This is a genomic window from Paenibacillus sp. F024 (assembly GCF_057814255.1).
Map to the genome: position 1 here is coordinate 1 of NZ_JBVASZ010000021.1, position 57,671 is coordinate 57,671.

Here is a 57,671-nt window from a genome sequence, read left to right on the forward strand (position 1 = left end):
AACTTCATAGTAGAGCGACCTCCTGGATGATGGGTTTTTTGAGGCTATGACCTCGTGCGCAACCCCATCGTACCGAGGCGCTCGTTTTTTTGCAAAGATCAAATTATTCGTTCTACAGGAATTCTAACGGGAGAACGTTAGTTGAACAAAGACAGCGGCAGTCTAAGACTTTATTTTTCAAGTCTTGGTCCGCCGCTGCTTCATTTTTATTGTCAGTCTATACTTATTTTTGGAAGTCTGGCGATTTTTAATCTCATAAACCGCGTTAAATCGCGCCTCTGAGTCTAAAACTTTATTTTCATCGGACAATAAATTTAGATTGACACATCTAGAAGCAGAGTGCTAGTATAAAAATGTAATATACAAAACCGTGGTTTATTATAATAAACCTTTGATTGAGCCGAGTGGAGGTTTCATGGAAAAGAAGTATTGGGTACCGGCACTCGAAAAAGCGAATGATATTCTGCAGGCGATCGCCGAGCAGCCATCCGGACTGAAGCTGATCGATCTGTCCAAGCGTTTGGCCATTCACAAAAGCTCCATGTTTTCCTTATTAAATACGCTGGAAGCGCTTGAATGGGTTGTGCGCGAAAGCGACGGCACGTATTCGCTGGGTTCCAGGCTGGGCTATATTGGAAACGCTTTTTTCAAGCAATTCAGCCTGATCGACCGGTTCCGGAAGGAGGCCTCCGTCACCAAGCATGTGATTAAGGAAACGATCCAGCTGGCGAAGCTGGAGGGGCATGAGGTGCTGTATTTAGCCAAGGAAGAGATGCCGTCTCCCGTACGTCTCTCCTCGGAGCCCGGGATGAAGCTGCCTGCGCATGTCACGGCGCTGGGTAAAGTGATGCTGGCTTATCAAGACCGGCCCGAGATAGATGCGCTGTTCCCTTCCGAGGAGCTGCAACCGCGGTTTACTCCTCATACGCTTACATCCCGTGAGGAGCTGTACCGTCAATTGGCTCAGGCCGGAGCGGAAGGGTGCGCGTATGACCTGCAGGAGGCGGTAATGGGCTTTAGCTGCGTGGCGGCGCCGGTGCGGGATGCTGACGGCAAGGTCATAGCGGCCATCAGCTGCTCCATGTTTCAGCACGAATGGGAAGAGAAGCGTCAGCTCGCTAAAGAGGAGATTTGCGCGTTGGCCAAAAGGCTGTCGCAAAACGTGCAGTAGCGGAGTACAAAAAGTAAAGGATGTGATTCCCGTGAGATTGCAGAACAAAATTACGCTGATCACCGGTTCCGGATCGGGCATAGGCAAAAGCTCGGCGCTGTTGTTCGCCAAAGAAGGCGCGACCGTCATCGTCAATGACCTGCAAGAAGCTAAAGGGCAGGAAACGGTGGAGGAAATTCAAGCCGCAGGAGGGCAGGCCATATTCGTGAAGGCGGATGTGACCAATCCCGAATCGGTCAAAGCGATGGTAGATACGGTGGTTGGCCGGTTCGGACGTATCGATGTTCTGTTCAATAACGCCGGCGTCAGCGGTGTCGGCCCTATTCACGAAGTGGAGCCGGACGATTGGGACCGGGTGATCCGCATCAATGTCCGGGGCGTTTACTTGCCCTGCAAATACGTACTGCCCCATATGATGGAGCGCAAGGCGGGCTCCATTATCAACATGTCCTCATGTATCGCCGAAATCGGTCTCGCCCGCCGGGCCTCCTATTCTGCAAGCAAGGGAGCCGTGCTGGCCTTGACCAAATCTATGCAGGTCGATTATGCGTCTTACAGCATACGTATCAATGCGCTGCTGCCGGGGACCATTTTTACTCCGTTTGTCGAAGACTACCTTAAGAGATCGTACGATAACCCGGAGGAAGCGATCGAGTCGATCAAAAAGCGTCAGCTGAGCGGTGAGCTTGGCCGTCCGGATGATGTGGCCCATGCGGCATTGTTCCTCGCTTCGGACGAATCGAAATTTATGATGGGCTCTCCGTTGTACATTGATGGCGGTGCGACATTCGGCAAGGACGCATAACGAAACAAAACAATTAGAGGAGGACATGTAATTATGAAACTGCTTACATTTATTGAAAATGGAAACTCCCAGCTCGGCGTGAAGACAGAAAAAGGCATCATACATATTGGTAAAGCCGTACAATCGCTGCAAAACAATGGTCAGACGGTTCCGCAAACCGTTCATGATGTGATCGAAGGCGGCGCGGCGGCGGTGAATGCGCTGCAAACGTTGGTTGATCAAGCTTTGGCGGCCGGAGGCAGCGAAGCCTATGTTTTGGACGAGTCGAAGCTGAACCTGGGGCCTTGCGTAACCCACCCGAATAAAATCATTTGTGTCGGACTCAACTACCGGAAGCATGCGGAGGAAACGAATTCCCCGATTCCGAAGTTTCCGATTTTGTTTAACAAATTCAGCAATACGCTGACCGGACATGGCCATGATGTGCCGCTGCCGGTGAGCGTCAGCAGCAAAGTGGACTATGAGGCCGAGCTTTGTATTGTCATCGGCAAGCAGGCGAAATATGTAGCCAAGGAAAACGCGCTGGACTATGTGTTCGGCTACTGCAACGTGAACGATCTTTCCGCCCGCGATCTGCAAATGCGTACACAGCAATGGCTGCTCGGCAAATCCTGCGACGGCTTCAGTCCTCTAGGGCCGTATTTGGTGACGGCCGATGAAGTCGGCAACCCGAACGACCTGGGCATTCGCAGTATCGTAAACGGCGAGGTGCGCCAAAATTCCAATACATCGGATATGATATTCCACTGCGACGAAATTGTAAGCTATATTTCCCGGCATATGACGCTTGTACCGGGCGACATCATCCTGACGGGAACACCGGAAGGCGTCGTTATGGGATATCCGGAGGATAAGCAGGTTTACCTTAAAGACGGGGATATTGTAACGATTGAGATCGATAAGCTCGGTTCGTTGACAAACCGTATGGTGAATGAACAGGTTTAATGACTCCGAAGCAGACGAGCCACTCGTATAGGTGAGGCGGTCTTAGAGATGGAGCTTGGATGAACGAAAGCCTATTAGGAATGAATTGGACGCTGCGTCCGTTCATCCCAATAGGTTTTTTAGCATGGTTGACATTCGGAACCAGAGTATTGATCTTTTCACCCATCGGCAAATTGATAGCGCATTCGACACAATTTGATCATTTTCTCCACCAAATCTAATAATCTCCTAATAATTTACTGAAACTTTCTGAAAGATTCCCGGCTATAGTTAGTTCATGTAAACAGGAGGTGAAAGAGATGAGAGACATGCAATTACTTCATCGGGGTAGGGTGTATCGCGCTCAAGTCTCGTATGAAGGGAAGGATTTGATTGAAGTCTCGTGCGAGGATCCGTCACTCATGGCTGGGGGGGATTCCGTCATATGCTTCGATCATAAACAGCGGGTTAAAATGCGGGTTCTGCAGGTAGCCAAAAACAAGCTTGTGCTCCTGCCTGCGGATTCGGAAATCTTCAGGATCGGAATACGGACAAGCGAACAGCTTGATGATATATACAACGATGAACATGTGTCGATTCCCCGGTTTAAGCTCAACACGTTTGGGACGTTGAATGACGATTTCAAGATCCAGGCTGTGAGGTTCTCCAAGGTCAGCCGTTTGGGGTTCGGATTTGAATTGAACGACTTGTCGGTCCGAATGAATCACATGTATGATTCCATGATCATCCTTGATGAGGTGACCATTCATCCGAAGCTGGTGGTCAGCTACGCGCATATTCAAGAGAACACCATTCACTACGGCGCGGAGCTTCATTCGATTACTGACCAAGATCTAAACAAGCTCCGCTATTATGTTGTGTCGAAAACATTTTTTTCATCGTAATCCAAGGGGATAACGCACCCGCCTATGTTCGTTATTACGGATTAGGCGGGTTTTGCTTTGTTCAGTTAAAAAGATAAAAGTCTTCCCTTCACCCATACTTTATCGATCGACAGCTTCGGAGATACGAGCACAAGATCCGCTTGCTTACCGGATGCAATGCTTCCGGTTCGGTCGGCGATGCCGAGTGCCTTGGCCGGATGATAGCTGGCCATTCTGCTGACCTCCGGAACCGAGGCTCCGATGGTATTGACCATGAAGCTAACCGCTTCGATCATGGTAAGGATGCTGCCTGCCAAGGTGCTGCCATCCTTTAATGTGGCGACGCTATTGCGTACGGTAATCTCAAGTCCGCCGAGCAGGTAATCCCCATCTCCAAGGCCTGAGGCGGATATGGCGTCCGTAACCAGCATCAGGTTATCGTTACGTTTCACCTGCATAAGCAGACGGATGCATGCGGGATGGATATGACGGCCGTCTGCAATTATTTCCGCACCGATGGCATTCTCGGTCATGACGGATCCGACAACGCCTGGTTCTCTATGATGCAGACCTCTCATCGCGTTAAACATATGAGCGGCATGGCGCAGGCCGTGCTTAATGGCCTCACCCATCTGGGCATAGGTGGCGTTGGTATGACCGCAAGCGACAACGATACCTTCGCTGGAAAGCTTCTCAATGAGCGGGAGTGCGCCTTCCGTTTCGGGAGCCAGTGTCAACAGCTTGATCAGCCCCGGGTACCGGCTTATCCAATCATCGATCCACTGAGCCTGCGGCGCAACGATGTAGGCCGGGTTCTGAGCGCCGGAATATGCCGGATTGATGAACGGGCCTTCCAAGTGCACCCCTTCTAGTTGTGCGTAGGGCATTTCTTTCTTACGAAAGGCCTGAACCGATTGCAGTACCTTGGTGAGCGCTTCTCGCGGAGCGGTCATCGTTGTCGCCAGCAGCGTCGTCGTTCCGCGGCTCGCATGGAAGCGTGTAATGCCTTCCAACGCTTCAGCGGTGGCGTCCATGAAGTCATGTCCGAACCCTCCATGCACGTGCACATCGATAAAACCGGGCAGCAGCCAGCTGCCGCCGGCATGGACGATTTCCCCGGCCCGATGCGGGAGCTGCGGATCCATCTCGTGCATCGGGCCGACCGTTTCAATTCTGCCTTCCTGAAGAAAAGCATATCCTGGCTCGATGCTCCTGTCGATCGTAACGATGTTGGCCTCCGTGATCAGCGTTGTTCGGGTCCTTGAGTTCACCCCAGCTCACTCCCCGCATCCGAATCCAAAAGTACGACCACGTTGGGATGGGTTTGAAGCAGAGAAGCGGGACATTCCGTCGTGATAGGACCATGCAGTGCCCGTTTTACGATATGGGCTTTGTCTTTTCCCCGAACGACAAGAAGGATGGTTTTGGCCTTGAGGATCGTTCCTATTCCCATCGTAATCGCATGTGTAGGCACGGTCTCGGGCGCCTGGAAGAAACGGGCATTCGCCTTGCGCGTTTGCTCCTTGAGTTTGACTACGTGAGTTCCCCGCTCGAGTTCCTCATCCGGCTCGTTAAAGCCGATATGTCCGTTGTGCCCGATGCCAAGCAGCTGCAGATCGATTTGACCTGTTTCCTCCAGCAGACGGTCATAGCGTTTGCACTCCGCTTCCAAATCGTTTGCCATGCCGTCGGGAATATGGCATTGCCGCGGAGGAATATCTACATTGCCCAGTAGATGCCGCTGCATAAAGCTGTAATAGCTTTCGGGATGGCTGCGCTGAAGTCCTACATATTCATCGAGATTAAATACGGTGGCCTTTGCAAAGCTGACCAACCCTTCTCTGTTCACTTCCACCAGCTCCTGATAGATGCCGACCGGCGTACCTCCCGTTGCAAGTCCCAAGACGGCCCTCGGATGGGTTTGCAGCATACCGGCGATGAGGCCGGCTCCGGCTTTGTTTAATTCCTTTTGTGAACGGAATATGAGGATATTCATCACATGATCTCCCTTATCCTTGTGGCATATTTTTAGCTTTTATCCAAGAGTATGTAAAAGATTTTCTTATTATTTATAGTATTATAATCATAATCCATTACACAATGGCATAATGAAAAGCTTCTGAACGAAGCCTATTCAAGAAGATACATATCATTTCGAGCTCCGCCTTCCTGCTCTTTAAAAATCTATTAAAATTTAAGATTTCTGACGATAAATAAGGTATGATAGGGTTGAAAGACCTATACATACTAAAAGGGGAAGATCAATTTATGGTTCACAAGCCGGAGGCAGGCGGAGGCCTCTACATATTTTGGCTTAGGAGAAAGAGGATCCTGTTTGCAGCGGCTGTATGTATTTTGCTCTTCGCCGTAACCTGCTTTCATGCCAACCGGGCACAGGCCAAACCGGTCATGGTTGAATTAAGCACGCTTACGCTCTCGGATCAAAACGGCAGTCCCGTTCCGGATTTTGACTTTTCCTCAAGCACCAGAAACTATGAGCTTGTGGTCTCTGGCAGCGTATCTCTTTTAAATGTTTTTGCAGAAGCGGCCAATGGGCAGTTGGTTTCTATATCTCCTTTGAGTCCGGTTCCATTGCTGTGGGGCTCGAACCGTATTTCGATAGGAACGGGAGAGGGGAGCTCTCCTTACATCTTAACCGTGCATAGAGGCGCCAAAACTCCGTATCTTCACACGGAGGAGCTTTTTATCGATTACGAAATTTCACAAAAAATTTCCTCTATTAAACCGACGGAGGATGGAGGCTTAATTGCCCTGGGGATCAATCATGGGGCAAGCGAGCTATACAAGTTCAATGAGCTTGGTGAAGTCACGGCGAGGAGCATGTGGTTTAATACAAGGCTTAAGGACGTACTCGAGATGAAGAAGAACCGGTATTTGGTCGTTGGAACGCGTGAGGAGTTGTTGAATGATGTCATGATTCAACGTCCATTTGCAGCAATCTATGAAGCTAGGCCTCGAGTAGGAAGTGTAGGTTCCTTTGAGCTTGCTGCGGATCTTTATTCAGGAAATGGCGAAGAAGGATTAGAGCCTGCATCCTTATTGCGCATCGATAACACCGATGAATATATCATTGTGTTGAACCGGAGATTGCCCCCCGCTGCAGCCGTACAATTGTACCATGTGAAAATAAATGCGGATTCGGTACCGGAGGTCATCTCCTCGGCCACGATTTCAGGAACGGATTCCTACTTTGCAAAACAAATCATCAAAGCCAGAGGATCGGATCATTATTTGCTTGTTGGTCAGATTCAAGATCGGATAACGAGTGCGAATCGCGGTTTTATAGCTAAAATTCATGATAACGCCGCCGCGGGCACACTTTCTCTTGTGAACGATTTCGGAACGGAAGGCATTGTTAAATCCGTCACGGCTCCCATGGAATTTGTGTCGGCTGCGCCGGCAGGCGATGACCATTATGTGATCTTGAGTACGCGTGAGTCGCTTGAGCCCGATGCGGGGAAGGCCGAGTTACACTTTATTAAGGAAGACGGATCATTTGCAGCTGAAGCCAAGCCGCTGCCGGATTTGTATATTCCAAGCGGTTATGGAGCATTGGCGGGTACGCCTGACGGCGGGTTTATCGTAGGGGGAAGAACGAGATTCGATCTGTCGCCGACATCTGAAGTGCCAAGCCTGTTAAGTCTCTCTGATATATCCGGCGGCCGCGACGTGAACCAGGCCTATGTGTACAAGTTTGGAGCTTCCCTTGAAGAGCAGTGGAAAAAAACGATTGGGGCTCCCGGGCAAATCATCGATGCAACGGCAGTCCTGCCGCTTGTGAACGGGGATATTTGGGTCGCCGGAGGTTTATTTGAGAACTGGGGAGACTTTCTTTGGACAGGCTATGTGACCAAATTGCTCGGTTCGGCTACGTTAAACGGCATTGAACCTGCGGATCTGACGTATGTGAAAATAAACGATAGCGGTACCTATTACGGCTACCTGGACGATACCCGGTTCGCCTGGAGCATACCGGGGAACGTCAATCGAATGCAAGGGCTCGTAGATCGGAAGCCCGGACAAACGGTTCGTGTAAACGGGAAAGAGCTCCCGGAAAATGAGCCGGCCGACTTCTTTCTTCCGGAAGTAAGCCATACAGTGACGATTGAGGTAACTGCGGAGGATCAGCAAACAAAAAAGCAGTATGTATTGGATATCATCAAATCTCTGCCGGGCCAGGCAACGGTCACCGGAGTGACATATAACGGGACACCGCTCATTCTATACGAGAGTCTGCAAACGTTCTACATGCCCGTTGCATCGAGCGTATACCAGGCCGATTTGAATGTGATGTTAAGCGAGCCATCGGCGGTATTTGACTTTTTTCCGCCGGAAGGCATCACTCGCGACATGAATCGTATCCATATTGAATCCTTGCCTTACGGACAACCGTTGTCGCTTGGGATTACGGTGTTTTCCTCTGAAGGCATTCCAAGCCGCTGGACCGTGATCATCGGTCCTCCGTCGAACGAAGCGGAGCTAAAGCGTCTCTACCCGCAATCGCCATCGGTTATAGTGGAGCAAGGGACGGATCGTTTCACCGTTACGGTGCCAAAGGAGATGCTCCATGTGACGCTAGATCCGAAAATTTCCGACTACGCGTCTATTGTCCAGGTGGCCGGGGCCCATTTCAATCAGGCGACACAGGCTATCGAGGTTCCCTTTTTGCGGGAAGGCTCCAATCCCGTAACCGTAGTCGTACAAGCGCAAAGCGGGTTGACACGGACTTTTGTGATTGATGTGGTCCGTCAGCCAAGTCCGGACGTTGGTGCCGTCGTGCCGTCTCTTAGGCCCGTTGATCATCTGTGGTTTGAAGTCACCATGTCGGTCATGCCGGCTGATGCCGCCATTTACTATACGGTAGACGGCAGCGATCCTGCTTCTTCAAGCGCATTATATGATCCTGTGAATAAGCCGCGCTTGCTTCCGGGTCAAATCCTAAAAGCGATTGGGATGAAGCAGGGGAGGAGAACTAGTCCTATGCTTGTCCTGACAGGACCGGAGCTTGAATATCCCGGTTCACCGGATGTGAGCTATATAGTGAAGAAAATCAATGATCGAGTCGATATTGACGGCGGGGGCTTCGGTAAAAGCGACGTCGAATACTGGCTTAAAAAGATTAAGCCTGTAAAAGTGGCGCCTGTTCCTCCAAAAGCCGGTTAAACGCAAACGGACCATACTTCTCAAGCAGAAGTATGGTCCGTTTGCGTTTAATTGAGCGGCGTTTGGAGCCTTTCAGCTCCGGTTCTTTACTCAAACAGTTTTTTCAAGTTTTCACTGTAAGGTGCGCGGATGATGCCCTTTTCGGTGATAATCGCCGTGACATATTCGTTTGGCGTGACGTCAAAAGCAGGGTTATACACTTTTACGCCTTGTGGAGCCGTACGCTTTCCGAAGCCCTGTGTAATTTCGTCCTCATGGCGTTCTTCAATCGGAATATCTGCGCCGGTCGGCGTGTCCAGATCGATGGTGGACATCGGACACGCGACATAGAACGGGATGCCGTGGGCTTTGGCCAAGACGGCTACGCTGTAGGTGCCGATTTTGTTTGCCACATCGCCGTTGGCGGCTACGCGGTCCGTACCGACGATGACCGCTTGAATCCAGCCCTTCGACATGATGGCTCCAGCCATATTATCGCAAATTAAAGTGACGTCAACACCGGCCTGCTGGAGCTCGAAGGCGGTCAGCCGGGCCCCTTGAAGAACAGGACGGGTCTCATCGGCAAACACCTTAAGCGACATGCCCTTCTCCTTGGCCAGATACATCGGTGCCGTTGCCGTACCGTACCGGGCAGTGGCGAGGCCTCCCGCATTGCAGTGCGTAAGGACGCCCATGCCGTCCTCGAATAAAGACAAGGCGTGCTCGCCGATCAGGCGGCATGTTTCCTCGTCCTCCGCCTGAATGGCCCGGGCTTCGTCGAGAAGTGCCTGCTTGGCCGTATCCACGTTGACAGCCTCGGCAGCTCCGCCAAGCAGCGCTTGCGCCCGGGCTTTCATCCGGTCAAGCGCCCAGAACAGATTGACCGCCGTAGGACGTGACGTTGCCAGGTAATCGCATTGGCGGATCACTTCCGCCAGCAGCGTTTCAGGGTTGCCGGAGCACGTCCGTACGCCGAGATATACCCCGAACGCCGCTGTAATGCCGATCGCCGGCGCACCGCGCACCGCGAGCTGCTTGATGGCGTCCCATACCTGCTCCGAGGTGGTCAGCTTGAGATAAATGATTTCGTCGGGCAGCCGCCGCTGATCAAGCAGGTCCAGATGATCCTCCAGCGAGTTCCACCGGACGGACTGCAGCCAATCCGGCGCATTCTGTTGTTGTTGTATCGTCATTAAGGCTATTGCTCCTTTCTGTCATTCCAGCTTTAATTAACGGCTTTTTCCGCCATTTCAACCAGCTGTTCAATCGAATCCGCTTTGCGGTTGAACTTGATCAGCGCTGTACCGATCGTTAAAGCGATACGTTGGGCGCGTTCCTTGGCCGCCTCGTCCCCGAGCTTGTTGATGTCGGCTACTTGTGCCAGACCGTGGACGCGGCGTACCATTTTGCACCCTGTATATCCGAACGTATCCTGCAGCAGCCGTTTCATGTACAGCTCCTGATATCCGGGAGTCTTGGACATCCGGTCTACGCCACGCTCGTTCCAAAGCGCCCTGAACTCACCGTCAAACTTCTCCCAGACCTCACGGATGGTTTGCAAAAGATAAGCCCGGTAATCCTGACGGGATGCGGAGTCCGTGCTCCAGCCCTCCTGAGCTGCATAATTGAGCAGCAGGTTGGCAAGTATAGCTCCAATGTCGAAGCCCATAGGGCCGTAATAAGCGAATTCCGGATCGATGACTTTGGTTGAATCCGGCTTGATAAAGATGCTTCCGGTATGCAGGTCTCCATGAAGCAGCGCTTGCGCCTGGGTCAGAAACTTTTCACGGAGAAGTGCGACCTCCAGATGCAGCTCCGTATCCTTCCATACGGCTTCCACTGCGTCAAGGATGGCGGGCGGAACGTTGTTATTCGGCGAATCCGTATACGGATCGTCAAAAATGAGATCCTCCGTGATTTTGCACAGCTCCGGATTGATAAAGCGTTTCACCTGTTCTTTTTTCTCCTGCTGATTCATTCCAAGATCGGAGGTGTAAAAAAGAGTCCGGGCCAGGAACGTTCCGATATGACCGGCAAACAGCGGGTATTTATTTCGCTCTATCAAGCCGCGGCGCATGATGACATGATCGCTAAGATCCTGCATGACGGTAAGCGCAAGCTCCGGTTCGTAGGCATGGACATGCGGCACCAGATCAGGGCACAGCGATTCCTGGATCATAAGAGCTTCGCTCTCGATGCGGGCGCGGTCCAAAGTCAAAGGCCACGACTCCCCTACGACCTTGGCATACGGGAGGGCTTGTTTGAGAATAATGCTTTTACCTGTAGAAGGCTCTGAAATATGGAACACCAGGTTAAGGTTGCCGTCTCCGATTTCTCTGCTGTTCAGCTCGCTGTCTTGTTGAAACAGGTCGGGTAATTGTCTTGCGTATTCAATCGCTTCGGCTTCCGTAAGCGCACGATATGTGGACATGGGATGATCCTCCTTCTTCAATACAAAACTAGTAGCCTTTAGTATAAAACAAATGCCGCCGCGTTGGAATAGAAGATCGGCGTTTTGAACCGCACGGCTGCAAAGGGACAGAAGGTTTTTACAAAAAGTTCACATCCCGATAATACCCGCAACATATCCGGTTCATAAAATGAGCCGTAAAGTGATAATGTAAAAGGAGCTGGACGCATGCTGAAATGTCTGGAGCGAATCGGTTTTGCAGCCTTGGCTGCCCTGGTGCTATTCATTTTGGGATGGTTTTCGACGGTAAATCCCGACGTATCCCGGCAGGCCAATCCCATGAAAGTCAACCAGGAACAGTTCGAACGGATAAACGAAGCGGCTTATGTATACGAAGGCAAGTAAATGCAAATGATGATGAAGAAAAGCTTCAAAACGATCTGATATTATAGAAAAAGGGAGGCGTCAGCCTGCCCTTTTTCTTTTAAGCTATAAACTAGGATGAAGACATTTGTTTTCGGTGCTCCACCAAATCGATAGCTCCCAGAACGACGTGTGCCAGCCCGAAACCTACGACCGCTGCTGCGGCCATTGGAAATTTATTGCGCATTACGGCACCGGACGCAGTGACAGCTGTACCCAAAACCGTTGGAATCAGTCCTTCGCGCATAGCCCTTCACTCTCCTCGTTTTTGGTTTGATGAAGCAATCTTATTATCACGGTTATCGATCGTTTTTATGCCGGATCGGAATTGCATTGTTTTGGATGAAGAACTATAATATCGTAAATGGAAAAGGTTAGCGCTGTATAGGACAAGGGGGTATGACATGCGCGAGCTGGAACAGGAACAGGCTGTCGGCTTGAAGGAGTGGGCTGTGGCGGTTGAGGCGCTGCGGACGGGCAAACAGCTTCTGATTATGCGAAAAGGCGGGATTCGGGAGGAAACGAAGGATTTTCAAGTCGAGAGCGAAAGCTTTTATTTGTATCCGACCTATGAGCATCAAAGAAAAGAATTAATCCAGCCTGAATACCAAGACGAAGTGGAAGAAGTGGAGGCCGGATGGAGCGGCAGGCAGACCGAAGCGGTTATCCGATGTTATGCAGAGCTTGGCGAAGACATTCTCATTTCGTCTCAAGAAGAGCTTGACCGCATCGCGGGATTTCATATTTGGACCGATACTTTTGCTGAGGAACGGCTGAAATGGAAACGGACAAGGCCCTTGCATTTGATGCTGCTCCGAGTATATGAATTGGAACAGGCGGCGCGTATTCCCGTGCTTCCCGAATATAACGGATGCAAGTCGTGGATAGGACTTCCTGCGGCTCAGTTAAATAACATACCAAGGAAGCCTGTAATGACGGACAAGGAATGGAACACCCGCATATCCGGGCTCAAGGCCGCGTTAAGATAAAAACGGGTCTTTATTGATTTTGACATGTAAGGTATAATATAATTGAGAATCAATGAGAATCACTTTATAATTATTATTAACAAAGAATAAACTCAATGTTGCGGAGGCTTGGAAAAACATGACAAAACCACAATTGATCATAGACGGTTTGAAAGCAACTGTCGAAGGAAAAGAGATTTTGAAAGGACTCAGCTTGTCCATTAAGGGCGGCGAGGTGCACGCCATTATGGGACCGAACGGAACGGGTAAAAGTACATTGGCCTCCACATTAATGGGACATCCCAAATATGAAGTAACAGACGGTTCCGTTTCACTGGACGGCGAAGATGTTCTCGAAATGGCAACGGACGAAAGAGCGCGTGCCGGTCTGTTCCTGGCCATGCAGTATCCAAGCGAAATTACAGGCGTAACCAACGCGGACTTCCTTCGTAGTGCCATCAATGCACGCCGCGGCGAAGGCAACGAATTGTCGCTGATCAAGTTCATCCGCCAAATGGAAGCCAAAATGAAGGATCTCGAAATGAACCCCGAGTTTATGCACCGCTATTTGAACGAAGGCTTCTCCGGCGGTGAAAAGAAGCGCAACGAAATTTTGCAAATGATGATGCTGGATCCGAAATTCGTCATTCTCGATGAAATCGATTCCGGTCTGGATATCGACGCGCTCCGTATCGTGTCTGAAGGCGTCAATGCGATGCGCTCCGAAGAACGCGGCTTCCTGATCATTACTCACTATCAGCGTCTTTTGAACTACATCAAGCCGGACTTTGTTCATGTCATGATGCAGGGCCGTATCGTAAAGTCGGGCGGACCGGAGCTGGCAGAGCGTCTGGAAAACGAAGGTTATGATTGGGTCAAAGAAGAGCTCGGCATCGTTGACGAAAGAGTAGGGCAAGATGAAGAAGAATTCAAGATGCCTATGAATACTACGGCTCCTAAATATTAAGCCAACGATCAGGAAAACAGGAGGAATTAGCTAATGAGTACACAAACCGTTCTTCCCATCGATCGTGCGAGCTTGGTGGAGCAGTCCAAAGCAAGACGGGAGCCGGAATGGATGACCGCTTTGCGCGAAGAGGCGCTTGAGCTGGCAGGATCGCTGGAATTGCCGAAATTAGAAAAAACAAGAATCGACCGTTGGAATCTTCAATCCTTCGGAACCTATAAAGCGGTAAAATTCGCCCAATCTCTTGAAGAGCTGCCGGCAGAAGCCAAGAGCCTGCTTCAAAATGAGGGCCAAGGGCAGCCGGACAATCTGCTGGTTCAGCACAATTCAGGCGTCATTTACAGCAGCATATCCGAATCGTTGAAGCAGCAAGGCGTGATCTTTACCAGCCTGGAAGAAGCTTTAAACCTTCACCCGGACTTGGTTAAGCCTTATTTTATGAGTGTCGTGGACAAAGGCGAGAACCGCTTGACTGCACTGCACACAGCATTATGGAGCGGAGGCGTTTTCTTGTACGTTCCTAAGAACGTTCAGGTGGAAGTGCCAGTGCAAGCCTTGTTCTTATCCGATGACGGAGAAGCGAGCTTCTCACCGCATGTTCTGATTGTAGCTGAACAGCATGCTTCGGTCACATACGTCGACAATTACATTTCTAAAGGAAATTTAAACGGTTTGGTGTATAATGGTGTTGCCGAGGTCGTTGTAAAAGCAGGGGCAAAAGTTACTTTCGCTTCCGTACACAATTTGGACGAGAGCGTAACGAATTTGACTTACCGCCGCGCAATGCTTGAAAATGACGCTAACGTGGAGTGGATTGTCGGCGAGATGCATTACGGCAACGCGATGTCCGATACGACCACGATTTTGAAGGGGCAAGGCTCGACCTCCGATGCCAAAGTCATTTGCGTCGGCACTGCGGATCAGAAGCTGAACGTAACTACCCGTGCGGTACATTTCGGAAAGCATACCGACAGTAACATGATTACCCGTGCGGTCATGAGAGACACGGCAACGGGAATCTTTAACGGCGTAACGAAAATTGAAAAGGCCGCAACCAAAGCCAACGGAGAGCAGACGGAGAAAGTACTGATGCTTAGCCCGAAGGCACGCGGCGACGCGAATCCTATTTTGCTCATAGATGAGGATGATGTAACTGCCGGCCATGCTGCAAGCGTGGGTCAGGTTAATCCGGAACAGGTTTACTATCTTATGTCCAGGGGTATTTCTAAACAAGAGGCTGAGCGCTTGATCATCTACGGATTTTTGGATCCGGTAGTATCCGAAATTCCGTTGGAGCAAATCGGATCACAGCTGCGCCAGCTGGTTGAAAGGAAGCTGGGACAATGAATACGGCAGAACTCCGTCAGCTGTTTCCCATCCTAGATCAGGAAGTCAACGGTCACCCGCTGGTATATCTGGACTCGGCCGCAACATCCCAGAAGCCGGTTTCGGTTATCGAAGCGGTCAAGCGATATTACGAATGGGATAATTCCAATGTCCACCGCGGCGTTCATACGCTCGGTTCAAGGGCTACGGATGCCTATGAAGGGGCGCGTGAGAAGCTGCGCCGCTTCATTAACGCAAGGTTTACGGAAGAGGTCATTTTTACCCGCGGAACGACGACAGCGCTCAATCTGGTCGCTTCCAGCTATGCAAGAGCCGTGTGCCAAAAGGGAGACGAAATTGTCATTACCCCGATGGAGCATCACAGCAATCTTATACCATGGCAGCAGGTTGCAAAAGCGACCGGCGCTGTCTTAAAATATATTCCGCTCCAACAAGACGGAACCATTAGCTTGGCGGATGTGGAAAAAACGATTACGAGCAATACTAAGATCGTGTCTGTCACTTATGTTTCCAATGTGCTTGGAGTTGTGAATCCGGTGAAGGAAATCGCAGAGATTGCGCATCGGAACGGAGCGAAAATGGTCGTGGATGGCGCGCAAAGCACCCCGCATCTGAAAGTTGACGTTCAGGCGCTGGATTGCGACTTCTACGCTTTGTCCGGTCACAAGATGTGCGCACCTACCGGAATCGGCGCGCTTTACGGCAAGAAAGAGCTGCTTCAGGAGATGGAGCCGATCGAGTTCGGCGGCGAAATGATTGACCATGTCGGGCTGTTCGACTCCACATGGAAGGATTTGCCGTGGAAGTTCGAGGGCGGTACGCCGATTATTGCAGGGGCTGTCGGACTTGGTGCAGCCATCGATTTTCTTGAGAGCATCGGCATGGATGCCATCGACAAGCATGAGAAGGAGCTTACGGCTTATGCCATGGAGCGGATGCTTGAAATCGATGGATTGACAATCTACGGTCCGCAAAAAGACCGTGCGGGGTTGATCACCTTCAACCTCGATGATGTGCATCCGCATGATGTCGCAACCGTTCTTGATGCCAACGGTGTCGCTGTCCGTGCAGGACACCATTGCTGCCAGCCGCTGATGCGTTGGCTTAATGTTACGGCCACCGCGCGCGCAAGCTTTTATCTTTATAACAACGAAGCCGATGTAGACCGTTTGATCGCTTCTCTAATCAAAACAAAGGAGTATTTCGGTCATGCAATTGGATGATTTGTACCGCAGAGTTATTATGGATCATTATAAAAATCCGCGTAACCGCGGCACCTTCGAAGGGGAAGCCGTCAGCATAGATCTCAATAATCCAACCTGTGGAGACAAAATTCAGCTACAGATGCAGGTGGAGGACGGTAAAGTCAAAGCGGCGAAATTCCTGGGCGAAGGGTGCTCCATCAGTCTCTCCTCCGCATCGATGATGACGGATGCCGTGAAGGGCAAAACGCTTGAAGAAGCGCTTGAGATGGCTGAGAAGTTTTCTGGATTGATGAAGGGCGAAGCCGTTGAATTCGAATATGAAGATTTGGAAGCATTGTCTGGCGTGAATAAATTTCCGGCCAGAATCAAATGCGCCACACTTGCTTGGAACGCCTTGCGAAAAGGTATTGAGCAAAATACTACAAAATAAGGAGGATGAGAACGATGGCAAAAAAAATGCCGGAAATGGAAGAATATAAATATGGTTTTCGTGACGAGCACAAAGCCGTTTTTCAAAGCGGTAAAGGTCTGACTCCGGAAATCGTAACGGAAATTTCCAGGATGAAGGGCGAACCGGAGTGGATGCTCGAGTTCCGTCTGAAATCTCTGGAGCAGTTTATGAAAATGCAAATGCCGCGTTGGGGCGGAAATATGGATGATCTCGATTTCAACGATATCCAATATTACGTCAAGCCTTCCGAAAAACAAGGTAAAACCTGGGAAGAGGTTCCAACTGAAATTAAAGAAACATTCGATAAGCTTGGAATTCCTGAAGCGGAGCAAAAGTTCCTTGCGGGTGTATCTGCACAATATGAATCGGAAGTTGTCTATCACAGCATGCAGAAGGATCTGGAAGACCAGGGCGTTCTGTTCATGGACACGGATACTGCTCTTAGAGAGCATCCGGAAATTTTCAAAAAATATTTCGGAACGATCGTTCCCCCAAGCGATAACAAATTCGCTGCTCTGAACAGTGCGGTCTGGTCTGGAGGCAGCTTCATCTACGTGCCGAAGGGCGTCAAAGTGGAAATTCCGCTGCAGGCTTATTTCCGGATCAATTCCGAAAACATGGGACAGTTCGAGCGGACGCTGATCATTGCCGATGAAGGCAGCTTCGTACACTATGTCGAAGGCTGTACAGCACCGGTTTACAGCACCAACTCTCTGCACAGCGCCGTCGTTGAGATTATTTGCTTGAAGGATTCACGCGTACGTTACACGACAATCCAGAACTGGGCGCCGAATATCTACAACCTCGTTACCAAACGCGCTGTAGCTGAAGAAAATGCTACCATGGAATGGGTTGACGGTAACATCGGTTCGAAGCTGACGATGAAGTATCCGGCTGTCGTTCTTAAAGGCCGCGGTGCCAAAGGTATGGTTCTTTCCATCGCTGTTGCCGGTAAAGGCCAGCATCAGGATGCAGGCGCCAAAATGACGCATTTGGCTCCGGATACGACTTCGACGATTGTTTCCAAATCAATCAGCAAGCACGGCGGTAAGGTTACTTACCGCGGTCTGGCTTCCTTTGGACGCAATTCTCAAGGCTCTAAAGCCAACATCAAATGCGATACGTTGATTATGGATAATCAGTCGACGTCCGATACGATCCCGTATAACGAGATCATGAATGATAACATCACGTTGGAGCATGAAGCAACAGTCTCCAAAGTATCCGAGGATCAGCTTTTCTACCTGATGAGCCGCGGATTGACGGAAGCCGAGGCTACCCAGATGATCGTTATGGGCTTTATCGAGCCGTTCACCAAAGAACTGCCGATGGAATATGCGGTCGAAATGAACCGTCTCATTAAGTTTGAAATGGAAGGCTCGATCGGTTAAGACGGAGTTTCTCAAGAACAACACACGGAGTTTCTGTTTATATACAGGACTCCGTGTTTTTTGTTTCCAATACCCGAAGCGCATAGGCCCAAGTGACATTTCCCATGCTATAGACAAGACTAACCTACAAGGAGCATGGTGAGATGAGAAAAAAAGGGTTGAGATGGGCAGCTGCAGTCATAGCTTTGATCTTGGCGCTTACGACCGGTTGCGGCCCTCAGCTGTCCAAGGAGCAGCGGCAGAGTCGTCAGCAGGGTATCCCAAGTAATCACGGACAAGAGGCCAATCGGCTGAAGAGTGAAGCCCTGAACGGGAAAACCACGGGGATCGGATCCCACGGAGGAACAATCCGTATACAAGAGACAGGCGCCGGTGAGCTTAACATTCCCATGATGACGGTAAACGGGAAAAGGGTTGTCGTCGGAACCGATTTTGCCAGTATGGCTGGTTATAATGTCCATTGGGATGCTGAACGGAATGTGTTCCAGATGGGGGATAACGATGCGGAATATGAGCTTAAAATTGATAGTGTAACGGCATTAAAGAATGACCAGACGGTTACTTTGGCAGAGCCGCCTATATTGCATAATGCACAGGTGCATATTCCGGTGTCGGCATTCGGTCCATTATTTTCCGGGGATTTCTCGTATGAGCTAAAAGGGGACACGCTTGTCATTCATGCAGCGGACTTTCCGGTATCCGAGTCCATCGACGGTCCGGAAGAAGTGAACACGGGCTCGGAGCTGGATTTCGGAGACGATCCGGCAGATCCGTTCAAAGGTGACGAAATGGATTCGAGTTCCGCGGCTATGGCAGAAATACGGTTCGCGGATACGGACAATGCCGTACCGGTGCTTAAAAATATTGATATGAATGCATTGATTGGCCGCGCCAAACGATATATTGGGGTCGAATATAAGTTCGGAGCCGCTCCTTACCCGCAGTCGGGAAGATTTGACTGCTCAACCTTTACTCAATATGTTTTTAGCGCATTTGGAGTCAAATTGAACCGTACGGCAAGATCGCAAGCCACACAAGGCACAGAAGTGAGCCGCAAAAGCTTGAGAAAGGGCGATTTGATGTTTTTCTATGTACCGGGTCGTTTTCGATCCAACAAAACGGTCGGTCATGTCGGAATTTATATGGGAAACCAGAAAATGATTCATTCTTCGCCAAAGCCGCAAAACGGAGTTCAAATCACACCGATTAACAAGGCTTACTGGAAACGCACATACCTTAGCGCAAGACGAGTAGCTTACTGAGCATTTGAGTTGAAAACAGACAGCCTCACTTTTCCCGGATTCCGTGGAGAAGTGAGGCTGAATCTTTTCTCAATTACATACCGATATAACGGCTGTATAAGCTTTTGGCAGCTATCGGATCGTCTGTTCCCTGAACGATCATTCGACCGTCAGGAAACAAGACTAGAATGATATCATTCTCCAGATAGAGCTTGAGCAGAAATGGATTCAACTCCAGCCGTCCGAGCGGACGAAGCTTGTCGGCCCATGCTTCCAGAGACAGTGCGGATGGCCGAACAGGTTGAATTTGCACGGAATTTCGCCCGCACAGGGTTTGAATGGTTTCTTCTTGAACGCTGGCGTTTAAATAATCGAAACGGTGTTCTCCACAGCATGCGCAGTCTGATTTCTTTGCCTTGGATACATCGACAGCGGCGTACTGGTTATACCATAAGTCCCAGTGAATCATCTTGCGGTTTCTTTGGCTCTCGGCGCCGACCAAGATTTTAAGCGCTTCCGTTCCCTGGTGGGACGCGACCGTATGAATAATCGGTCCGATCACACCTGCCGTATCGCAGGTTTCTGTTGTTCCTTGCTCCGGAGGTTGTCCGAACAGGCAGCGCAGACAAGGGGTTTGACCAGGTACAATGGTCAGGCTGACGCCGCGTGAGCTGACCGCTCCGCCGTATATCCAGGGGATGCCATGCTTGACGCTTACGTCATTGATCAGGAAGCGGACAGAGAAATTGTCCGTACCGTCAAGGATGAGGTCCACATCCTTCAACAGCTCTTCTGCATTCGACCAGTTGAGATCGGCCACTACAGGTTCGATCGTTACTCCGGAGTTTGCCGCGCGCAGCCGCGCAGCTCCGGCTTCGGCTTTAGGAGCCGATCCGGCAGCGTCGGACTCGTCATATAGCATCTGCCTTTGCAGATTGCTTCTTTCGACAAAGTCCCGATCAATCAGTCTTACGAAGCCGATTCCGGCCCTTACCATATGGTTGGCCAGAACGGTGCCCAACGCTCCCATACCGACGATGGCCACACGGGCCTCCAGCAGCTTGGCTTGGCCTTCCTTGCCAATGGGGGCGAATAGGATCTGCCGTGAATAGCGTTCATGGTCTAAAGCCGGTGCCGCGGCAGAAGATGAAGAATATTCTTCTTTTTCGGTCACTTTGCCATACCTCCTTGACCCGGTATCTCCGCGGTAGGATTCCAAGGGCCAAGCTGATGTCCCTTCCACTCGGAGCCGTCCTCCCATATTTCCTTTTTCCAGATCGGGACAATTTGCTTTAATCGCTCTATGGCATAGCGGCTGGATTCATAAGCAGCATCCCGGTGTGGAGAGGAAACGGCTATGACAACACTGATTTCGCCAACGGGAACGGATCCCAGCCGATGCGTCATGGCACACAAGGTTCCAGGAAATCTGGAGGCAATTTCATCTCCGATTTGATGAAGTGTACGCAGCGCCATAGGCTCGTAGGCCTCGTATTCCAGAAGGGTCGTCCTTTTGCCGTGAGTAAATTCTCTGGTGGTTCCAATGAACGTCAAGGCGGCCCCGTGATGAGGGTGCAGTACCTTAGCCGTAACTTGATCGATGGATATAGGAGCATGGGTAAGCTCCATATTTACCGGTTCGCCTCCGGACACGGGAGGAATGATCGCTACCTCGTCGTGTTCGCGGATTGGCGCGGAATCGTCGGCGTAGGCCTGATTTACGGCAACGAAGGCCCCGGAGAGTTGACCGGCTATGGCAGGGTAAAGCTCAGCCAGCTTCGATTTGAGCTGAGGCGGCGTCAGCGTATCTTCTTCTACATTGAGCTCCAGCATGGGGGAGCCTAAGCTTTCGGCTAAACCGGCAAAAAGCAGAAGTTTAAGCTTCATCGTTGTCACTCCAATTCTATTAGCACCGCCTGTGGGCGGATTCTGTTTTTACTTTTCAGCATACCATATTTTTAAGAATAAATGATATAATAGGAATAAGAAGTTCCGAGAAAGAAATGAGAGGTATATTGCGGGTGATCCAAGTATATGATGATTTAAGGGGTGACGCCTGCTTGTCTTTTGCCGGCGTGCTTGCGGCCCTTAGTCCCGATGCGTTTTTGGCCCATAACCCAAGTGTGGGCATAAACGGTAAAACCATCGATCGGAACACCGCCAGGTATACGGTATGGACTCCCGTCAAGAAGGTCAATCCGAACGTATACCGATCCTCCTGCTCAAGACCGCGAATCACGCTTGAGCTGCTGCGAAAACCGCATAAACTATGGAAATACACATTCTTATTATCGCACTCGAAGGAAGGTGGCCTTGTGATTCCGGAGCGGATTAGGCTTCGTATCCTTCATACGAACGATATTCACAGCCATTTTGAACAATTGCCCCGCATCGCTGCGATCATCGGCCGTCTTCGGCAGGAAGCCGGGGCGGAACAGACGTTGTCGCTGGATATTGGAGACCATATCGACCGGATGCGTCCCGAAACGGAAGGAACCGGAGGGCTTGCCAATATCGCCCTGCTGAATGCGATTGGCTACGATGCCGTTACGTTGGGTAACAATGAAGGATTAACTTGTACGGCAGATGTACTAAACGAATTATATGGAGAGCATATCCAAAGCAAGGTAGTGATCGCCAACCTGCGGGACGCAGTAACGGGAAGCTGGCCTACATGGGCCAGCCCTTATGCCATTTTTCATAAATCGGGCATACGCATCGGACTGATCGGCGTAACCGCCTGCTTTCCTGCTTTTTATCGCTTATTGGGCTGGGACGTTTCCGATCCGTTTGAAGCTGTCGCAACGCTTACGGCAGAGCTTCGTCCGAAAGTCGATGTGTTAATTGTGATGTCTCATTTGGGCTTACGCAACGATGAGAAGATGGCAGAGGAAATCCCCGGCATTGATCTCATTTTGGGAGGACATACCCATCACCTGCTGGAGGAACCGATTCGGTCAGGTCAGACGCTGATATGTGCGGCGGGTAAATTCGGCCAGTATGTCGGGGTAGTCGATTTGCAGCTGGATGCTGTCTCCAAACGCCTGCTGTACGCCGAAGGCGGTGTAAAGGCCGTTGCTTCGTTCGAAGAGGATGAGAGCATTCGGCTGCAGATCCAGCAATTTGCCGTGACGGCAAAAGCTTCACTTGACCGGGAAGTTGTACGGATCGATTGTGATTTGGACATTGATTGGTACGGCGAGTCAAGGCTGGGAAATCTGCTTGCTGCCGGATTGCGTCATTGGGTTGGCGCCGAGATCAGTCTGGTGAATGCCGGTCAGCTTCTCGCAGGATTGTCTCAGGGCCCCGTATCTGCAGGAACGCTGCTTGAATTGTGTCCTTCACCGATCAATCCTTGCCGGATGAGGCTGAGTGGAGCGCAGATACTTAGAGCGTTGGAGGAGTCGCTGCTGCCCGAGTTTACGCATAAACCGCTATATGGCTTCGGCTTCCGAGGCAAAGTGCTCGGTACGCTTTGTGTGGACGGAATGACCGTCGAATATGATCCCGAGGCAGAGCCCCACTCGCGAATTCATGCCGTTCGCGTCGGAACGCAGGAGCTTGACTTGAACCGTTTGTACACCGTCGGCACCATTGATATGTTTACATTTGGCATAGGGTACCTTTCGATTGCTGAGGGTATGGAGCCCGAATTTTTTCTGCCGGAGTTTTTGCGGGATGTGCTCCTCAAAGAACTGAATAACGTCAAAGCCATGCAGGACAGCAGCCGCAAGCGCTGGGTTCGTATGAAAGGACAATCGGCACCCCATTAATCCGCTTCAAAGGTGGGAAGCCTATGTACGATTGGTGGGTGGCGGTAATAATAGGCATTGTAGAAGGGATAACGGAGTTTTTGCCTGTTTCCTCTACAGGCCATATGATTTTGGCAGGGACACTGCTTGGGATTTCTGAAACGGACGAACGGATGAAATCGTTTGAAATTGTCATTCAGCTCGGGGCCATATTTGCGGTAGTTATCGTGTATTGGAAACGGATATTAGGATTATTCGGATTTGGCCATCCAACACAATCACCACGTAAAGGCTTGAATTTGCTGCACATTCTGATTGCCATCCTACCGGCGATGACGGTTGCCTACCTGCTGAGTAATTTCATCAAAGAGCACCTGTTCTCGCCGGAAACGGTGCTGATTGGTCTTGTGCTCGGCGGTATTTTGCTTATCATCGGAGAAAAACAGCAGCCGGCTGTTACGGCCAATGATGTGGATGAGCTAGGGTACGGACAAGCTTTTATGATCGGATTATGGCAGATTGTTGCGCTCTGGCCGGGCTTTTCACGTTCGGGATCGACGATAGCGGGAGGGATGCTGGCCGGGGCAAGCCGCAGCGCGGCCGCCGATTTTACGTTCATCATTGCCATTCCTGTCATGGTCGCGGCAACCGGCTATGAGATCATACAAAGCGCCGGCAGCTTTACTGCCGCGGATATCGGCTTTTTCTCCATCGGCTTTATCGTATCGTTGGTTGTGGCACTGTTAGCGGTAGTCACGTTCATCAAGTTTGTGCAAAGGTTTAGCTTGTCGTATTTCGCATATTACCGGTTTGCCTTATCCGCGTTGTTCTGGTTATTACTTCTAATGTAAGTTTTTTTTGTCGTTTTTTGAAAAAAAATATTGCTCTTTTTCAAAAAATTAGATACGCTAGAGGTATAAGGTATCAGTTTTACTCAATTTTTCTTTAGAAAATGGATGTGGATATTCCTATGCGCTTGCTCCCGATCAGCAAAGTTGAGTCTGGTATGAGGCTCGCAAAAAGAATTTATAATTCAGAAGGACTCCCTCTGCTGATGGAACAAGTCGAACTGACCCAAACCATGATTCGACGACTTATGGATCTCGGAGTCGATTTCGTATATATCGATGATCCGAGAACCCGTGACATCAGGGTAGAGGATGCGATTTCTGAGGAGACGCGAATTCGAGCCGTATCCCAAATCCGAAGCTCTTTTCGGCAGATGCTGGGGGATCAGATTAAACGAACATCCATTACCGGCCTTCAGCTTGGCAAGGCATTTCGCGGCGTAATGGACATGATACTTAGTGATTTAAGCAATCATAAGGATTCCATGATCATGCTGACCAATATCAGCGCAATGGACGATTATTTGTATCAGCATTCCATGAATGTGTGTATCTATTCGACTATGCTCGGTATGGCTCATGGCTATAGCCGGGATGAATTGATGACACTTGGCATCGGAGCGCTGCTGCATGATATTGGAAAAACCCAAGTACCGCTTGAGCTGCTGCGCAAAAAGGGACCTTTGACCGATAAAGAATTCGAGTTAATTAAACAGCATACCGTATACGGCTTTCAATTTCTAAAGGACGAGCCGAACATTTCTCTGCTTTCTGCGCATTGCGCTTTACAGCACCATGAGCGGATGGACGGCAGCGGTTATCCCCGAGGACTAAAGGGAGATGAAATTCACGAATATGCACGTATTATCGGCTTGGTTGATTCCTATGATGCCATGACGACACACCGCGTATATCGAAGCGCTATGCTGCCTCATCAGGCAATGGAAGTTATTTTTGCAGGCTCCGGGACATTATATGAAACGCAAAAAATTGAACTGTTCCGGGATAAAATTGCCATCTATCCGATTGGCATCACCGTTACTCTGAGTACGGGTGAAAAAGGGGTTGTCGTTGATTTGAATTCGAAGGTACCGCATCGTCCGGTCGTTCGAATTCTACAGGATTCCGAGGGTCAAGATCTGAAGGACACTCCGGAGGTCGACCTGTCCAAAGCCCTATCTATCATGATCGTGGGCGTGAATGATTTGGAATTGCATCCGACACAGGGTACCCAGGCCCATGCATAAGAATAAAGCAGCCCGAAAACCATTAGAGGTTTTCGGGCTTTGGTTTTCTTTTCAATCTTATTAAGCTACAATGGAGAATATATATTTTATCATAAGGTTTATACTACTTTATATAGAGTCAGGTGTGGAAACAACATGTCAGAACGCTTAAACTTGAGTTCAATGCCAAAGGTGGAGCTGACGCCGATTACTCCCGAATACGATCCATGGGATCCGATTCGTTCGGTGAAGCAGTATGGCGAAAACCGTCTGACAAGCATTGAATTAACAGTTACCAATTTATGCAATATGCGCTGCGAGCACTGTGCCGTTGGCGAAACGCTAACGATGACTGAAGGCCCGCGCATTCCGCTAAGCAAGATCCTGAACCGGCTGGATGAGGTGGAAGACCTGCAGACGATCAGCATTACCGGCGGCGAACCGAGCTTTCACGAACAGACCGTCCGGGAATACATCGTGCCAATTCTCCGCTATGGCCGCGAGCGCGGAGTCCGCTCACAGATCAATTCGAACGTTACTTTGGACCTTTCGAGGTATGAGCTTCTTGCTCCGTATCTTGACGTGATGCATATCTCATTTAATTATTTAAGCGCAGACGATTTTTATGAAGTCGGTTTTGCGCGGATGGATCGCCGTGCTTCTAAAGAAACGGCTGTCAAATTATATGATCGTATGATGAACAATGCAGCTGAGCTAGCCAAAGGCGGCATGTTCGTTTCGGCAGAGTCAATGATCAACTATCGCACGCATGAGAAGCTGCCTGAAATTCATCAGCTGATCCGGGAATTGGGCTGCAAACGCCACGAGGTACATCCCATGTATCCGAGCGCTTTCGCTTCAGGACTGCCGGTGCTTCAGCTGGAGCAAACCCGCAGCGCGATCCATCGGCTACTTGATCATAGGGACAAGGAAATGTGGATGCTGTTTGGTACGCTGCCGTTCTTCGCATGCAGCAGTAATGAGGAGGATTGGAAGATCGTCTCCCGCCTTCGTTCCGAGCCTAACGTGACCGTACGCAACGACCCTGATGGAAGAAATCGTCTGAATGTGAATTTGTTTACCGGGGATGTATTCGTTACTGATTTTTCCGATGTTCCTTCATTGGGCAACGTACACACGGACAGGTTGGATCAGGTATATGCAAGGTGGAATAACCATCCTTTAAGTCAATCCGTTAATTGTTATTGTGCAGCGGCAGCATGCTGCGGACCGAATCTCCTAGTCGCCGATACCTACTACAAAGATGTCAATTTTAAGGCCCGTCGTGCGGTAATATAACGGACTTCTTGTCTCTGCCCATTCAAAAAAGCGGAGGAGTTTGAACATTTTTGGAAATTCAAAGTTCAGGGTTCGATTTCGGACTGATTGCTCTGAATCTTCTATTGGTCGTGTTTTTGGTGTTCCTCAACGGCTTTTTTGTCGCTGCGGAATTTGCTCTTGTCAGGGTTAGGCAATCGCGTCTTCAACAGCTTGAAAGCGAGGGCAACCCCAGGGCTTCCTATGCGCTGGCCGTGACCAGGAAGCTGGATGCTTACCTTTCTTCTACACAGCTGGGGATCACATTGGCTTCTCTAGGCCTTGGCTGGGTCGGAGAACCGGCGATCGCGCATCTGATTGTAGAGCCGGCGTTTCAATGGTTCGGTCTGGGAAATGCCTGGTACAAAGACGCGATCTCCTTTGTGATTGCTTTTGCCTTGATTACCTTTTTGCATATTGTGCTGGGTGAATTGGCTCCCAAGTCACTGGCTATACAGAAATCGGAAGCGGCATCGCTTTGGCTTTCGGTTCCTTTAATGATGTTTTATAAATTGTTTTATCCTGCCATTTGGCTTCTTAACGGTGCGGCTAACCGGCTGCTTAGGCTGATTGGCATACAGCCAATCGCAGAGCAGGAGGCTCATACGGAAGAAGAGATCCGTATCTTGATGGATCAAAGCGCCAAAAGCGGTCACATCGACAAAGACGAGATGGCGTTGTTCGATAACATTTTTGAATTCTCGGAACGGATTGCAAGGGAAGTTATGCTGCCTCGGACGGATATGGAATGTTTGTTTGCGCAACTGTCGTTCGAGGAAAATTTGAACATCGTATACCAGACAAAGCATACACGATATCCGGTAGGGACGGATAACAAGGATGACATCATCGGTTTTGTGCATATGTCGGATCTGCTCACGGCCGATCCCGATCAGATTCATGAGCTGAAGGATTACCTGCGCCCCATTCTGATGGTTCCCGAAGCGATGGAAATCAGTCAAGTGTTGAAGCTTATGCAGTTGAAAAGATCTCAGATTGCCGTGGTTGTCGATGAATATGGCGGAACAGCGGGACTGCTAACCGCGGAAGATATTTTGGAGGAAATCGTGGGTGAAATTCACGATGAATTCGATATCAGCGAACGATCCGAGGTAGAAAAGCTGGGGTCGTCGTATTCAGTTAACGGACGCGTTTTGATCGAAGATCTTAACGATTTGCTGGGTCTTGGGATTGAGGATGATGAAGTCGATTCCATTGGCGGCTGGATGTTTAAACACCTGGAGGGTGCAATTAGTAAAGGTAAAAAGCTGGAGTACGGCGGATTTGTATACGAAATAACAGAGGCCGAACGCATGCGAATATTACGCGTATCGATTCAACCTTTGGCCATGACCATTACTGGGGAAAGCTTGGCCGTTCAAGCAAACCGGCATAACGTGTAAGGGAATAATGTGATCCTGATCATCAGGAACGATGGCTATTTGTGCTTTAGGTACCAACCTGAACATCATTTATTCATAAGCGGGGGGGGGGATTGTATGCAAGCGGACCTGCAGCAAATCAAGCAGCATTCTAAGCTGTCCGCGGTCAAGGTTGCGCGCCGCGCCTTGTTCATTTTCTTGGGGGCCGCCCTCGTATCCGTCGGACTTGAAATTTTTCTTGTTCCAAACCGGATCATCGATGGGGGGATCGTAGGCATTTCCATCATTACCTCTCATTTGTTTGCGATGCCGGTCGGGATATTTCTGTTGATATTCAATTTGCCGTTTTTGCTTATCGGGTATAAACAAATTGGCAAAACCTTTGCTTTGTCCACTTTGTATGCGGTCATCCTGATGTCGATCGGAACATGGCTGCTCCATCCGGTAGAGCCGCTTACCATTGATCCTCTGCTCGCATCGGTATTCGGCGGGATCATTCTCGGCATCGGAGTCGGGATGGTCATCCGTTCCGGAGGTTCGCTGGACGGCACGGAAATTTTGGCGATATTATTTAGCAAGAAAACGCCATTCTCCGTAGGAGAAGTGGTCATGTTCTTCAACCTCTTCATTCTCAGCAGCGCGGGGTTCGTCTTTGGCTGGGACCGGGCGATGTACTCACTCATTGCGTATTACATTGCATTCAAAATGATTGACATCACGATTGAAGGCTTCGACGAATCCAAATCGGTTTGGATTATCAGCGACAACAGCCGTGATATCGGCGATGCCATCATAAGCCGTTTGGGGCGCAGCGTCACCTATTTACAAGGTGAAGGAGGCTATAAAGGCGGCGACAAGCGCGTAATTTTCTGTGTTATCAACCGTCTGGAGGAAGCCAAGCTGAAATCCATCGTCGAAGAACTGGATCAAAGCGCTTTTCTTGCGGTCGGCAACATTCACGATGTAAAGGGCGGACGGTTTAAAAAGAAGGACATTCATTAAGAGGACGAATCCAAGAGGGAACGTCTTCCATTATCAGGTTATCCGGTGTGTGCCGGATAGCCTTTTTTTGTAACTCTAACCTTCGTAATGAACATAACGGACAAACAGCAGCCGTATACATAGAGGTAGCATGAATAAGGAGGGACAGCTGTTATGGAACAGGAGAAAGCATGGTATCCGTATCACAGTCCGTTGGACCCTTGTCCGCCGATTACAGTGAAGAGCTATAGTACTCCGCCAAATCTCTATATTCCTTATCAACCGATGCATCTTCCCCAATATTCGCCTATGGAGGCGTTGATGCGCGGTACGCTATGGCCGGCGTTATTTAGTCCGTACACCTCGAAAAATTGCTGACGCATGCAGGAAGGAGAGTAGGTATGCAACAAACGCTTCCGGAACATTATTACACCATGCTGCAGGAGCTGCAGGCGGTCGACTTTGTGCTGGTTGAGCTTACGCTGTATTTGGATACGCATCCTCATGATGTTCATGCCATCCAGCAGTACAATCAATTCGCGCAGCAAAGAATGCATCTGGCCAGACGCTTTGAGATGGAATTCGGTCCGCTTATGCCGTATGGGCACAGTTATTCCAGGCATCCATGGGAGTGGATTGAAACGCCTTGGCCGTGGCAGGTTTAATCATTGAGCGCTGGAGAGGAGCAGTGACATGTGGATTTATGAAAAGAAGCTGCAGTATCCGGTAAAGGTGAGCAAATGTGATCCGAGGATGGCAAAGCTTTTACTGGAGCAATATGGAGGGGCGGACGGAGAACTGGCCGCGGCACTTCGTTATTTGAATCAACGTTACACGATCCCGGACAAAGTCATCGGCCTGTTGACGGATATCGGGACAGAGGAATTTGCTCATCTGGAAATGATCGCCACAATGATTTACAAGCTGACCAAGGATGCAACAGTAGAGCAGCTGAGGGAGGCCGGATTGGACGCTCATTATGCAAGCCATGACCGTGCCCTGTTCTACAGCAATGCGGCGGGCGTTCCTTGGACGGCTGCCTATATTCAAGCCAAGGGCGACCCGATCGCGGATTTATATGAAGATATAGCGGCGGAAGAGAAGGCTAGAGCTACATATCAATGGTTAATTGATTTGACGGACGATGTGGATTTGCAGGATGGACTGAAGTTTTTACGGGAGCGGGAGGTTGTCCATTCGATGAGGTTTCGCGAAGCGGTAGAAATATTGAAGGCGGATCAAAGCGAGAAGAAGGTTTTTTGAACAAAAACGGACGAAGTTTTTGAAACGATGCGGTAGAACGGTTCTTATCCCGGCAGACGATGGAAAGTCAAATATCATTACTCAGGCGAAGTCTAAGGACTTTGCCTGTTTTCGTCCTCTGAAGCGCTGACGGGATCCCCGCAATGGGAAAAGGCTGTAAAGCTAAAATAAAAAAGTGAAGAATTGAAAAAACAAAAAAATGTGCGTTAGCTAGGAGAGATAATCGAAGTATGGTAAATTGGTTATGACAGCGATTAAGACATATTTATAGTTTTGAACACAAGCGGAAGGGAACACGTCGCCATGATGGATTCAAAGCAGGCAAAACAAACCGTTCGGGATCAATTCTCCAAAAACGCGGAAAAATACGTTTCCAGCAGCATTCATGCCAAGGGAGACGATCTCTTGCTGCTGGTACAGTGGCTGGAGCCCAAAGCGGACTGGCAGGTGCTTGACGTTGCTGCCGGTGGAGGACATGTTTCCAAAGCGCTCTCCCCTCGTGTATCACAAGTATTTGCGACGGATTTGACGAAGGAGATGCTGGCTGCGGCAAGAAATCATTTGGCGGGAGAAGGCTGCCGTAATGTTGGTTTTGTGGTCGCCGATGCAGAAAATCTGCCGTTTTTGGACGGCTCCTTCGAGGCGGTCACCTGCAGAATTGCCGCTCATCATTTTCCTGATCCGGGCAAGTTTATAACGGAAGCGGCACGTGTTTTGAAGCCTGGCGGCAAGCTGCTGCTTATTGATAATGTGGTTCCGGAGGACAACCGGTTGGATACGTTTATCAATACATTGGAGAAATTAAGGGATGAAAGTCACGTCCGGTGCTGGACGCAGACACAATGGATTGGATGGATGAAGGATGCAGGCCTGGAGGAGCTGAATCAAAGGGTTCGCAAGAAGACCTTCGAGTTTGCGACATGGGTTCGGCGAACAGCCGGATCGGAGGAGCAGGTGAAGCAGGTGGAATCCCACATCCTGCAGGCGGATAAGGATTTGCAGGAATACTGCGGGTTGGTGATGAAGGATGGGAAAATCAGCTCCATTACGATTGATGAGTGGATGATTGCTGCAGAAAAGCCGGTCGTTTAAAGCAGCCTGAATATGAAAAAGAGGATGAAGCATGCAAGATTGACATTCTTTTCAAATCATGATTGTATAGAACTTGATGTGCTTAACGACAGGGAGGAGAATAAATTGGCGATTACAAGGACAAAGCCGGAGGCAATGATCTTCGACCTGGACGGAACCTTGTTTCAAACGGAGACGCTGCTGCTGCCGGCTTATCATGCCACTTTCGATAGACTTCGCGCGGAGGGGCTCTACCATGGTGAAACTCCGCCGGAACAACATATTCTCAGCGGACTTGGGATGCTCCTCGAGCAAATATGGCAGATGGTTATGCCTGAGGTAGACCCATCGGTTCACCGCAGGGCGGACAAGCTTCTGCTGGAGCTGCAGCTTGAAGGGATGGCCCGTGGCGACGGGAAGCTGTATGACGGAATAGCCGATACGCTTAAGGAACTCCACGGTAAGGGAATCCGGCTATTTATCGCAAGCAATGGACTGGAGGACTATGTAAAGGGTGTCATACGGCACCAGGGACTTCAGACGCTGTTTGAACAAGATGGTTTGTACAGCGCTGGAGAGTACCGAACCCGTTCGAAGGTGGATCTGGTACGGATGCTATTGGACCGGCATAAGGTAAGCTCAGCCTGGATGGTGGGCGATCGCTCCTCGGATGTGGAGGCGGGACATGCCAACGGCTTGTTGGTGGTCGGCTGTGATTACGCAGGCTTCCGCAAGGAAGGCGAGCTTGACCAGGCAGACGTAAAGATTGGGAATTTCAGCGAGCTATTGAAGCTGATAGATTAATCGTAAACAGGCTGTCTGGGCTTTTAACGACGATTCGATGTGCGAGATAACGGAAAAAATCAGCGGGTTACGCCGCTGATTTTTTGTTCGTTCAGCCAAAGTGCGAATTCAAGAGGCCGTCTAATCGCATTGCGGTACGTATCCAATTCTCCGATCCGGTGAAATACTTCTCGGGAAGGCTTGGGATTGACTTCAAGCAGCCAAACGTGTCCTTCGGGATCAACCGCCAGATCGATGCCCACCTCGCAAAGCATGCCGAATTTATCCTCAAGATGGTTCACGACGCTTAAACCAAGCTCGTATGCGTTCTTTGTAATGCCGCTTACGATCTCATCCGAGTCGAAACGCCTCTTCAACAGGGTATCCATCGGGATGGCCGTGCCTCCGCCGTGCAGATTGGAAGTGACGGATTGTAAGGGGCCGATGCGGCCGGCGCAGCCGGTGATCTGCCATTCTCCGCTGCCGTCCTTTTGTACCAGCATACGAAAGTCGTGAACCCGGCCATCCTGTAGACGCAGTGGAATTCCTTGCTGCATAATATATTTTTCTTCCAGCATCCAACCACGAAGCTTCACAGGAATTTGCGATAAGGTCACCTTTTGCACGGGGAGTATACGCCGGTTCGGATCGCGCCCCTGCATCAGATAGCCGCCGCCTCGAAGGCGCTGAAGTCTAACAATTCCGCGTCCGCCGGTTCCGCTCTTCGGCTTTAAGAAGACGACAGGATGCTTTTTGAGAAAATGGCCCAGTCCCTCGGCATTTTTATATTTAACGGTTGCCGGCAGATGAGGCTCGATACTTGTATTTTCGGCCAGCAGCTGGTGCATGGACCATTTGTTGGTGAGCGGGCTGCTCAAATAGCGCAGAGTATCGTACTGCTTACGGAATCTTGTCAGCTTACGGAAATTTTCGCTGCCGTGATAGCGGCAGCGGTCATAAATGATGGGTGGAAATCCGATCCACTTGCGGACCCATTTGCCTATTGCGGGATTATACTTCAATGCGTGAATACGGGATCTTGCTCTATCCACGTCGTCCGGTGTGAAGACCAGAACCTCCACTCCAAGCTTTTGTCCGCTAATGCTCAGCTTGCGGAAAAAAGAAATTTCCTCCAGTTTGTGTCCCGCCAAATACATAGCCAATACGCCAAATGGATAACTCATGTCATTTCACCTGCTTTTCTGGCAAACTACTTATAAGAGGAAATGGTGGAATCCTTTTTGAATAACCGGCTGGGCTTTGTTTTGCACAGATAAATCGAATAGTCGATTAAATTTTCAAGCGATTTTTTGCGGATGGGGGGTTCGTCAAACTTCATGGGCTTGGAATTGGCCTCAAAAAATTTAATTTGTCCATCCTGATTGATCCCGAGGTCCATTGACATTTCTCCAAGAGAATAGCCGTACGATTTTTCAATTTGTTTGGCTAGGATCAAGGCCGTCTTCCGCGTATCTTGGATGATTTGTTTGCTGCCCATCGATCCGAACGAGGAGCTGAGCAGCTTTACCGGATCGTCGATCGAACCGCCCCGCGGGACGTGGGTCGTAATACTGAGCTTTCCCGCAAGCCGAGCTCCAATACCGGTTACGGTCCAACGGCCTTTGCTGTTCTTTTGAACGAGAACCCGCAGATCATAAGGTCTTTGCTTGTAGGTGGATAGGGTGATTCCCTGCTGCATGATGTATTCCTGGGAGTTAATCAGGCGTTGAACCTGCGACCACAGCTCGGAAACGCTTGAGTACCGGGAGATGTGGCTTTTTGTTTTGTCCTGGATGCTCAGCTCAAATGAACTGCTCTTGGAACTTCCGCCGTTGATGCGGCTGACTTTCATGATGCCTTTGCCTGCTTTTCCTCGAATCGGCTTAAGATAAATGAAAGGATAAGTCAAGAGCATCTTGTGAAGCTCCTTGCTTGAGGACATGCGTTCTGTGACTGGGATGAAGGGCTTTGTTTTCGGCGATTTGTTCAGCCATTCGAACAGGTTCCATTTGTTGAAAAAGGCTGGATTGAAAAAATGGATCTTTCTGTGGCGTAAACAGGTCTGAATGACCTGCTGTACCTCCGGATAAAGCTCGAAGTTACGGTAAGGGATCCGGTTATAAATGACATTGGGAAGAGGCATTCGCTGCTTGATCCAAGATTGTGTTGCGGGATGGTAAGAATAACCGGAGACATGCTTGCCCGAAAGGTTGAAATCGGATGTGGTCAAGACGTATACCAGCACCCCGCGCTCCTCGCCGGTTCGGATCAAATCGACAAAGTTTTTCTGGTTCCCGCGGAATACTCTTTTTTCATCGGCGTAAGTGAGTATGGCCAGGATCGGCCGCTGTTGTCTTCTTTGTACGATGACATCCACCTATGAATCCCTCCTTGACCGGAATCGGCTCAGGAAGAGACAATAGTCGTAAATATATTGAAGTGAACGTCTTCCCTGTTCCTTTAGGGCAGGGTGTTTAAAAATGGACCGTCCCGGTTTGGAGTTGGCTTCGAACATCCAGACGTGATCGTTCTGATCGATACCGATATCAAAACCGAGCTCACCAAGAGTGTGTCGGTAATTTTGTTCGATTTCCTCCGCCAGCTTGATGGCCGTCTCTTTGGCATGGACGAGAACGGGATCAGCCCGCGTTCCCAATACTTGCTTCAACACCTGCTCCGGTGTCATCAATTGACCGCCGGTGCGCACGTGTGTCGTGACGCTGCCTCTGCCCGCTTTTTTGGCTCCGATTGCGGCAACGACCCATTGGTTATTGATGTTCTTGGTCATATGGAAACGGAAATCGATCGGACAGCTGTCGATTTCAATAAGCCGAATGCCCTGTTGGGCGACGTAACCGTTTAAGCCGCTGCTTTGGCGGTTTAAAAGGGACATCAACGATTCAAATTTACTAAAACGCAGAAGCACATTGCGTTCCCCCCGCCGGAAACGTGCATAATACCCCCGCTTGGGATTATACGTCAACCGGTAAATTCCGATGCCTAGGCTGCCCGCGGTTGGTTTGAGATAGATAAACCGGTGCTTTTCCAGCATTTCCTTTATCTGCGCCTGTGAAGGATTAATGCGGGACTCCGGTACATGCTTGAAGACATCGGTGCCTTCGAGCAGATTATACACATCCCATTTGTCAAAGAAGCTCCAGTTGAACAGCGGAATGCCCAGCCGCACGAAGCGGTGCTTAAAAGCATTCATGGAAGTAAGCTTTTCGGCCTTTCGGCTGGGCAGCCGGTTGTATATCACGTCCGGCAGCGGCAGCACCTTGCGGTCCCATCCGCCGTCACTGCGCGGTACGATCGCTCTGACAGTCTGTTGTGACCAGTTGACGTCATGGGGCGAGAAGCCGAAATAGTACGCCTTGTCTTTTCCGGCCTGCATGAATTGGCGAATGAATTCCGTCCGCGTCCCAAAGGGAGAAGAACTGCCGGAAGAGACGCTGGTCAAGATGCCGATGAGCGGTCCGATCCGAATTTCTGAACCCTTGCTGCAAACAATTAGGGCAGAGCCGCTTCTGGGAATTCGCAATTGGGAATAAAGATCCGTCGGTATATAGACTTGGTTTCCGTTCTTCTTCAGCAGCCGGAGTCGCAAATAGAGGCTCTTGCTGCCGAGTTTCAAGGTCACGTTTCTGGCTTTGGCCACCCTCAGGGTTTTGGCCAATTCATTTGTCATGTAAACGACCCGTTCCTGCCGCTTAATGACCTGAATCGTGCAAGTTGTCAAGCTCATGCTGAACCTCCTAAGAGTTTTGCCGGAGGCAAAACTGGCTTCGTAAGGATTTGCTTTGAGTTTTGCCGGAGGCAAAACCGGCTTCGTAAGGAATGGGCAAGAATATATGAAAACTTTGCCGCAGGCAAAGTGGGTCTAATTTGTAAGAACGGTCGGCTTCAGGTGAAAATGAGTCTGAACAGCGATGCGTTCTTTTATGTTGGATGAAGATAAAAGCAAAGGCTTAGGGCCGATAAGAAAACGGCCGGCCATCAGACTTCTGCAGCGGCTTATCCATAGGGTTTAAGCTCTCTGTTCTGTGTTCCAGACGCTTTTATCGATACCTGCTCTTATCTTTGCTGCTTCAGAAGAAAGCGGGCGTAACGCAGGGGATTGACCAAAGCGGCGAATCTTGCCTGATCGTCTTGCAAATAAGTAAAGATGGAGCGGCCGGGTTTGGAATTCACCTCAAGAATCCATAGATGACCGTCCTTGTCGATCCCGTAATCAATGCCGAGCTCTACAAGCCTTCCATGACATGCTTCCAGAGCAAGCGGCAGCTCCTCCGAGAGGTAAGTCAGCTTACGGAGAAGCTCTGCGGCGGTTTCCGGGCCGAATTCCTTGACGAGGAAGGGGCTGGCGGGTTCCGCTCTACCTCCGCCGTGAAGATTTGATGTCAGGCTGCCGTCCTGACCCCGGCGAACGGCCATACCGGTCAATTGCCAGCGGCCGGTACCGTTCTTTTGCACCAGTGCGCGTACGTCGTATGCACTGCCGCCTTTTGTCTGCAGGGGCAGATACTGCTGCAGCAAGCAGCTGCGCCGCGAGACCCAACGGCGCAGCCATCCCGCAAGTGCAGCCCAGTTTACGAAATCCCCTGCAAAAGTACGGTTGCGCCCATCGCGTCCGCGCACGGTAAATGCCGATTCTGCGGGGTTTACCTTTCCGGACGGAGGGGATGGCCGGCGCTGCACGAGCAGCACCCCCCGGCCTTGTGAGCCGCTTCGCGGCTTTATGATGACCTCTCTAAATTCCCGCAGCCAGTCTGCTGCCGTCCGCATACTTCGCAGAAGTTCGGTTCGCGGCAGATAATTGTCAAACCGCCCATCTTGCTGCAGAAGCTGCTGAACGGACCATTTATCCTTTAGGCCAAAGCCTAAAAGGCGGACAGACGGGTGCTTTGTTAAGCGATGCAGTGCCGCGCGATATGCGGCGTACTGATGCTCTGCGGTGAAAAAACACCGGTCGTAAACGATGGATGGCAGCGGGAAGGTCTGACACAGCCATTGTTTATGTCCGTTATCATACGTATACCCTATCACTTGCTTTGCTTTCCAATCGATCCCAAGCGGTGTGAACACGAATACCATCAAACCGCTCCGTCTGCCGGCAATACACAATCGCCGGTAGAAATCGCGATTGCGAAAAGGCGGATCCTCGTCGGTTTGCGTCGTCATGATGCCTACCGAACGTTCACCGATCCTCATGAAGCTGGAGATCATCATGTGCGTCACCCCGTAAGTGTAAAGGAGGCTTCCGAATGGGAAGCAGCCCGGATTGGTTAAATTAAAAATTGGCCGAAAATCTGGCGTACTGTACAATTTTTTTCACCGAAGGACGGATCTTATTGGATGCCGCAAGCGGTGTATTGTCTTCCTTTGACGGCTTCGAATTGACTTCGATCAGCCAAACGCGTCCCTGAGTATCAATGGCCAGATCGATGCCAAGCTCCGCAAAATGCCCCGGCACCTGTGTTTCGATTCCTTCGGCGATCTGTACCGCTGCCCGATGAAGCTTCGAGTGTCCTCCGTCTGCGGCTGCAAAGCCCGAGCGGGCCAGCGCTCCCTTTACCGTGCTTAACTTACCGCCCCGGGCCAGGTTGGAAACAAAATGATGATTTCCCGCAATTCGGGCTACAATGGAAGTAACGGCCCACTGCCCGTTTTCACCGCGCTGCACTAAAGCACGGAAATCGATCGGCCTTCCGTCCGCCGTTAGAAGATCCAGTCCTTGCTGGATTTGATAACGCTGTTTTTTTAACTTCCCGGACACGTTGCTGAAGACTCCCCTAAGTGTGGAAAACGATTGTTTACGTGCGCCGTTCAGATTGGTAAAATGACAAATGTACGATCCGTCCGGCTGTTTGCGTACGCGGATGATGCCCTTGCCCAAGCTTCCAGTAATGGGCTTGAGAAATACGGTTTGATGCTTGGCGCACATGGACTTTAGCATTTGAAAGTTTCGCAGCAGGTACGATTCGGGCAAATACGGATGCAGCTCGCTTTCCTTGCGAAGCGCGTCGAAAACTTCCGTTTTATCCAAATATTTCTCGTTAAACATGATGGTGTTATGACGGGTTTTGACTTGGCTTATAAAATGCTGAACATTCGGCCGTTTTTCCAGCTTGCGCGAAGTAAGCCGGTTGTAGAGCACATTCGGAACCGGGAAGCTGAACTGCTCCCATTTCTCACCGCTGATATGGCGCCATCCCTGAACCGTATCGCTATACCCGTGAAGGTCGTCCGGGGTGCAAAAGAAAACCGAAGCGCCGTACAGCTTGCATGCATAGGATAGTTCCTTGCAGAAGGCCGTGTTCGCGCCGAATAATTTGTCGGGCGACGAGGGTTGGATACGACTGACCATTACGCCGATCAAAGGACCGATTTGAATCGTACGGGTTCCGTTTTTGTACTGCAGGCATACTTGGTCACCCTGCGACAGCCCCAATGCCGCAGCCATTGTTTTGCTAATGCGAAGCATGCCGGATTGTGAAGTAGGAACGACCTTTACTTCCTGCCGACTTGCTCCGAAGCGCAAATTCACCGTAGTGTGAAGCGGGATTTTCCATTTCTTTGCGATCGCATCGCTGAGCATCAGAGCGGAGCCGTCCGAGGATATGCCGGGGTTTTGTATTTGAATCCTCACTTTTGTTCTTTTCATGCGGAACTCCTTCCCAGCGAGAGCTTGCCGTACGGCATGCCTCAGCATGCTTGGAACATTTAGAAACGAACTACTTCATCATATGAGGGCGTTTTCCCCTTGGTGAATGGGAAAAGGCCACTACTCGCAAAAGGATGTGAACTTCACTGCATGCTGAACCTCTGGTTTATTTTAATTAACATCGCTGTAGCCGGTTTTGTGGGAGGAGTAACGAACCACTTGGCTATTAAGATGCTGTTTCATCCCCGGCGGGAGTGGCGCCTCTTAGGCAAAAGGGTGCCGTTTACGCCGGGTCTTATTCCTAAACGAAAGGACGAAATCGGCCGCTCGCTCGGCAAAGTCGTAGGCGAGTATCTGGTTACCGCTCACGGCCTCTCGCAAATGCTGCAAAAGCCTGAAACGAAAGCGCGTCTGGAACAGGCGCTTCGCCGGATCATAACGGATTGGACGGCAAGGGATATGACGGTAAGGGAACTGATCACCGGCTGGATGACACCCGAAAGGGCTGACGAATTATCCGGGCGGCTTGCCGGTTGGCTGAGGGAGACAACGGGGCGGGGGATCGAATGGCTTTGGCGGGATAAGGGCTTGGGAGAGATCAAGCTTTCCGGACTGATTCCGGACTGGTCGGAAGAAAAACGGGAGCGCTTCGTCGATTGGGCTGTCGACCTGTTGATCGACGAGATCAGGAACGAAATGATGTCTCCGAACGGAGAACGCATGCTGCGGCAAATGACCAGCCAGTTCATGGGCCAGACAGGCGGCTTTCTCGGTGCGCTTGCCGGCATGTTTATGGATGAATCGAAAACGGTCGAAAAAATCCGGACGGCGCTTCTTCAACAGCTGGAATCGGCTAATGTCCGGATCACGCTCGCAAATTTTATCCGCAAAAAAATAGAGCAATTTGAAGAGATGAGTTTGTCGGCATTGCTTGAGTTGGCAGCTAAAGAAGAAGGCTTGCCCTTCCTTAAAGAAAAGGTGCAGTCGCTTCTCCATGTGGAGGAGTGGCTGCATAAGCTGGGAAAGGTTCGCCTGAATGAGGCGCTCGGATCTTACCGGGACAAGCTGCTGGGATATGCTCCCGAAGTGGCCGAACGCTCGCTTCTTCTTCTTGCCAATCATGTGGAGCGTATCATGAACGCGATCGAGCTGCCTAAGATCGTCGAAGGGCAGGTAGCCCTCTTTCCGATTGAACGCGTGGAGGAAATCATACTGAGCGTATCGGGTAAGGAGTTTCGTGCCATTACCTGGCTGGGAGTCCTCCTTGGCGGGATCATCGGGCTGATTCAGTCGCTGCTGCTGCCTTGGTTTTATTCATGATCAAAGCCTGCCGATCAACAGGGGTTGCTTCTACTTGGTATAAAACCACAGCACAAACTGAAGAAGAACGGCATCTTGAAACTGTTGGGGATCGTAGCCCGTTAACGTCTTGATCTGCTCCAGGCGGTAAATCATGGTGTTGCGGTGGATATCCAGAGCTTTTGCAGAGCTTGCAATACTCAGGCTGCAGTCAAAAAACACCTGCAGGGTCTCGCGCATCTTATCGTTCCAGTAAGGCTGAAATTTGCTTAGCAGACGGTCGCGGTGCTCGATCGGAATTTCATGAATCAGGGCCTTAGCTTCCACGGCGTCAAAACGAACCAAGGGGCGGGCCTCGGATTCTCCCATTCGCAGGGCGAGCTCCGCTTCTGTAAAGCCGAGACGGACAGCTTCGCGGGACATGACCGGTGAGCCTACTCCAATGGTGTGCTTCAAGGTGTCCCGCTCCAACAATTCCGTCAGCTTGACTAGCTTCTTATCAACGCTTTCGGAAGGTGTTTCATAGAAGAGAATCAGCAGCTTTTGCGGACGATATTGACTGATCAGCGCCTTGCTCGAGAGGAACATACGTTGAACCTTGGCCAGAAGGCCTTCGTTTCCTTTATCTTCCGGAGGCAGGTTGTAAGCGGCGGCAGCGACCTGATAGGGAGGGCCGAAGCTGCAGCGAAGCGCCTCCAGTCTTTGATCCATCATCGGCAAATCCGGAGTAGAGGATTGTAGAAGCTCCTCCACAATCAAATCAACCGTCATTTGCTTCCATTCATCCTGCAGCTTCAAATGATTCTGCCTGATCATGAGCTCGGTTGTCATCTTGACCAAATGTCCGAAAGGCTTGACCTCATGAGGTGTACCGGTAATCCCGATCGCACCCACAACCCTGCCGTTGTAATGAACGGGCAAATTAATCCCGATGTGAGCACCGTTCCACTGCGAAACATGATGCTCCTCAACGATTAACTCCCGGTTTTGCTTCATCGCTTCCACGGCCGCCGCATGATATTGTCCGATCCGAGCGGCATCTCCGCTGGCGATGATTGTGCCTGACAAGTCCATAATATTGATATTGCGGTCAAGGCGTTCCATCGTTTCTTGAACGATCTCGCCGGCCAATTCCGGGGTCAGCATAAGCATCTTCCTCCAACTCTTTTTCATTGTACATTATAACTAAATTTGAACTGAAAGTAACATCGGAATTTAGTCAAAAGCAATAAAGAAAGCGATTACGTTTTCGTGTATGATAAGGGTAAACAACGGATCAGATCCGACAGGAGAGAGGACTTTATGAAAATTGTTATCGCACCGGATTCCTTCAAGGGGAGCCTTACGGCTGTACAGGTGGGCAATACCATGGCCCGGGCCCTGCTTCAGGAAATTCCATCGGCTGAAATTAGCGTGATCCCTATGGCGGACGGAGGAGAGGGGACGGTCGACGCTTTGGTCAAAGCTACGGACGGCAGCGTATTTCAGCTTCAGGCCACAGGTCCGAGAGGAGAGCGGGTCGACACGTATTTTGGCATCATTACGGATCAGGGCGAGCCGGCTGCCGTCATTGAAGCGGCCAATGTTATCGGACTGCCTATGGTCCCTCAGGAGCACAGGAATCCTTTGCATACGTCCACCAGAGGACTGGGCGAGGTCATTCGCAGCGCGCTGGATCAGGGCTACCGGCGTTTGATCATCGGACTGGGAGGAAGCTCGACTAACGATGGAGGGTTGGGACTTCTCATTGCGCTGGGAGCCCGCTTTACTTGTCGGGACGGACGGACTGCCGAAGGCTTCGGCCGCGAGCTTGGACAGCTGTCCGAAGCGGACTTGAAGGGCTTGGACCCTCGTCTTGCGGACTGCCGAATCACAATTGCCAGCGATGTGACCAATCCGCTGCTCGGGCTGGAGGGAGCTTCTCACATCTTCGGTCCGCAAAAGGGAGCCACTCCCGAGATTGTGCTTCAATTGGACAAAGACATGACATCATACGCCGATTTACTGGAGGCTCAGCTGTCTCTCAGCATGCGGAATCAGCCGGGAGCCGGTGCCGCAGGAGGGCTTGGCTTTGCTCTGCTGGCCTTGGGGGCGAACATTGTACCCGGAGCTCAATTGGTGGAAGAAATGTCCGGCTTGAAGCAGCGGATTGAAGAGGCGGATTGGGTGATGACCGGGGAAGGCCGCAGTGACGGGCAGACCTTGTTCGGCAAGCTTCCATATCATGTCGCGCAATTGGCCAAGAATGCGGGCAGGGAAGCGATCCTGATCTCCGGCGGTCTCGGAGAGGGAAGCGAGCGGCTTGCGCCTCATTTTGCCGGCTGTTTTTCGGTTGTACGCGGCCCCTCGACACTTGAAGAATGCATGGCGGATGCCGAGAACAATTTGTTTCAATGCACGCTTAGCGTAGCCCGGTTGTTAAATAAAGCTTCAAATAGATCGTAGGGAGGAATCATACGCACATGAAAATCGTGGTGTTAGACGGGTATACCCTGAATCCGGGGGATTTGGATTGGAAAGGGCTGGAGGAGTTTGGGGAAACGGTCGTTTATGACCGTACGGCTCCTGATGAGATCATCCAAAGAGCGGCAGAGGCGGAAATTGTGCTTACGAATAAGACACCGCTTTCTGCGGATACGCTTTCGCAGCTTCCGAAGCTGCGTTACATCGGTGTACTGGCTACCGGGTATAATGTCGTAGACCTTCAAGCGGCCAGAGAACGCGGCATTCCGGTTACGAATATTCCGGCATACGGCACGAACTCTGTTGCGCAATTTGTATTTGCCCTGCTCATGGAGCTGTGCCACCGGACTCAATGGCACAGCGATGCCGTCCACAAGGGGGAATGGTCGCGCAGCATTGACTTTTGCTTTACCCTGACGCCGCAGGTCGAACTGTCCGGCAAGACGCTGGGCTTAATCGGGCTTGGGCGCATCGGTACCCAAACGGCAAAAATTGCCCGCGCCTTCGATATGAGGGTGATTGCGGTCGGCAGCGGACGAAGCACTCCTCCTCAGGTGGAGGGAGTCGAATGGGTGGAGCTGAACGAGCTTCTGGAGCAATCCGATGTTGTCAGCCTACATTGTCCGTTGACGCCTTCCACAGAAAAGCTAATTAATGCAGAGCGAATATCGCGCATGAAGCCTTCGGCTTTTCTGATCAATACTTCGCGGGGGCCTTTGATTGAAGAGAAAGATTTGGCCGATGCGCTCAATGAAGGGCGCCTGGCCGGGGCGGCGCTTGATGTGCTTTCCGTCGAGCCGCCGACGCGGGACAACCCGTTGTACGGAGCTCAAAACTGCATCATTACTCCCCATATGGCTTGGGCTACAAGAGACGCCAGATCCAGATTAATGGATACAGCCGTAGGCAATGTAAAGGCTTTTCTTGAAGGCCGGCCGGTTCATGTGGTAAATTCTTAAAAGCAATCCTTTTTCTAAATAATGGTTCTTCACCGAAAGGGCTTCGATCAGGAGCTTTTCTTAACGATCCCATGTGGAGGAGGAAAATGATCATGAAATTAGCTTTTATCGGACTAGGGAATATGGGGCTGCCGATGGCCCGGAATTTGGTGAAGGCAAATTACGAAGTATATGGTGTCAATCGAAGCAAAGCGAAAGAAGACGCATTCGTGAATGCCGGGGGAAAAGCGGGACGCTCCATAGCCGAGCTGGCTCAAGACATGGATGTGCTGATGACCTGTCTTCCTATGCCTGCGGATGTGGAAAAAGTGTTCCTTGGCGAAGACGGGATTATTCCAAATGGCCGGAAGGGCCTCATTCTGATTGACTTCAGCACGGTATCTCCCGACTTGAATCGGACAATCGCAGCAAGAGCGGAAGAAGCTGGCATGTCCTTCCTGGATGCCCCTGTCAGCGGGGGGACCGTAGGAGCGGAGGAGGGCACGCTGTCCGTTATGGCGGGCGGTGAGAAGGCTGTTTTCGATAAGGTTCTTCCGATTTTGGAGGTTGTCGGGAAGAACATTTACCATGTTGGTGCGACGGGCAGCGGTAACGTGGTGAAGCTGATCAATCAGCTTATGGTCGGAGTACATACCCAAGCCGCAAGTGAAGCGATGGTACTCGGTGAAGCGATGGGTGTTTCCAAAGAAACGCTGCACCAAATATTAAGCGCAAGCTTCGCCCAGAGCCGGATTTACGACCGGCATTATACGCAATTTGTGAAGAAGGATGCATTCGAGCCTGGCTTTGCATTAAGCCTGCTTCACAAAGATATGACGTTGCTCGAGTCGATGGCTCAGGGCAGTGGCACTTCCATTCCTCTCAGCTCTTATGCCGGGACGATGCTCGCGTCTGCGAAGGCCGGCGGCTTCGGCGATAAAGACATGTCGTCCATGTACTTGTACAATAAAGAACGTGCAAGCACAAAAACAGAGCGGAAGTATTTTGCCGTTTTCCTTCCGATGAAGGATGCGGAAAAGAGCCAGACCTATCGTCCTCAGCATCTCGCTTTTTTGGAGGAGCAGCGCAATGCGGGCAGGCTCTTTGCGAACGGCCGCTTTGTAGACGGTGCGGGCGGCTTTGTCGTTTACATCGCGCAGAACGAAGATGAAGTGAAGTCGTGGGTGGAACAGGACCCCTATATTGTTCAAGGGGCCAGAAGCTGCGAGATTCATGAGTGGGATATGGTAAAGGGTCATTTGTTCTAGCCATGGCTGCCGGGACAATGACAAGACTTACGATTCGAACAGTCCAGGCCGCTGCTGCAGCAGCGGCTTTTTGTATGGGCGCCTTTCATTTACTTCGGTTCGAGTGAAGGGAGGCGTTGTACGAGCGGATCCACTCTATGCCTTCCGCTACACTCGATATGGTGTGCGCCGCTTTGGCTTGAACGTCAGGGTGGCTCGTCGCCATCGCAAAGCTGTGCGGAGTAACGGCGAACATGGATAAATCGTTAAACGAATCGCCAAAGCAGGCGGTCTCTTCCGGCTTTATGCCCAAATATTCAAGAAGCGAGAGCAGCCCGGTGCCTTTGGAGGTGTGCCGCGGCATCACATCCATGCAATCCACGTCGGAGATATAGGCATCGATGGCATCGCCATATTTTTCTTTTAACACCTTCTGGAATTGCAGCAGCTCGCCGACATCGCCCATGTAGGAAATTTTGCCGCATATCAGCTCCCGGCCGAGCTTATCCTGCAGATCGTTCATTTCCACAAGAGGAGCCATCAATCGGCTGCGAAGCCTTTGCGCCTGCTCGCTCCAGCGTTCTACGACATAGCTGTCGGGTGCGGCGATCAGGGTTACGAACGGGGTGCCGGAAGCGGCCTGCGCAAGCTCTGCGATCAGGTCGCGTTCAAATGCGCTTTGGTGAATCCGTTGTCCATCCAACGTATGCACATAAGCACCGTTTTGGGAAATGGCGGGACCGGCAATCTCCAGCTCCTTCATGACGTTGATGATTTCGGGCCGCATTCTTCCGGAAGCGAATGCGACGGCAATCCCTTGGGCTTGTGCTTCATGGAGCGCCTTTTTGTCTTCGGGGCGAACCGACTTATGGTTATGCAGCAGAGTGCCGTCCAAATCGCTGACAATCAATCGGATCATGCTTCGCTCTCTCCTTTGGCAATCATGATATTGATATCGTGGCGCAGCAGCGCTTCTTTCATTGCATCTTCCGGCTCACGGTCTGTAATCAGAATGTCGATGCTTTCCAGGCCGGCTACCCGGTAAAATTGGCGAAGCCCGAATTTGGTATGGTCCGCCAGTACAATGACTTGATCGCTTCTGCGCATCATTTCTTTCATCACATACCCTTCTTCTTCAAAAGGGTTGGTTAGTCCGTCGGGGGTAATCCCGCTGGTTCCTATGATCAGCTTGTCGGCTTGATAGTCACGCAGCATGTCCAGAGTCCTTACGCCGGAGATAAAACGGTGACGCGGATGAACGACGCCTCCGAGCAGGTGTACGACAATGCCTGTTCTCTGGGATAGAAGGCCGGCAATGTCGATGGAATTGGTCACGATCACGTGCCCGTCCGTTCGCAGCTCTTGGGCTGCATTCATTACGGTAGTCGAGGCGTCCATGAATAAATAATCGCCTGATTGCACCAAGGACGCGGCAAGACGTCCGATGGCCCGTTTCACGGCGGGCTCCTCCTGAAGCCGGTCTCCGTAGCCGGAAACCTCTTTGTTGAGTCCGCGCCATATCGCACCTCCGCGGGTACGTAAAATCTGTCCCTGCTCCTCCAGCTTGACGATATCTCTGCGAGCGGTATCCCTTGACACCTGAAACAGCTCACAAATGTCTTCTACAGAGATTCGCTGATGCTGCCGAATATGCTCCAAAATGGCGATTATCCGCTCTTCTTGATACATGGTTTGCCCCTTCCGCAGCTTATTGTATTTAAATTATAAGCGTAATTACTTAAAATATGCAAGTGTTTATAAGTAAATATAAGTATTATTCGAGCATGTCGTGAAAGTAGAGATTCGTTTCCTGTTCCGAATATGTTACAATGTCATGAAAAGTTGAAAAATGAAATATTTTTAAAGGAAGGAATAACCGATCGTGGCTACCGCAAAACCGAAATCAAAACCGAAGCTGCTTGAGCTCGACGTTGTCAGGGCCATCGCCATACTGGCGGTCTTGATCATCCATTCCACGTCGGACGCTACGGTGGAGCTTCCGATTGGAAGCGGCTCACAGGCCATGTATTTGGCGTTGAACAAGCTGAGTAATTTTGCCGTTCCGGTATTCATCATCATGAGCGGAATCGTGCTCTTTTACAAATATCAAGGCAGTGCCTTTGACGGCAAACAGGTGATTCAATTTTACGTCAAACGTGTAAGGCATGTGCTCATTCCTTATGTGCTCTGGTCGTTGTTTTATTATTTGTACAACCAGTGGGTTTTCGATAGGATCAACTTACATATGGATTGGTCCCGTTTCGCAGGTTTGCTGCCATGGGCCGAGGCTTCCTATCATTTATATTTTATGGTCATTATCGTCCAGTTCTATTTGCTGTTTCCGCTGATGATGTGGCTGTGCCGGTTTACTTGGTTCAGGAGAAGCCTGATTTGGCTCGGTCTTGTCATCCAGGCTGTCTTCTACTCGTACAACCATTGGGTGGAGCCGATCAATCATATGCCTTCGCTTTGTGTGAATTATTTCAGCATGTTCACGCTGGGCGGCTGGATCGGGCTTCACTATGAGACGTTTGCAGCCTGGCTCAAAAAACATTTTGTATGGGTACTGCCGGCTGCCGTCCTCATAGGCTTCAGTTTCCTGGGGTTGTTCATGCTGGAGGGTCGGACAAGCGTTGTTCTCGACGGAGCCTGGTATCATGTGCTCTTCTTTGTTTATGCGGCGTTCGCCGGGATCAGCTTGATCCGGCTGGGACAGCTGCTGATTCGCTTCGCTATGCCTGCAGCCCGAGGGCTTATGGCGCTGGGTGCCGTTTCTTTTGGCATTTATTTGATTCATCCGGCGGTGTTAACTTACTACCGCGTTCATTATCCGAATGAAAGCGGCGCGATTGGGGAGTACCATCTGTATACCTTTACCGCGTTCGCTTTGAGCCTAGTAATTCCATGGATTCTGACTTATGCTTATGGCCTGGTTACCCGGCTGCTGCGCCGACCCAAGCCGAAGCCGTCTGCGGAAAAGGCATAATCGGTGCTATTGGGACCTTGTCCTTCATACAATGGATTGTACAAGTCTTTTGTGAGGGAGGAGGCGCGCATTGATGAAAGGGATCAAAAATATGGTGTTTATCGGGCTGACACTGGGGATGCTGATTTATGCCGTACCGAAGCTTAAAGCGGGGGTCGCGTGGTCGCTTGAATCGGTATTTTGCATCGGCTGGATCGCCTTTGCGCTGCTTGTAGTGGCGGCCCATTTGCATCAGCTGCTTGGCGTGGAGGAAGAAACGAAGCGTGAGCTTCTGAAGGTAAAGCGCATGAAGCGCTGGAAGATGGAGCAGGCGCTGCTGGGAAGACGCAAGCTGCTTCAGGTAAAAAAATAAGGAATGGCACAAAAAAAAGAGGCCTCTATCCATCCAGAGCAAGGATAGAGGGCCTTTTTTTTCTGCCGGCTTAAACGAGAAGGGCGATCGTAAGCAGATCGAATAGGGCGAGCGGTAATATGACACTGCTGTAATACGGATTGTACGGAGGATAGTAAGGATAGGGACCAGGCAGTAAAGCCCGGCTGTGGCCCGGCAGCATTTGAAGGTATATGTGGTAGTTGTCGACATGCACGAGGATCCCGTCATGGGTTTGGCCGTGAACGGTTTGTACGCGCACACGCATGTGTATGTGGCGGGAGCACACGTGAAGGATTTTTTCTTTGCACTTGCTCATCATTTCCAGGGCATTGTCTTCCAGTTCGTAAATCGGCTGCTGCTGCCCTGCATGGGGGGCGATCTCCATGGGTATCGGACACCTCCTAAAGAATGCAAGCTACTTCCATCCTATGCAAGCAAAGAACAGATTATTAAGTATACATTACTGAAATACGGCCGGCTGAAAAGCAAAATCGCCCGGAAGTGAAGCGGCTCCGGACGGTGATTATTGATTTTTATCGGTTGAAGTGGATGTAATTGCGAAGACCCACATAGAAATTAAACAGACCCAGAAGAAGGCACACCGTACCGAAAATCCGCCTGATCACCGAATCCTCGAAAAAAAACAACTGGGTGATGGAGATGATAATCAGCATAATGCCCATAGCCATGTTCATTTTGGAAGAGAGCAGCCCTCTGCGCTTCGGATCCGTCTCTCTGCGGAAGCGAAAGCTGTAAAAGACGGAGAAGCCAAGTGCGATGATGATGAGGGCACTAAGCGCGATCTGAATATTTGCAATCATGTTGGGAAGGCACATCCTTGTCGACAGTTTCATTCTTTAGTAACCACTTTACCGATTTCCTCCAAGAAAATCAACCGGTTACAACCTGAACCTGCAGGAAGATCACGACATTGGAATCCGCTTCCACTCTTTGACCGTTACCCAAACCTTGAGCTCGGTTTGCGTCAGGACGATCCATTTGACCGACTGAACGATGTAGTCCTTGTCCAGGATTCCCATGTACGGCTTTTCTTTAAGTATCTGCTCGTACACATCCGGCATAGCGGCAAAATCCGAAATTTTGCGGCCGACGATAACTTTTTTGAGCTCGCCGTGAATCCGCCGCTTCAGTTCGCTTTCCGTAATTTTATCCAGGGGCGAATCATCGGCCGCTTCCACATATATATTCAGCAGATTGATCGTATTTTGTTGATTTTTGTTTTTTTTCAAGTCTTCCACTTCACCTTCCAATCTGACATTTTCAGACACGAGTTCCCTGTTTTGCACGATCATCATATTGAGGCGCTGATTATAGATGCTTAAAAAGAGAGCGGCACCGATGATCATGCCCGCGATCAGAAGACCTGCCGCACGCAATACATTGACTGTCGATTCGGGAGGGGGAGCCTTCACCCGCTGCTTCCTCCTTTGCAAATCCATTGAATGAGCGTCGTTCCCATATGAGCCCCGATAAACGCGCACACGATGTACATGATTTGTTGAATCGCAGGGGAGATGTGGCCGTCATGAAAATGAGTTTCGATCGCCCGGATCGGATCAATCGTGCCTCCAATGGCGGCAACCATGGCCCATATTTTGATTTGCTCCGAAACATTCATCATTTTGTATACGGGAGGCTCCAAGGTGATGACAGCGCTGATTCCCGCCAGCATGGTTCCCCCAAAAACAACCCCGAACGCCACGAAAAAATCCAACAAGCATTTGGATAAAAATACCGCCACAGACTCCACCCTTTCCCGTTCTTTGAGCTGTTCGCTATGGGGCTAAACCGATACTGAAAAGAGGTTGTCCCCCGTAAGCAGCCGGCCGGACCCCGTCTTTCGAACGCTTCTTCATTTAAATATATGGCACACTTGTTCGCATTATGCTAAAATTGTGTACAAGAATTTTTTGAGCGATTCCGCAACGTGAGGAGGCGGCCCGGATGGGCGATACCGATTTTGTCCATTTGCATGTGCACAGCGAATACAGCCTGCTTGACGGCGCCGCACGCATCGAGGATCTGGTTCAGCGAGCGGCTGAGCTCGGCATGAAGACGTTGGCGCTTACGGACCATGGTGTGATGTACGGCGCTATTCCTTTTTACCGCGCTTGCAAAGCACGGGGCATCAAGCCGATTATCGGCTGTGAAATGTATTTTACTGCTGGTTCTTTACGTACGAAGGGCACTAGACAGGAGCAGCCCATTTATCATTTGATTCTGCTCGCCAAAAATCAGACGGGTTATCAAAACCTGATGAGGCTTTGCTCCATTGCGCATTTGGAAGGTTATCATTATAAGCCTAGGATCGATCTCGAGCATTTGGAGCGCTACTCGGAAGGACTTGTGTGCACGAGCTCCTGTCTGGGGAGCGAGGTATCCCAGCATTTGCTTCACGGACGTTATGAGGAAGCGAAAGCTGCGGCGCTCAGATACCGTGCGATCTTCGGCGACGATTTTTTTCTGGAGCTACAAGACCACGGTCTTGCAGAGCAAAAAAAAGTGATGCAAGAGATGATTAAGCTTAGCCGCGATACGGGAATTCCGCTGATCGCCACAAATGACGTTCATTACGTGCGGGAGCCGGATCATGCGGTGCAGGATATTTTACTGTGCATCGGCACGGGCAAAACCGTGGAGGACGAAGACCGCCTTCGTTTGCATTCTTCGCAGCTTTACCTTAAGAGTCATGACGAGATGGCACGGATGTTCATCCATGTGCCGGAGGCGATAGCCAATACGGCGGCTGTGGCTGAACGCTGTCATCTGGAGCTTGAATTCGGGCGGTCCATCCTCCCGCAGTTCGATCCGATTCCGGAGGGGCTAACGGCCGGCGAATATCTTGCGGAGCTTTGCGGGCAAGGGCTCAAGAGACGTTACTCCGCACTTCGTGAATGGCAGGACGCAGCATGGAGGGAAACGGTCGGGCAGCGGCTTCAATATGAGCTTGGCGTCATCGAACGGATGGGCTACTCCGACTATTTTCTGATCGTGTGGGACTTCATCCGTTTTGCGCATGAGCAGGGCATCGCTACGGGACCGGGACGCGGCTCATCCGCGGGCAGTCTGGTCGCCTACACGCTGAATATCACGAATGTGGATCCGATCCGTTACAACCTGCTTTTTGAACGGTTTCTTAATCCGGAACGGGTATCGATGCCCGATATCGATATCGATTTCAGCGATCTCAGGCGTGATGAAGTGATTGACTATGTCGTTCAGAAATACGGCAGGGATCGTGTGGCGCAGATCATCACCTTCGGTACGATGGCCGCTAAAGCGGCAGTGCGGGACGTGGGACGGGCGCTGAACGTACCGTATAATGAAGTGGATCGCGCTGCCAAGCTGATCCCCAATCAGCTTGGCATGACGCTGGAGGAAGCGCTGAGGGTCAGTTCCGAACTGAAGGCGTTGGCCGACAGGCATCCGAAGACGGCGGAGCTGCTGGAGCTGGCCATGAAGGTCGAGGGCATGCCGAGGCATGCATCTACGCATGCTGCGGGAGTGATCATTTCGCGTGAGCCGCTGACACAGTATGTCCCTTTGCAGGAAGGAAATGAACAGACGTCGCTGACGCAGTATCCGATGGAGCATCTGGAAGCGATCGGACTGCTCAAAATGGATTTTCTCGGTCTGCGCACGCTTTCGATCATTGAACGTACGGTGGAGTGGATCCGCGAGCAGACCGCAACGGCGCCGGATTGGACCCGGGTTCCAATGGACGATCCGGCGACCTATGAGCTGCTGGGCCGTGGAGACACGACAGGCATATTTCAGCTTGAATCGCAAGGGGTTCGCCGCGTGCTCAAGGAATTGAGGCCGTCGAATTTCGAAGATATCATCTCGGTGCTTGCCTTGTACCGGCCGGGTCCGATGGAGTTTATTCCAAAGTATATCGGGGGCAAGCACGGACTGCTGCAGGTTGAATATCCGCACGAGGCACTGGAGCCGATCCTCCGGGATACCTACGGCATTATCGTGTACCAGGAACAAATCATGCAGATTGCTTCGCTGATGGCCGGTTTCAGTCTCGGGGAAGCGGATTTGCTGCGCAGAGCAGTCAGCAAGAAGAAACGCGAGATACTGGATCAGGAGCGGTCCCACTTCGTTCATGGGAGCTTGAGACAGGGCTACAGCGAAGCCGAAGCGAATCGGGTGTACGATATGATCGTCCGCTTCGCAGACTACGGATTTCCGCGGGCCCATGCGACGGCATACGGCGTTTTGGCGTTCCAAACGGCTTATTTAAAGGCTCATTATCCCGTACAGTTCATGGCCTCGATGCTTACCGCGGTCATGGGCAGCCATCATAAGGTGGCCGAATACGCGGACGAATGCAGGCGGATGGGCATCCCGGTGCTGCCCCCGGACGTGAATGAGAGCGGCTTTTTGTTTACTCCGGTCCAAACCCCGGAAGGCGGCGCCATTCGTTTCGGGCTTGCGGCGATCAAAAATGTCGGCACAACGGCCATCGAATCGATTATGGCCAAACGGGAATCGGGACCCTACCTAAGCTTGATTGACTTCTGCCGCCGCATTGATTTGAGAGTCTGCAATAAACGTGTCATGGAATCGTTAATTCAGGGTGGAGCCTTCGATTCGCTGCCGGGGCACCGCGCTCAACTGCTGGCGATGCTGGAGGAAGCCATCGATGCGGCCGTCAAGTGGCGCAAGGACCGCGAGGATCTGCAGCTCGTGCTGGAAGGCTTCGGCTTTACGGAAGAGGTGAATTGGGAGGTGGAATACCCGGAAATACCTCCATTCACAATGACGCAGCAGCTTGAGCTGGAGCGGGAGCTGACGGGACTTTATATTTCGGGCAGCCCGCTTGACGATTTCGAGTCCAAGCTGCTCAAGCTCGAGCTTGATCCCCTGTCCTCGCTTCAGGAATACCCTGACGGAAGCGATGTAATGGCGGCCGGGCTTGTCACGGCAAGCAAGACGATTGTCACCAAGAAAGGACAGCCTATGGCGTTCATGGAGCTGGAAGACCGTGTCGGCAAAACGGAGGTTGTTCTCTTCCCGGAGGTGTGGAAGAAATACGCTCCGATCGTGCAGAAGGGAAAGCCGCTGCTCGTCATGGCCAAGCTGCAGCACGGCGATGAGAGCTATAAGCTGCTTGCTGACCAGCTTCTGGCGCTGGATGATCCGCATTTGGAGCTGAAGGCGGTTAAGCCTGCGGCTTCAGCTGCGGGAGGCCAGATTTCCCGAGTAGGACCGAGGAAATCCCCGTCAGCCGGCAAGCCGCCGACAGCGCTGAAGTCTGCCGGGGAAAAGTCTGCTCCGGTATCCCAACGGGTCTATATCCGAATTTCACCCGAGCGGGAGCAGCCGGGCGTACTTTCCGAGCTCAGGCGGCTGATTGCGCAGCATGCGGGAACGCTATCGGTAGTGCTCTACTACGAGAAAAGTCAAAAAACGCTGGGCCTAAGCGACCGGTACAAGGTAAAGCCCTCTCCGGAGCTGTTCTCGCGTATTGAAGAGCTGCTCGGTAAAGAATGTGTAAAAGTGAAATAATTCCTGCCTCCTCCGCATACATTTAGTAACCCGTACGGCATCGGTGCAAGGCTTGCGGACGCACCATGGCGGATCTGAATGGAACTGGAGGAGGCGTTGTTTTTATGCCGCATCAATCAATTGTAGAATATTTGGAAAAGCGTGGCGTGTCTGTCGAAAGCATTGCCGAAATCGTGTACAAGCTGCAGCATCCTTACAATCCGAAGCTTTCCAAGGAGGCTTGTATTGAGAGTGTAATGGCCGTTTTGACCAAAAGGGAAGTGCAGTATGTGCTGTACACCGGTATTGCGCTGGATGAGCTGGCGGAGCAAAAGCTGCTTCCCGAGCCGTTGCAGGGCTTAATGGAAACGGATGCCTCCCTGTACGGAGTGGACGAAACGCTCGCGCTTGGGATCGTTCATGTATATGGAATGATCGGATTGACCAGCTTCGGCTTTCTGGACAAGCAGAAAATGGGTATCATCCGGGATTTGAATGACCATAAAAAGGGGATTCATGTGTTTTTGGATGATCTTGTTGCCGGGCTTGCCGCGGCGGCATCGGCACGTATTGCCCATAAGCACCAGGATGAATTGGATTGTCTTCCGCCAAACAAATGATGTCATTTTTTGCCAGAAATTGAATCATTATCTATGAAATCGACCTCCCCGAAAAGCGCCAAGGTTCGGTTGCGGGCAAAAGAGCACTTATGATATCATTATTCCAATATGTCCGTGATTCAGAAGGTGGTCCAAAGCACTGAATCACCTTGACAAACGCTCGCGTCCCCGGCTTTCCTTCTGAAGAAGGTTTGCTTGCTATGCTTTCAGGACAGCGCTGCCGTTTTATCCTTGGGGAGGTCTTTTTTTTCATGTGGACGGTAATCTATATCGCTCCGACCGCCAAAATAGCTGAGAGAATCAAGCAAAGACTGACGGAAGAGGGCTTTCTTGTACAGGTACGCGCTATCAACATGACAAAAAATCAATTTGAAATTTTAGTTCCCGAAGGCGAATTGGAAGAGGTTCAAGAGGTGCTCAACTCCATTTTGCATAGATCATAATCATAAGTACCGTTTGGGCATGGACAAGTCCATCATTCGCAAGTGAGGTGTAGTCGTGCAATTCAAAGATTTATTTCAGAAAAAAAGAAAATATGCCACTGTTCCTTCAGCGAACAGGCCTGCTCCAAACCCGCCGGTTGATGGAGCCATTGATGTTCCTGAGGAGCGTCCGAGGCGTGAAATTCCTGAGGGCTTGATGAACAAATGCCCCAGATGCGGGACGATCCAGTATAACAAAGAATTGGACAAGAACCTGAAGGTATGTACCGAATGTGATTACCACTACAAGCTCAACGCGGTTGAGCGCATCCAGATGACGATGGACGATGGTGAATTTTCCGAATTCGATAGTGAGATGAGCTCGGAGGATCCGCTGGGCTTTCCCGATTACGTGAACAAATATAACAAAGCTGTAGAAGCTACGGGAATGCAGGATGCGGTAATTACAGGAGAAGGAACCATCGGGGGATATCCGGTTGTCGTAGCCGTGATGAGCTTTGATTTTATGGGCGGCTCGCTCGGATCCGTCGTGGGGGAGAAAGTAACAAGGGCTATTGAACAGGCGATTGCCAAACAGCGGCCAGTTATTATTTTCTCCACGTCGGGCGGAGCACGGATGCAGGAAAGCATTCTCAGCTTGATGCAGATGGCCAAAACGAGTGCGGCTTTGGCCAAGCTGAACGAACAGGGGGGGCTCTACGTTTCCGTGATTACAGACCCTACATTCGGAGGCGTGTCTGCGAGCTTCGCTACTCTGGGCGATTATATTATTGCCGAGCCGGGGGCAGCTTTCGGCTTTACCGGACGCCGCGTTATCGAGCAGACAATTCGCCAAAAGCTGCCGGATAACTTTCAAACGGCGGAATTCAATCTCAAGCATGGACAGGTCGATTTTGTGGCTCACCGCAAAGAAATGCGTACCATGCTGACCAGACTGCTTAGCATGCATACCGTAAAGGAGGAGACGGCCAGTGGCAAGTGAAATGCCTTTTGAGCTGCCGCTTGTCGAGCTTCGCGCGAAAATCGATGAGCTGCGCAAATTCGGAGTGGATAAGCAAATTGACTTCTCGGACGAAATCGCACGACTGGAGCAGCGTTATCAGCAGCTGGAAGCGGAGCTGTATGCGGGCATGACCACAAAGCAGAAGATGCAGGTAGCCCGCCATCCCCAGCGTCCTACAACGCTCGATTACATTCAGCATTTATTTACCGATTTCATTGAGCTTCATGGCGACCGTGTCTATGGTGACGACTTGGCGGTCGTCGGCGGCATCGGCCGGTTTAACGGTATCCCTGTAACGATTGTCGGACACCAGAAAGGCAAGGATACCAAGGATAATATTGCCCGCCACTTCGGAAGTCCTCACCCGGAAGGATTCCGTAAAGCGCTGCGGCTTATGAGGCAAGCCGATAAATTTAATCGTCCCATCATTACTTTTATCGATACTAAAGGAGCTTATCCCGGCAATGCGGCGGAAGAGCGGGGTCAGGGTGAAGCCATTGCGCGTAATCTGCTCGAAATGGCTTCCATGCGAGTGCCGATTTTGTGTGTGGTTATCGGTGAGGGCGGCAGCGGAGGCGCGCTGGCGCTTGGCGTGGGTAACCGCGTTTTTATGCTCGAGAATTCGATTTATTCCGTAATCAGTCCGGAGGGCGCGGCCTCGATTCTGTATAAAGACGCATCGAAATCGATGGAAGCGGCCGAAGCGATGAGGATTACGGCTGATGAAATATTGAAGCTCGGTGTGATCGACGCGATTATTCCTGAACCGAAGGGCGGGGCTCATCGGGACGTTGTCATGCAAGCGGAATCCATCAAACAAATTTTGTGGCCGCAGTTGCAGGAATTAATGAAAATGACAGAGAATGAACTAATTGAAGACCGTTACAAAAAATTTAGAGAAATCGGTCGGTTCACAACCATTCAGGAGGGTAACCACTACCATGCGTAAAACCAAAATTGTTTGTACCATCGGACCGGTCAGCGAATCGCTGGACATGTTCAAGAAGTTGATTGACGCGGGAATGAACGTCGCACGTCTCAATTTCTCTCACGGCGACTTCGAGGAGCATGGTGCCAGGATTGCCAATGCTCGGCAAGCTTCACAAGAGCTGGGGAAAAGCATTGCGATCCTGCTCGATACAAAGGGGCCGGAGATTCGCACAGGAAAGCTAAAGGACGATCAGAAGGTAGAGCTGATTCAAGATCGTCTGATCACGCTCACAACCGAGGAAGTGCTTGGCGACGCGGATCGAGTATCCATCACATACAGGGATTTGTATAAAGATGTAAGAATCGGTTCCACGATCCTGATCGATGACGGCTTAATCGGGTTAAGTGTTGAAGATATCCGCGGGACCGATATTGTGTGCCGGATTAAGAATGGCGGATTGCTCGGCGGCAAGAAAGGCGTAAACGTACCTGGCGTCAAAATCAATTTGCCGGGGATTACTGAAAAAGATGCGAACGATATTATTTTCGGTATTCAGCAGGGAGTCGATTTCATCGCTGCTTCTTTCGTGCGCAAAGCGAGCGATGTCATGGAAATCCGTGAAATTTTGGAGCGTCATAATGCTTCGCACATTCAGATCATTTCCAAAATCGAGAATCAAGAAGGCGTAGACAACCTCGATGAAATTCTGGAAGTATCCGATGGACTGATGGTAGCGCGGGGAGACCTCGGTGTGGAAATTCCGGCGGAGGATGTTCCGATCGTACAAAAAGCGATGATCAAAAAATGTAACCAGGCGGGTAAGCCGGTCATCACGGCAACGATGATGCTGGATTCCATGCAGCGCAATCCGCGTCCGACCCGTGCCGAAGCAAGTGACGTAGCCAACGCGATTTTCGACGGATCGGATGCCGTGATGCTGTCCGGTGAAACGGCGGCGGGAAAATATCCGGTCGAGTCTGTTCAAACGATGGCCCGTATTGCGGAGCGTGCGGAGCAGGCACTGGAGCATCGTGAAATTTTCATTCGCCAAAGCCAAGCGCAGCAAACCACGGTAACGGAAGCAATCAGCCAGGCGGTGGCCAATTCCGCTTTGGAGCTTGATGCGAAGGCGATTTTGACCGCTACCGAAAGCGGCTATACGGCACGTATGGTATCCAAATACCGTCCGAAAGCACCGATTATTGCAGTTACAC

At 50.8% G+C, this 57,671-nt stretch carries 55 protein-coding genes (1 of these 55 running past the window's edge); 36 read left to right on the forward strand and 19 right to left on the reverse strand.

Going from position 1 to position 57,671, the window contains the following annotated elements:
* The first annotated feature begins 415 nt into the window (after nucleotides 1–415).
* From ACZYR9_RS19200 to ACZYR9_RS19215, 4 genes are all read left to right on the forward strand, one after another.
* Nucleotides 416–1,171, forward strand: a complete 756-nt coding sequence (locus tag ACZYR9_RS19200; protein ID WP_488980074.1) for an IclR family transcriptional regulator — start codon at nucleotides 416–418, stop codon at nucleotides 1,169–1,171.
* A 31-nt stretch (nucleotides 1,172–1,202) separates the two neighbouring features.
* Complete coding sequence (locus tag ACZYR9_RS19205) at nucleotides 1,203–1,976, forward strand: SDR family NAD(P)-dependent oxidoreductase (protein ID WP_488980075.1); 774 nt, start codon at nucleotides 1,203–1,205, stop codon at nucleotides 1,974–1,976.
* Nucleotides 1,977–2,009: 33 nt separating this feature from the next.
* Nucleotides 2,010–2,921: a fumarylacetoacetate hydrolase family protein gene (locus tag ACZYR9_RS19210; RefSeq protein ID WP_488980076.1), complete on the forward strand. Its 912-nt coding sequence runs from the start codon at nucleotides 2,010–2,012 to the stop codon at nucleotides 2,919–2,921.
* A 299-nt stretch (nucleotides 2,922–3,220) separates the two neighbouring features.
* The gene (locus ACZYR9_RS19215; protein WP_488980077.1) at nucleotides 3,221–3,805 is read left to right on the forward strand and encodes a hypothetical protein; all 585 of its coding nucleotides are present in this window, start codon (nucleotides 3,221–3,223) and stop codon (nucleotides 3,803–3,805) included.
* Nucleotides 3,806–3,870: 65 nt separating this feature from the next.
* On the opposite strand, the gene nagA is transcribed toward ACZYR9_RS19215, so the two are convergent.
* Together nagA and nagB are read right to left on the reverse strand one after the other, a co-directional pair.
* Entirely contained in the window at nucleotides 3,871–5,055 is a 1,185-nt protein-coding gene (gene nagA, locus ACZYR9_RS19220) for an N-acetylglucosamine-6-phosphate deacetylase (RefSeq protein WP_488980078.1), read from the reverse strand.
* Nucleotides 5,052–5,780, reverse strand: a complete 729-nt coding sequence (nagB, locus tag ACZYR9_RS19225) for a glucosamine-6-phosphate deaminase (RefSeq protein WP_488980079.1) — start codon at nucleotides 5,778–5,780, stop codon at nucleotides 5,052–5,054. The genes nagA and nagB overlap by 4 nt, the downstream gene beginning before the upstream one ends.
* A gap of 272 nt (nucleotides 5,781–6,052) precedes the next feature.
* On the opposite strand from nagB, the gene ACZYR9_RS19230 reads away from it, so the two are divergent.
* Nucleotides 6,053–8,968, forward strand: coding sequence for a chitobiase/beta-hexosaminidase C-terminal domain-containing protein (locus tag ACZYR9_RS19230; protein WP_488980080.1), 2,916 nt, complete (start codon nucleotides 6,053–6,055; stop codon nucleotides 8,966–8,968).
* 86 nt (nucleotides 8,969–9,054) lie between these two features.
* Here the strand turns inward: ACZYR9_RS19230 and mtnA are convergent, their stop codons facing one another.
* Together mtnA and mtnK are read right to left on the reverse strand one after the other, a co-directional pair.
* Complete coding sequence (mtnA, locus tag ACZYR9_RS19235) at nucleotides 9,055–10,140, reverse strand: S-methyl-5-thioribose-1-phosphate isomerase (RefSeq protein WP_488980081.1); 1,086 nt, start codon at nucleotides 10,138–10,140, stop codon at nucleotides 9,055–9,057.
* Nucleotides 10,141–10,172: 32 nt separating this feature from the next.
* A complete protein-coding gene (gene mtnK, locus ACZYR9_RS19240) occupies nucleotides 10,173–11,378 on the reverse strand; it encodes an S-methyl-5-thioribose kinase (protein ID WP_488980082.1) in 1,206 nt (401 codons plus the stop codon).
* A 207-nt stretch (nucleotides 11,379–11,585) separates the two neighbouring features.
* Between mtnK and ACZYR9_RS19245 the strand changes: the two genes are divergently transcribed.
* Nucleotides 11,586–11,762, forward strand: coding sequence for a hypothetical protein (locus ACZYR9_RS19245; protein WP_488980083.1), 177 nt, complete (start codon nucleotides 11,586–11,588; stop codon nucleotides 11,760–11,762).
* Between the two features lie 91 nt (nucleotides 11,763–11,853).
* Here the strand turns inward: ACZYR9_RS19245 and ACZYR9_RS19250 are convergent, their stop codons facing one another.
* A complete protein-coding gene (locus tag ACZYR9_RS19250) occupies nucleotides 11,854–12,027 on the reverse strand; it encodes an asparagine synthase (protein ID WP_488980084.1) in 174 nt (57 codons plus the stop codon).
* A 157-nt stretch (nucleotides 12,028–12,184) separates the two neighbouring features.
* Between ACZYR9_RS19250 and ACZYR9_RS19255 the strand changes: the two genes are divergently transcribed.
* From ACZYR9_RS19255 to ACZYR9_RS19285, 7 genes are all read left to right on the forward strand, one after another.
* Entirely contained in the window at nucleotides 12,185–12,769 is a 585-nt protein-coding gene (locus tag ACZYR9_RS19255; protein ID WP_488980085.1) for a DUF1802 family protein, read from the forward strand.
* A 118-nt stretch (nucleotides 12,770–12,887) separates the two neighbouring features.
* Nucleotides 12,888–13,715 carry a Fe-S cluster assembly ATPase SufC gene (gene sufC, locus ACZYR9_RS19260; protein ID WP_488980086.1) on the forward strand — a complete coding sequence of 276 codons (828 nt, stop codon included), beginning with the start codon at nucleotides 12,888–12,890 and terminating at the stop codon, nucleotides 13,713–13,715.
* A 33-nt stretch (nucleotides 13,716–13,748) separates the two neighbouring features.
* Entirely contained in the window at nucleotides 13,749–15,062 is a 1,314-nt protein-coding gene (gene sufD, locus ACZYR9_RS19265; RefSeq protein ID WP_488980087.1) for a Fe-S cluster assembly protein SufD, read from the forward strand.
* The gene (locus tag ACZYR9_RS19270) at nucleotides 15,059–16,285 is read left to right on the forward strand and encodes a cysteine desulfurase (RefSeq protein ID WP_488980088.1); all 1,227 of its coding nucleotides are present in this window, start codon (nucleotides 15,059–15,061) and stop codon (nucleotides 16,283–16,285) included. Before sufD ends, ACZYR9_RS19270 begins: the two co-directional genes overlap by 4 nt.
* Nucleotides 16,272–16,697, forward strand: coding sequence for a Fe-S cluster assembly sulfur transfer protein SufU (gene sufU, locus ACZYR9_RS19275; RefSeq protein ID WP_488980089.1), 426 nt, complete (start codon nucleotides 16,272–16,274; stop codon nucleotides 16,695–16,697). Before ACZYR9_RS19270 ends, sufU begins: the two co-directional genes overlap by 14 nt.
* Nucleotides 16,698–16,711: 14 nt before the next feature.
* The gene (sufB, locus tag ACZYR9_RS19280) at nucleotides 16,712–18,109 is read left to right on the forward strand and encodes a Fe-S cluster assembly protein SufB (protein WP_488980090.1); all 1,398 of its coding nucleotides are present in this window, start codon (nucleotides 16,712–16,714) and stop codon (nucleotides 18,107–18,109) included.
* A 143-nt stretch (nucleotides 18,110–18,252) separates the two neighbouring features.
* The gene (locus ACZYR9_RS19285; RefSeq protein WP_488980091.1) at nucleotides 18,253–19,371 is read left to right on the forward strand and encodes a C40 family peptidase; all 1,119 of its coding nucleotides are present in this window, start codon (nucleotides 18,253–18,255) and stop codon (nucleotides 19,369–19,371) included.
* A 73-nt stretch (nucleotides 19,372–19,444) separates the two neighbouring features.
* Here ACZYR9_RS19285 and ACZYR9_RS19290 read toward each other — a convergent pair whose 3' ends face one another.
* Together ACZYR9_RS19290 and ACZYR9_RS19295 are read right to left on the reverse strand one after the other, a co-directional pair.
* The gene (locus ACZYR9_RS19290; RefSeq protein ID WP_488980092.1) at nucleotides 19,445–20,524 is read right to left on the reverse strand and encodes a ThiF family adenylyltransferase; all 1,080 of its coding nucleotides are present in this window, start codon (nucleotides 20,522–20,524) and stop codon (nucleotides 19,445–19,447) included.
* A complete protein-coding gene (locus tag ACZYR9_RS19295) occupies nucleotides 20,521–21,237 on the reverse strand; it encodes a molybdenum cofactor biosynthesis protein (protein ID WP_488980093.1) in 717 nt (238 codons plus the stop codon). Before ACZYR9_RS19295 ends, ACZYR9_RS19290 begins: the two co-directional genes overlap by 4 nt.
* 431 nt (nucleotides 21,238–21,668) lie before the next feature.
* On the opposite strand from ACZYR9_RS19295, the gene ACZYR9_RS19300 reads away from it, so the two are divergent.
* From ACZYR9_RS19300 to ACZYR9_RS19350, 11 genes are all read left to right on the forward strand, one after another.
* On the forward strand, nucleotides 21,669–23,123 hold the full coding sequence (locus ACZYR9_RS19300) for a bifunctional metallophosphatase/5'-nucleotidase (protein ID WP_488980141.1): 1,455 nt from the start codon (nucleotides 21,669–21,671) through the stop codon (nucleotides 23,121–23,123).
* 23 nt (nucleotides 23,124–23,146) lie between these two features.
* A complete protein-coding gene (locus tag ACZYR9_RS19305) occupies nucleotides 23,147–23,953 on the forward strand; it encodes an undecaprenyl-diphosphate phosphatase (protein ID WP_488980094.1) in 807 nt (268 codons plus the stop codon).
* A gap of 119 nt (nucleotides 23,954–24,072) precedes the next feature.
* Nucleotides 24,073–25,197 (forward strand): HD-GYP domain-containing protein, encoded by a 1,125-nt coding sequence (locus ACZYR9_RS19310; protein WP_488980095.1) that lies wholly within the window; start codon nucleotides 24,073–24,075, stop codon nucleotides 25,195–25,197.
* A gap of 135 nt (nucleotides 25,198–25,332) precedes the next feature.
* Nucleotides 25,333–26,475, forward strand: a complete 1,143-nt coding sequence (gene yfkAB / locus ACZYR9_RS19315) for a radical SAM/CxCxxxxC motif protein YfkAB (RefSeq protein WP_488980096.1) — start codon at nucleotides 25,333–25,335, stop codon at nucleotides 26,473–26,475.
* A gap of 50 nt (nucleotides 26,476–26,525) precedes the next feature.
* Nucleotides 26,526–27,896, forward strand: coding sequence for a hemolysin family protein (locus ACZYR9_RS19320; protein ID WP_488980097.1), 1,371 nt, complete (start codon nucleotides 26,526–26,528; stop codon nucleotides 27,894–27,896).
* 96 nt (nucleotides 27,897–27,992) lie between these two features.
* Nucleotides 27,993–28,877 carry a YitT family protein gene (locus tag ACZYR9_RS19325; protein WP_488980098.1) on the forward strand — a complete coding sequence of 295 codons (885 nt, stop codon included), beginning with the start codon at nucleotides 27,993–27,995 and terminating at the stop codon, nucleotides 28,875–28,877.
* A 153-nt stretch (nucleotides 28,878–29,030) separates the two neighbouring features.
* Nucleotides 29,031–29,234: a spore coat associated protein CotJA gene (locus ACZYR9_RS19330; protein ID WP_488980099.1), complete on the forward strand. Its 204-nt coding sequence runs from the start codon at nucleotides 29,031–29,033 to the stop codon at nucleotides 29,232–29,234.
* Nucleotides 29,235–29,257: 23 nt separating this feature from the next.
* A complete protein-coding gene (locus tag ACZYR9_RS19335; RefSeq protein ID WP_488980100.1) occupies nucleotides 29,258–29,521 on the forward strand; it encodes a spore coat protein CotJB in 264 nt (87 codons plus the stop codon).
* Between the two features lie 28 nt (nucleotides 29,522–29,549).
* Nucleotides 29,550–30,119, forward strand: a complete 570-nt coding sequence (locus ACZYR9_RS19340) for a manganese catalase family protein (protein WP_488980101.1) — start codon at nucleotides 29,550–29,552, stop codon at nucleotides 30,117–30,119.
* 303 nt (nucleotides 30,120–30,422) lie between these two features.
* Nucleotides 30,423–31,211: a class I SAM-dependent methyltransferase gene (locus ACZYR9_RS19345; protein ID WP_488980102.1), complete on the forward strand. Its 789-nt coding sequence runs from the start codon at nucleotides 30,423–30,425 to the stop codon at nucleotides 31,209–31,211.
* Between the two features lie 135 nt (nucleotides 31,212–31,346).
* Nucleotides 31,347–31,994, forward strand: coding sequence for an HAD family hydrolase (locus ACZYR9_RS19350; protein ID WP_488980142.1), 648 nt, complete (start codon nucleotides 31,347–31,349; stop codon nucleotides 31,992–31,994).
* A 59-nt stretch (nucleotides 31,995–32,053) separates the two neighbouring features.
* Here the strand turns inward: ACZYR9_RS19350 and ACZYR9_RS19355 are convergent, their stop codons facing one another.
* From ACZYR9_RS19355 to ACZYR9_RS19375, 5 genes are all read right to left on the reverse strand, one after another.
* On the reverse strand, nucleotides 32,054–33,157 hold the full coding sequence (locus tag ACZYR9_RS19355) for a YheC/YheD family endospore coat-associated protein (protein ID WP_488980103.1): 1,104 nt from the start codon (nucleotides 33,155–33,157) through the stop codon (nucleotides 32,054–32,056).
* Nucleotides 33,158–33,183: 26 nt separating this feature from the next.
* Nucleotides 33,184–34,350 (reverse strand): YheC/YheD family endospore coat-associated protein, encoded by a 1,167-nt coding sequence (locus ACZYR9_RS19360; RefSeq protein ID WP_488980104.1) that lies wholly within the window; start codon nucleotides 34,348–34,350, stop codon nucleotides 33,184–33,186.
* Nucleotides 34,351–35,718 carry a YheC/YheD family endospore coat-associated protein gene (locus ACZYR9_RS19365; RefSeq protein WP_488980105.1) on the reverse strand — a complete coding sequence of 456 codons (1,368 nt, stop codon included), beginning with the start codon at nucleotides 35,716–35,718 and terminating at the stop codon, nucleotides 34,351–34,353.
* Nucleotides 35,719–36,047: 329 nt separating this feature from the next.
* A complete protein-coding gene (locus tag ACZYR9_RS19370; protein WP_488980106.1) occupies nucleotides 36,048–37,202 on the reverse strand; it encodes a YheC/YheD family endospore coat-associated protein in 1,155 nt (384 codons plus the stop codon).
* Nucleotides 37,203–37,263: 61 nt separating this feature from the next.
* Complete coding sequence (locus tag ACZYR9_RS19375; protein WP_488980107.1) at nucleotides 37,264–38,637, reverse strand: YheC/YheD family endospore coat-associated protein; 1,374 nt, start codon at nucleotides 38,635–38,637, stop codon at nucleotides 37,264–37,266.
* Nucleotides 38,638–38,787: 150 nt separating this feature from the next.
* Between ACZYR9_RS19375 and ACZYR9_RS19380 the strand changes: the two genes are divergently transcribed.
* Entirely contained in the window at nucleotides 38,788–39,957 is a 1,170-nt protein-coding gene (locus ACZYR9_RS19380) for a DUF445 domain-containing protein (protein WP_488980108.1), read from the forward strand.
* Nucleotides 39,958–39,987: 30 nt separating this feature from the next.
* Here the strand turns inward: ACZYR9_RS19380 and ACZYR9_RS19385 are convergent, their stop codons facing one another.
* Nucleotides 39,988–41,082 carry a CdaR family transcriptional regulator gene (locus ACZYR9_RS19385; RefSeq protein WP_488980109.1) on the reverse strand — a complete coding sequence of 365 codons (1,095 nt, stop codon included), beginning with the start codon at nucleotides 41,080–41,082 and terminating at the stop codon, nucleotides 39,988–39,990.
* Between the two features lie 156 nt (nucleotides 41,083–41,238).
* On the opposite strand from ACZYR9_RS19385, the gene ACZYR9_RS19390 reads away from it, so the two are divergent.
* The 3 genes from ACZYR9_RS19390 to ACZYR9_RS19400 all read left to right on the forward strand — a co-directional run bounded on the left by ACZYR9_RS19390 (nucleotide 41,239) and on the right by ACZYR9_RS19400 (nucleotide 44,605).
* Nucleotides 41,239–42,381, forward strand: coding sequence for a glycerate kinase family protein (locus ACZYR9_RS19390; protein WP_488980110.1), 1,143 nt, complete (start codon nucleotides 41,239–41,241; stop codon nucleotides 42,379–42,381).
* A gap of 17 nt (nucleotides 42,382–42,398) precedes the next feature.
* A complete protein-coding gene (locus tag ACZYR9_RS19395; RefSeq protein ID WP_488980111.1) occupies nucleotides 42,399–43,358 on the forward strand; it encodes a D-2-hydroxyacid dehydrogenase in 960 nt (319 codons plus the stop codon).
* 92 nt (nucleotides 43,359–43,450) lie between these two features.
* Nucleotides 43,451–44,605, forward strand: a complete 1,155-nt coding sequence (locus ACZYR9_RS19400; RefSeq protein ID WP_488980112.1) for an NAD(P)-binding domain-containing protein — start codon at nucleotides 43,451–43,453, stop codon at nucleotides 44,603–44,605.
* An 85-nt stretch (nucleotides 44,606–44,690) separates the two neighbouring features.
* Here ACZYR9_RS19400 and ACZYR9_RS19405 read toward each other — a convergent pair whose 3' ends face one another.
* On the reverse strand, nucleotides 44,691–45,503 hold the full coding sequence (locus ACZYR9_RS19405; protein ID WP_488980113.1) for an HAD family hydrolase: 813 nt from the start codon (nucleotides 45,501–45,503) through the stop codon (nucleotides 44,691–44,693).
* Nucleotides 45,500–46,273, reverse strand: a complete 774-nt coding sequence (locus ACZYR9_RS19410) for a DeoR/GlpR family DNA-binding transcription regulator (RefSeq protein ID WP_488980114.1) — start codon at nucleotides 46,271–46,273, stop codon at nucleotides 45,500–45,502. Before ACZYR9_RS19410 ends, ACZYR9_RS19405 begins: the two co-directional genes overlap by 4 nt.
* 193 nt (nucleotides 46,274–46,466) lie before the next feature.
* Between ACZYR9_RS19410 and ACZYR9_RS19415 the strand changes: the two genes are divergently transcribed.
* Entirely contained in the window at nucleotides 46,467–47,570 is a 1,104-nt protein-coding gene (locus ACZYR9_RS19415; RefSeq protein WP_488980115.1) for an acyltransferase, read from the forward strand.
* Nucleotides 47,571–47,643: 73 nt separating this feature from the next.
* Nucleotides 47,644–47,922, forward strand: coding sequence for a hypothetical protein (locus ACZYR9_RS19420; protein ID WP_488980116.1), 279 nt, complete (start codon nucleotides 47,644–47,646; stop codon nucleotides 47,920–47,922).
* Between the two features lie 70 nt (nucleotides 47,923–47,992).
* On the opposite strand, the gene ACZYR9_RS19425 is transcribed toward ACZYR9_RS19420, so the two are convergent.
* The 4 genes from ACZYR9_RS19425 to ACZYR9_RS19440 form a co-directional block, all read right to left on the reverse strand.
* A complete protein-coding gene (locus tag ACZYR9_RS19425; protein WP_488980117.1) occupies nucleotides 47,993–48,328 on the reverse strand; it encodes a hypothetical protein in 336 nt (111 codons plus the stop codon).
* A gap of 148 nt (nucleotides 48,329–48,476) precedes the next feature.
* On the reverse strand, nucleotides 48,477–48,764 hold the full coding sequence (locus ACZYR9_RS19430; protein ID WP_488980118.1) for a YtpI family protein: 288 nt from the start codon (nucleotides 48,762–48,764) through the stop codon (nucleotides 48,477–48,479).
* A 102-nt stretch (nucleotides 48,765–48,866) separates the two neighbouring features.
* Nucleotides 48,867–49,376, reverse strand: a complete 510-nt coding sequence (locus ACZYR9_RS19435) for a sporulation membrane protein YtrI (protein WP_488980119.1) — start codon at nucleotides 49,374–49,376, stop codon at nucleotides 48,867–48,869.
* Nucleotides 49,373–49,705: a YtrH family sporulation protein gene (locus tag ACZYR9_RS19440; protein WP_062410828.1), complete on the reverse strand. Its 333-nt coding sequence runs from the start codon at nucleotides 49,703–49,705 to the stop codon at nucleotides 49,373–49,375. Before ACZYR9_RS19440 ends, ACZYR9_RS19435 begins: the two co-directional genes overlap by 4 nt.
* Nucleotides 49,706–49,908: 203 nt before the next feature.
* Here ACZYR9_RS19440 and ACZYR9_RS19445 point away from each other — a divergent pair, with 203 nt between their 5' ends.
* From ACZYR9_RS19445 to pyk, 6 genes are all read left to right on the forward strand, one after another.
* Nucleotides 49,909–53,481, forward strand: coding sequence for a DNA polymerase III subunit alpha (locus ACZYR9_RS19445; RefSeq protein WP_488980120.1), 3,573 nt, complete (start codon nucleotides 49,909–49,911; stop codon nucleotides 53,479–53,481).
* Between the two features lie 104 nt (nucleotides 53,482–53,585).
* Nucleotides 53,586–54,080 (forward strand): phosphatidylglycerophosphatase A family protein, encoded by a 495-nt coding sequence (locus ACZYR9_RS19450; RefSeq protein WP_488980121.1) that lies wholly within the window; start codon nucleotides 53,586–53,588, stop codon nucleotides 54,078–54,080.
* Between the two features lie 251 nt (nucleotides 54,081–54,331).
* Entirely contained in the window at nucleotides 54,332–54,523 is a 192-nt protein-coding gene (locus ACZYR9_RS19455) for a glutamate decarboxylase (RefSeq protein WP_210020461.1), read from the forward strand.
* Nucleotides 54,524–54,578: 55 nt separating this feature from the next.
* Nucleotides 54,579–55,505: an acetyl-CoA carboxylase, carboxyltransferase subunit beta gene (accD, locus tag ACZYR9_RS19460; RefSeq protein ID WP_488980122.1), complete on the forward strand. Its 927-nt coding sequence runs from the start codon at nucleotides 54,579–54,581 to the stop codon at nucleotides 55,503–55,505.
* A complete protein-coding gene (locus tag ACZYR9_RS19465; RefSeq protein ID WP_488980123.1) occupies nucleotides 55,495–56,475 on the forward strand; it encodes an acetyl-CoA carboxylase carboxyltransferase subunit alpha in 981 nt (326 codons plus the stop codon). The genes accD and ACZYR9_RS19465 overlap by 11 nt, the downstream gene beginning before the upstream one ends.
* On the forward strand, nucleotides 56,468–57,671 hold the 5' portion of the coding sequence (gene pyk, locus ACZYR9_RS19470) for a pyruvate kinase (protein ID WP_488980124.1). 554 nt of this gene lie beyond the right edge of the window; the window shows 1,204 of its 1,758 coding nt (coding positions 1–1,204); its start codon is at nucleotides 56,468–56,470; the stop codon falls past the right edge of the window. The genes ACZYR9_RS19465 and pyk overlap by 8 nt, the downstream gene beginning before the upstream one ends.

Coding starts and splice junctions, on each gene's coding strand:
- sufC (WP_488980086.1), top strand. CDS start 12,888: ATGACAAAACCACAATTGATCATAGACGGTTTGAAAGCAACTGTCGAA.
- ACZYR9_RS19245 (WP_488980083.1), top strand. CDS start 11,586: ATGCTGAAATGTCTGGAGCGAATCGGTTTTGCAGCCTTGGCTGCCCTG.
- ACZYR9_RS19310 (WP_488980095.1), top strand. CDS start 24,073: ATGCGCTTGCTCCCGATCAGCAAAGTTGAGTCTGGTATGAGGCTCGCA.
- nagB (WP_488980079.1), bottom strand. CDS start 5,780: ATGAATATCCTCATATTCCGTTCACAAAAGGAATTAAACAAAGCCGGA.
- ACZYR9_RS19455 (WP_210020461.1), top strand. CDS start 54,332: ATGTGGACGGTAATCTATATCGCTCCGACCGCCAAAATAGCTGAGAGA.
- ACZYR9_RS19405 (WP_488980113.1), bottom strand. CDS start 45,503: ATGATCCGATTGATTGTCAGCGATTTGGACGGCACTCTGCTGCATAAC.
- ACZYR9_RS19335 (WP_488980100.1), top strand. CDS start 29,258: ATGCAACAAACGCTTCCGGAACATTATTACACCATGCTGCAGGAGCTG.
- ACZYR9_RS19365 (WP_488980105.1), bottom strand. CDS start 35,718: ATGAGCTTGACAACTTGCACGATTCAGGTCATTAAGCGGCAGGAACGG.
- ACZYR9_RS19325 (WP_488980098.1), top strand. CDS start 27,993: ATGCAAGCGGACCTGCAGCAAATCAAGCAGCATTCTAAGCTGTCCGCG.
- ACZYR9_RS19340 (WP_488980101.1), top strand. CDS start 29,550: ATGTGGATTTATGAAAAGAAGCTGCAGTATCCGGTAAAGGTGAGCAAA.
- ACZYR9_RS19420 (WP_488980116.1), top strand. CDS start 47,644: ATGAAAGGGATCAAAAATATGGTGTTTATCGGGCTGACACTGGGGATG.
- yfkAB (WP_488980096.1), top strand. CDS start 25,333: ATGTCAGAACGCTTAAACTTGAGTTCAATGCCAAAGGTGGAGCTGACG.
- ACZYR9_RS19390 (WP_488980110.1), top strand. CDS start 41,239: ATGAAAATTGTTATCGCACCGGATTCCTTCAAGGGGAGCCTTACGGCT.
- ACZYR9_RS19445 (WP_488980120.1), top strand. CDS start 49,909: ATGGGCGATACCGATTTTGTCCATTTGCATGTGCACAGCGAATACAGC.
- ACZYR9_RS19250 (WP_488980084.1), bottom strand. CDS start 12,027: ATGCGCGAAGGACTGATTCCAACGGTTTTGGGTACAGCTGTCACTGCG.
- mtnK (WP_488980082.1), bottom strand. CDS start 11,378: ATGTCCACATATCGTGCGCTTACGGAAGCCGAAGCGATTGAATACGCA.
- ACZYR9_RS19210 (WP_488980076.1), top strand. CDS start 2,010: ATGAAACTGCTTACATTTATTGAAAATGGAAACTCCCAGCTCGGCGTG.
- ACZYR9_RS19450 (WP_488980121.1), top strand. CDS start 53,586: ATGCCGCATCAATCAATTGTAGAATATTTGGAAAAGCGTGGCGTGTCT.
- sufD (WP_488980087.1), top strand. CDS start 13,749: ATGAGTACACAAACCGTTCTTCCCATCGATCGTGCGAGCTTGGTGGAG.
- ACZYR9_RS19345 (WP_488980102.1), top strand. CDS start 30,423: ATGATGGATTCAAAGCAGGCAAAACAAACCGTTCGGGATCAATTCTCC.
- ACZYR9_RS19395 (WP_488980111.1), top strand. CDS start 42,399: ATGAAAATCGTGGTGTTAGACGGGTATACCCTGAATCCGGGGGATTTG.
- ACZYR9_RS19355 (WP_488980103.1), bottom strand. CDS start 33,157: ATGAGTTATCCATTTGGCGTATTGGCTATGTATTTGGCGGGACACAAA.
- ACZYR9_RS19305 (WP_488980094.1), top strand. CDS start 23,147: ATGTACGATTGGTGGGTGGCGGTAATAATAGGCATTGTAGAAGGGATA.
- sufU (WP_488980089.1), top strand. CDS start 16,272: ATGCAATTGGATGATTTGTACCGCAGAGTTATTATGGATCATTATAAA.
- ACZYR9_RS19295 (WP_488980093.1), bottom strand. CDS start 21,237: ATGAAGCTTAAACTTCTGCTTTTTGCCGGTTTAGCCGAAAGCTTAGGC.
- ACZYR9_RS19385 (WP_488980109.1), bottom strand. CDS start 41,082: ATGCTGACCCCGGAATTGGCCGGCGAGATCGTTCAAGAAACGATGGAA.
- mtnA (WP_488980081.1), bottom strand. CDS start 10,140: ATGACGATACAACAACAACAGAATGCGCCGGATTGGCTGCAGTCCGTC.
- ACZYR9_RS19380 (WP_488980108.1), top strand. CDS start 38,788: ATGCTGAACCTCTGGTTTATTTTAATTAACATCGCTGTAGCCGGTTTT.
- ACZYR9_RS19330 (WP_488980099.1), top strand. CDS start 29,031: ATGGAACAGGAGAAAGCATGGTATCCGTATCACAGTCCGTTGGACCCT.
- ACZYR9_RS19400 (WP_488980112.1), top strand. CDS start 43,451: ATGAAATTAGCTTTTATCGGACTAGGGAATATGGGGCTGCCGATGGCC.
- ACZYR9_RS19270 (WP_488980088.1), top strand. CDS start 15,059: ATGAATACGGCAGAACTCCGTCAGCTGTTTCCCATCCTAGATCAGGAA.
- ACZYR9_RS19425 (WP_488980117.1), bottom strand. CDS start 48,328: ATGGAGATCGCCCCCCATGCAGGGCAGCAGCAGCCGATTTACGAACTG.
- ACZYR9_RS19350 (WP_488980142.1), top strand. CDS start 31,347: ATGATCTTCGACCTGGACGGAACCTTGTTTCAAACGGAGACGCTGCTG.
- ACZYR9_RS19410 (WP_488980114.1), bottom strand. CDS start 46,273: ATGTATCAAGAAGAGCGGATAATCGCCATTTTGGAGCATATTCGGCAG.
- ACZYR9_RS19215 (WP_488980077.1), top strand. CDS start 3,221: ATGAGAGACATGCAATTACTTCATCGGGGTAGGGTGTATCGCGCTCAA.
- ACZYR9_RS19375 (WP_488980107.1), bottom strand. CDS start 38,637: ATGAAAAGAACAAAAGTGAGGATTCAAATACAAAACCCCGGCATATCC.
- ACZYR9_RS19285 (WP_488980091.1), top strand. CDS start 18,253: ATGAGAAAAAAAGGGTTGAGATGGGCAGCTGCAGTCATAGCTTTGATC.
- ACZYR9_RS19230 (WP_488980080.1), top strand. CDS start 6,053: ATGGTTCACAAGCCGGAGGCAGGCGGAGGCCTCTACATATTTTGGCTT.
- ACZYR9_RS19200 (WP_488980074.1), top strand. CDS start 416: ATGGAAAAGAAGTATTGGGTACCGGCACTCGAAAAAGCGAATGATATT.
- ACZYR9_RS19430 (WP_488980118.1), bottom strand. CDS start 48,764: ATGATTGCAAATATTCAGATCGCGCTTAGTGCCCTCATCATCATCGCA.
- ACZYR9_RS19370 (WP_488980106.1), bottom strand. CDS start 37,202: ATGATGATCTCCAGCTTCATGAGGATCGGTGAACGTTCGGTAGGCATC.
- ACZYR9_RS19255 (WP_488980085.1), top strand. CDS start 12,185: ATGCGCGAGCTGGAACAGGAACAGGCTGTCGGCTTGAAGGAGTGGGCT.
- sufB (WP_488980090.1), top strand. CDS start 16,712: ATGGCAAAAAAAATGCCGGAAATGGAAGAATATAAATATGGTTTTCGT.